General features: G+C 43.7%; 49 protein-coding genes, 1 pseudogene and 1 riboswitch (2 of these 51 running past the window's edge). Of the genes and pseudogenes, 31 read left to right on the top strand and 19 right to left on the bottom strand.

Annotation, left to right across the window (positions count from 1 at the left end; translation table 11 throughout):
• Both ACSLUR_RS01265 and ACSLUR_RS01260 read left to right on the top strand, forming a co-directional pair.
• A protein-coding gene (locus tag ACSLUR_RS01265; protein WP_448551081.1) for a response regulator crosses the window boundary here: on the top strand, nt 1-255 show its 3' end. The gene continues 402 nt to the left of window position 1, outside the view; the window shows 255 of its 657 coding nt (coding positions 403-657); the start codon falls outside the window, past its left edge; it ends in the stop codon at nt 253-255.
• Between the two features lie 154 nt (nt 256-409).
• Nucleotides 410-991: a type II secretion system protein gene (locus tag ACSLUR_RS01260; protein WP_448551079.1), complete on the top strand. Its 582-nt coding sequence runs from the start codon at nt 410-412 to the stop codon at nt 989-991.
• Nucleotides 992-1121: 130 nt separating this feature from the next.
• Here ACSLUR_RS01260 and ACSLUR_RS01255 read toward each other — a convergent pair whose 3' ends face one another.
• The 4 genes from ACSLUR_RS01255 to mdh form a co-directional block, all read right to left on the bottom strand.
• Entirely contained in the window at nt 1122-1700 is a 579-nt protein-coding gene (locus ACSLUR_RS01255) for a peptidoglycan-binding domain-containing protein (RefSeq protein WP_448551076.1), read from the bottom strand.
• A gap of 117 nt (nt 1701-1817) precedes the next feature.
• The gene (locus tag ACSLUR_RS01250; protein ID WP_448551074.1) at nt 1818-3638 is read right to left on the bottom strand and encodes a hypothetical protein; all 1821 of its coding nucleotides are present in this window, start codon (nt 3636-3638) and stop codon (nt 1818-1820) included.
• 361 nt (nt 3639-3999) lie between these two features.
• The gene (locus ACSLUR_RS01245) at nt 4000-5910 is read right to left on the bottom strand and encodes a methyl-accepting chemotaxis protein (RefSeq protein ID WP_448551072.1); all 1911 of its coding nucleotides are present in this window, start codon (nt 5908-5910) and stop codon (nt 4000-4002) included.
• Between the two features lie 793 nt (nt 5911-6703).
• The gene (gene mdh / locus ACSLUR_RS01240; protein ID WP_448551070.1) at nt 6704-7639 is read right to left on the bottom strand and encodes a malate dehydrogenase; all 936 of its coding nucleotides are present in this window, start codon (nt 7637-7639) and stop codon (nt 6704-6706) included.
• A 395-nt stretch (nt 7640-8034) separates the two neighbouring features.
• Here mdh and argR point away from each other — a divergent pair, with 395 nt between their 5' ends.
• Nucleotides 8035-8508, top strand: coding sequence for a transcriptional regulator ArgR (gene argR / locus ACSLUR_RS01235; protein WP_116002270.1), 474 nt, complete (start codon nt 8035-8037; stop codon nt 8506-8508).
• 117 nt (nt 8509-8625) lie between these two features.
• Here argR and ACSLUR_RS01230 read toward each other — a convergent pair whose 3' ends face one another.
• Nucleotides 8626-11112 (bottom strand): TonB-dependent receptor, encoded by a 2487-nt coding sequence (locus ACSLUR_RS01230; protein WP_448551068.1) that lies wholly within the window; start codon nt 11110-11112, stop codon nt 8626-8628.
• 592 nt (nt 11113-11704) lie between these two features.
• Here ACSLUR_RS01230 and ACSLUR_RS01225 point away from each other — a divergent pair.
• Nucleotides 11705-12130 carry an MAPEG family protein gene (locus tag ACSLUR_RS01225; RefSeq protein ID WP_448551066.1) on the top strand — a complete coding sequence of 142 codons (426 nt, stop codon included), beginning with the start codon at nt 11705-11707 and terminating at the stop codon, nt 12128-12130.
• A 113-nt stretch (nt 12131-12243) separates the two neighbouring features.
• Here the strand turns inward: ACSLUR_RS01225 and ACSLUR_RS01220 are convergent, their stop codons facing one another.
• The 4 genes and pseudogenes from ACSLUR_RS01220 to dapA all read right to left on the bottom strand — a co-directional run.
• A complete protein-coding gene (locus tag ACSLUR_RS01220; RefSeq protein WP_448551063.1) occupies nt 12244-13383 on the bottom strand; it encodes a succinylglutamate desuccinylase/aspartoacylase family protein in 1140 nt (379 codons plus the stop codon).
• A 9-nt stretch (nt 13384-13392) separates the two neighbouring features.
• Nucleotides 13393-14610, bottom strand: a complete 1218-nt coding sequence (locus tag ACSLUR_RS01215; protein ID WP_448551061.1) for a PLP-dependent decarboxylase — start codon at nt 14608-14610, stop codon at nt 13393-13395.
• A gap of 23 nt (nt 14611-14633) precedes the next feature.
• A complete protein-coding gene (locus ACSLUR_RS01210) occupies nt 14634-15386 on the bottom strand; it encodes a 2,3,4,5-tetrahydropyridine-2,6-dicarboxylate N-succinyltransferase (protein WP_115998984.1) in 753 nt (250 codons plus the stop codon).
• 184 nt (nt 15387-15570) lie between these two features.
• Nucleotides 15571-16470 (bottom strand): annotated as a pseudogene (gene dapA, locus ACSLUR_RS01205) (4-hydroxy-tetrahydrodipicolinate synthase); the annotation flags it as partial.
• 79 nt (nt 16471-16549) lie between these two features.
• A riboswitch (Lysine riboswitch) is annotated at nt 16550-16722 on the bottom strand.
• 291 nt (nt 16723-17013) lie between these two features.
• Here dapA and ACSLUR_RS01200 point away from each other — a divergent pair.
• The 3 genes from ACSLUR_RS01200 to arcA all read left to right on the top strand — a co-directional run bounded on the left by ACSLUR_RS01200 (nt 17014) and on the right by arcA (nt 20926).
• A complete protein-coding gene (locus ACSLUR_RS01200) occupies nt 17014-18132 on the top strand; it encodes a methyltransferase (RefSeq protein WP_448551059.1) in 1119 nt (372 codons plus the stop codon).
• A 281-nt stretch (nt 18133-18413) separates the two neighbouring features.
• Nucleotides 18414-20048, top strand: coding sequence for a HAMP domain-containing sensor histidine kinase (locus tag ACSLUR_RS01195; RefSeq protein ID WP_448551057.1), 1635 nt, complete (start codon nt 18414-18416; stop codon nt 20046-20048).
• Nucleotides 20049-20221: 173 nt separating this feature from the next.
• Nucleotides 20222-20926 carry a two-component system response regulator ArcA gene (arcA, locus tag ACSLUR_RS01190; protein WP_115998981.1) on the top strand — a complete coding sequence of 235 codons (705 nt, stop codon included), beginning with the start codon at nt 20222-20224 and terminating at the stop codon, nt 20924-20926.
• Nucleotides 20927-20997: 71 nt separating this feature from the next.
• Here arcA and ACSLUR_RS01185 read toward each other — a convergent pair whose 3' ends face one another.
• A complete protein-coding gene (locus tag ACSLUR_RS01185; RefSeq protein ID WP_448551054.1) occupies nt 20998-21345 on the bottom strand; it encodes an Hpt domain-containing protein in 348 nt (115 codons plus the stop codon).
• Nucleotides 21346-21615: 270 nt separating this feature from the next.
• Between ACSLUR_RS01185 and folE2 the strand changes: the two genes are divergently transcribed.
• From folE2 to ACSLUR_RS01165, 4 genes are all read left to right on the top strand, one after another.
• Nucleotides 21616-22542, top strand: a complete 927-nt coding sequence (gene folE2, locus ACSLUR_RS01180; protein WP_448551053.1) for a GTP cyclohydrolase FolE2 — start codon at nt 21616-21618, stop codon at nt 22540-22542.
• A 487-nt stretch (nt 22543-23029) separates the two neighbouring features.
• The gene (gltB, locus tag ACSLUR_RS01175) at nt 23030-27490 is read left to right on the top strand and encodes a glutamate synthase large subunit (RefSeq protein ID WP_448551051.1); all 4461 of its coding nucleotides are present in this window, start codon (nt 23030-23032) and stop codon (nt 27488-27490) included.
• 17 nt (nt 27491-27507) lie between these two features.
• Nucleotides 27508-28941, top strand: coding sequence for a glutamate synthase small subunit GltD family protein (locus ACSLUR_RS01170; RefSeq protein ID WP_115998977.1), 1434 nt, complete (start codon nt 27508-27510; stop codon nt 28939-28941).
• Between the two features lie 424 nt (nt 28942-29365).
• Nucleotides 29366-31102: a sensor domain-containing diguanylate cyclase gene (locus tag ACSLUR_RS01165; protein ID WP_448551048.1), complete on the top strand. Its 1737-nt coding sequence runs from the start codon at nt 29366-29368 to the stop codon at nt 31100-31102.
• A gap of 43 nt (nt 31103-31145) precedes the next feature.
• On the opposite strand, the gene ACSLUR_RS01160 is transcribed toward ACSLUR_RS01165, so the two are convergent.
• Entirely contained in the window at nt 31146-31958 is an 813-nt protein-coding gene (locus ACSLUR_RS01160) for a class II aldolase/adducin family protein (protein WP_115998975.1), read from the bottom strand.
• A gap of 255 nt (nt 31959-32213) precedes the next feature.
• Here ACSLUR_RS01160 and ACSLUR_RS01155 point away from each other — a divergent pair, with 255 nt between their 5' ends.
• From ACSLUR_RS01155 to ACSLUR_RS01115, 9 genes are all read left to right on the top strand, one after another.
• Nucleotides 32214-34031 (top strand): DUF885 domain-containing protein, encoded by a 1818-nt coding sequence (locus tag ACSLUR_RS01155; protein ID WP_448551046.1) that lies wholly within the window; start codon nt 32214-32216, stop codon nt 34029-34031.
• 99 nt (nt 34032-34130) lie between these two features.
• Nucleotides 34131-35018: a prenyltransferase gene (locus ACSLUR_RS01150; RefSeq protein WP_448551044.1), complete on the top strand. Its 888-nt coding sequence runs from the start codon at nt 34131-34133 to the stop codon at nt 35016-35018.
• A gap of 170 nt (nt 35019-35188) precedes the next feature.
• Nucleotides 35189-35818: a dUTP diphosphatase gene (locus ACSLUR_RS01145; protein ID WP_448551042.1), complete on the top strand. Its 630-nt coding sequence runs from the start codon at nt 35189-35191 to the stop codon at nt 35816-35818.
• A gap of 129 nt (nt 35819-35947) precedes the next feature.
• Nucleotides 35948-36595 carry a DUF2726 domain-containing protein gene (locus ACSLUR_RS01140; RefSeq protein WP_448551040.1) on the top strand — a complete coding sequence of 216 codons (648 nt, stop codon included), beginning with the start codon at nt 35948-35950 and terminating at the stop codon, nt 36593-36595.
• 161 nt (nt 36596-36756) lie between these two features.
• Nucleotides 36757-37290, top strand: a complete 534-nt coding sequence (locus ACSLUR_RS01135; protein WP_448551038.1) for a type II secretion system protein — start codon at nt 36757-36759, stop codon at nt 37288-37290.
• Nucleotides 37291-37338: 48 nt separating this feature from the next.
• A complete protein-coding gene (gene mtnN, locus ACSLUR_RS01130) occupies nt 37339-38049 on the top strand; it encodes a 5'-methylthioadenosine/S-adenosylhomocysteine nucleosidase (protein WP_448551036.1) in 711 nt (236 codons plus the stop codon).
• On the top strand, nt 38049-39020 hold the full coding sequence (locus ACSLUR_RS01125; RefSeq protein ID WP_448551034.1) for a cobalamin biosynthesis protein CobD/CbiB: 972 nt from the start codon (nt 38049-38051) through the stop codon (nt 39018-39020). Before mtnN ends, ACSLUR_RS01125 begins: the two co-directional genes overlap by 1 nt.
• Before the next feature lie 158 nt (nt 39021-39178).
• Nucleotides 39179-39577, top strand: coding sequence for a rhodanese-like domain-containing protein (locus ACSLUR_RS01120; protein WP_448551032.1), 399 nt, complete (start codon nt 39179-39181; stop codon nt 39575-39577).
• A 9-nt stretch (nt 39578-39586) separates the two neighbouring features.
• A complete protein-coding gene (locus tag ACSLUR_RS01115) occupies nt 39587-40216 on the top strand; it encodes a trimeric intracellular cation channel family protein (RefSeq protein ID WP_116015251.1) in 630 nt (209 codons plus the stop codon).
• A gap of 69 nt (nt 40217-40285) precedes the next feature.
• Here the strand turns inward: ACSLUR_RS01115 and ACSLUR_RS01110 are convergent, their stop codons facing one another.
• The 4 genes from ACSLUR_RS01110 to tyrS all read right to left on the bottom strand — a co-directional run bounded on the left by ACSLUR_RS01110 (nt 40286) and on the right by tyrS (nt 43344).
• Nucleotides 40286-40615 carry a ribonuclease E inhibitor RraB gene (locus ACSLUR_RS01110; RefSeq protein WP_448551030.1) on the bottom strand — a complete coding sequence of 110 codons (330 nt, stop codon included), beginning with the start codon at nt 40613-40615 and terminating at the stop codon, nt 40286-40288.
• Nucleotides 40616-40760: 145 nt separating this feature from the next.
• Nucleotides 40761-41417, bottom strand: a complete 657-nt coding sequence (locus tag ACSLUR_RS01105; protein ID WP_448551028.1) for a hypothetical protein — start codon at nt 41415-41417, stop codon at nt 40761-40763.
• Nucleotides 41407-42024 (bottom strand): DUF4136 domain-containing protein, encoded by a 618-nt coding sequence (locus tag ACSLUR_RS01100; protein WP_448551026.1) that lies wholly within the window; start codon nt 42022-42024, stop codon nt 41407-41409. The genes ACSLUR_RS01105 and ACSLUR_RS01100 overlap by 11 nt, the downstream gene beginning before the upstream one ends.
• Before the next feature lie 120 nt (nt 42025-42144).
• Nucleotides 42145-43344, bottom strand: a complete 1200-nt coding sequence (gene tyrS, locus ACSLUR_RS01095; RefSeq protein ID WP_448551024.1) for a tyrosine--tRNA ligase — start codon at nt 43342-43344, stop codon at nt 42145-42147.
• Between the two features lie 168 nt (nt 43345-43512).
• Between tyrS and ACSLUR_RS01090 the strand changes: the two genes are divergently transcribed.
• The 6 genes from ACSLUR_RS01090 to bfr (ACSLUR_RS01065) all read left to right on the top strand — a co-directional run bounded on the left by ACSLUR_RS01090 (nt 43513) and on the right by bfr (ACSLUR_RS01065) (nt 47987).
• On the top strand, nt 43513-44946 hold the full coding sequence (locus tag ACSLUR_RS01090) for a peptidoglycan DD-metalloendopeptidase family protein (protein WP_448552953.1): 1434 nt from the start codon (nt 43513-43515) through the stop codon (nt 44944-44946).
• A 10-nt stretch (nt 44947-44956) separates the two neighbouring features.
• The gene (locus ACSLUR_RS01085) at nt 44957-46096 is read left to right on the top strand and encodes an anhydro-N-acetylmuramic acid kinase (RefSeq protein ID WP_448551022.1); all 1140 of its coding nucleotides are present in this window, start codon (nt 44957-44959) and stop codon (nt 46094-46096) included.
• Nucleotides 46097-46286: 190 nt separating this feature from the next.
• On the top strand, nt 46287-46478 hold the full coding sequence (locus tag ACSLUR_RS01080; RefSeq protein ID WP_448551020.1) for a hypothetical protein: 192 nt from the start codon (nt 46287-46289) through the stop codon (nt 46476-46478).
• A gap of 239 nt (nt 46479-46717) precedes the next feature.
• Nucleotides 46718-46912 carry a (2Fe-2S)-binding protein gene (locus ACSLUR_RS01075; RefSeq protein WP_448551018.1) on the top strand — a complete coding sequence of 65 codons (195 nt, stop codon included), beginning with the start codon at nt 46718-46720 and terminating at the stop codon, nt 46910-46912.
• Nucleotides 46913-47045: 133 nt separating this feature from the next.
• Complete coding sequence (bfr, locus tag ACSLUR_RS01070) at nt 47046-47510, top strand: bacterioferritin (protein ID WP_448551016.1); 465 nt, start codon at nt 47046-47048, stop codon at nt 47508-47510.
• Between the two features lie 9 nt (nt 47511-47519).
• Nucleotides 47520-47987, top strand: coding sequence for a bacterioferritin (gene bfr, locus ACSLUR_RS01065; protein WP_448551014.1), 468 nt, complete (start codon nt 47520-47522; stop codon nt 47985-47987).
• A 122-nt stretch (nt 47988-48109) separates the two neighbouring features.
• Here bfr (ACSLUR_RS01065) and ACSLUR_RS01060 read toward each other — a convergent pair whose 3' ends face one another.
• Complete coding sequence (locus ACSLUR_RS01060; RefSeq protein WP_448551011.1) at nt 48110-48808, bottom strand: single-stranded DNA-binding protein; 699 nt, start codon at nt 48806-48808, stop codon at nt 48110-48112.
• 202 nt (nt 48809-49010) lie between these two features.
• On the bottom strand, nt 49011-49421 hold the full coding sequence (locus ACSLUR_RS01055; RefSeq protein WP_448551009.1) for an acyl-CoA thioesterase: 411 nt from the start codon (nt 49419-49421) through the stop codon (nt 49011-49013).
• Nucleotides 49422-49605: 184 nt separating this feature from the next.
• Here ACSLUR_RS01055 and ACSLUR_RS01050 point away from each other — a divergent pair, with 184 nt between their 5' ends.
• Both ACSLUR_RS01050 and ACSLUR_RS01045 read left to right on the top strand, forming a co-directional pair.
• A complete protein-coding gene (locus ACSLUR_RS01050) occupies nt 49606-50214 on the top strand; it encodes a (2Fe-2S)-binding protein (RefSeq protein ID WP_448551007.1) in 609 nt (202 codons plus the stop codon).
• Nucleotides 50214-52493 carry a xanthine dehydrogenase family protein molybdopterin-binding subunit gene (locus tag ACSLUR_RS01045; protein ID WP_448551005.1) on the top strand — a complete coding sequence of 760 codons (2280 nt, stop codon included), beginning with the start codon at nt 50214-50216 and terminating at the stop codon, nt 52491-52493. Before ACSLUR_RS01050 ends, ACSLUR_RS01045 begins: the two co-directional genes overlap by 1 nt.
• 108 nt (nt 52494-52601) lie before the next feature.
• On the opposite strand, the gene ACSLUR_RS01040 is transcribed toward ACSLUR_RS01045, so the two are convergent.
• Nucleotides 52602-53813: an iron-containing alcohol dehydrogenase gene (locus ACSLUR_RS01040; RefSeq protein ID WP_448551003.1), complete on the bottom strand. Its 1212-nt coding sequence runs from the start codon at nt 53811-53813 to the stop codon at nt 52602-52604.
• Between the two features lie 518 nt (nt 53814-54331).
• Between ACSLUR_RS01040 and ACSLUR_RS01035 the strand changes: the two genes are divergently transcribed.
• The 3 genes from ACSLUR_RS01035 (at nt 54332) to ACSLUR_RS01025 (ending at nt 56712) form a co-directional block, all read left to right on the top strand.
• A complete protein-coding gene (locus ACSLUR_RS01035) occupies nt 54332-55075 on the top strand; it encodes an SDR family oxidoreductase (protein WP_448551001.1) in 744 nt (247 codons plus the stop codon).
• 14 nt (nt 55076-55089) lie between these two features.
• Nucleotides 55090-55698 (top strand): 2-hydroxychromene-2-carboxylate isomerase, encoded by a 609-nt coding sequence (locus ACSLUR_RS01030; RefSeq protein WP_116002266.1) that lies wholly within the window; start codon nt 55090-55092, stop codon nt 55696-55698.
• A gap of 168 nt (nt 55699-55866) precedes the next feature.
• Nucleotides 55867-56712 carry an esterase/lipase family protein gene (locus tag ACSLUR_RS01025; RefSeq protein WP_448550998.1) on the top strand — a complete coding sequence of 282 codons (846 nt, stop codon included), beginning with the start codon at nt 55867-55869 and terminating at the stop codon, nt 56710-56712.
• A gap of 213 nt (nt 56713-56925) precedes the next feature.
• On the opposite strand, the gene ACSLUR_RS01020 is transcribed toward ACSLUR_RS01025, so the two are convergent.
• Nucleotides 56926-57671: the 3' portion of an OmpP1/FadL family transporter gene (locus ACSLUR_RS01020; RefSeq protein ID WP_448550996.1), read on the bottom strand. 547 nt of this gene lie beyond the right edge of the window; the window shows 746 of its 1293 coding nt (coding positions 548-1293); its start codon lies off the right edge, out of view — the gene reads right to left on this strand; it ends in the stop codon at nt 56926-56928.

The following is a 57671-nucleotide window of genomic DNA, read 5'->3' as shown; positions in this document are numbered from 1 at the left end:
TTAAAAGGCATTACTAAAGTTAACGGTGTTAGTGGTGATTTTACTGCTCCTGCTCCGTTAGAGCCGCTGACTCCAAAAGAGATAGAAGTACTGAGACTGATGGCGAGCGGCTATTCCAACAAAGAAATATCAGGTGCCTTGTTTAAATCTGAAGGTACCATTAAAAATCATGTTTCCAGCATTTTAACCAAGCTTGGTGTAAGAGATCGCACTCGAGCTGTATTATTAGCGATAGAGCAAGAAATATTGTGTTAAACTATTGTTAATAAATGCGATGCCGCTTATAGCTCGTAATTAATTTGAATATTGCTTCGAATATTAGTGATAGGGTGAGGCAATAATGTTTCATAAGAGAAAGCATCAGCGCTTTATTAATTGTCTAAGGAATTGTTGTCCCAGGAGAAGTAACATGTATCACATATCGTCGAAATCCCAGTTGCCTAGCGGTCAATTAACGAGTACCCAGAAAACTAATACCCTGATAACTAAGGCCAGTGGCTTTACCCTGATCGAACTTGTTGTCGTGATTGTCATCTTAGGTATTTTATCAGCTGTGGCTGTGCCACGTTTTATCAACCTATCTTCTGATGCTAACGAAGCAGCACTTGAAGCACTAGCTGGTAGTTTAGAATCAACAGCTAACCTCTATAACAGTAAGGCTTTAGTTGAAAGCCGCACTGATAATGGTTTTGAATTTGAAGGTATTTTCTTCGATCAAGGATACCCAATTGGCATCTCTTTCAACGACAGCGACAATGTGCCAGAAATTCTTGAAGCCATGAATATTAGTGATGACTTCCTTTTCAATACAATTTTTAACGACATTAATGCTGATAACCAAGTTGCCCGCGGCCTGTATTTAACGAATAAAGCGCCAAATAACTCGCCAACTGCAGCAGAAATTATCGCAACTAACTGTTATGTAAGCTACAAAAGTGCTGTTGTAAATGCAGTACCGCCGGAAGTAATTACCGTAACTACTGGTTGCTAGTCTTCGCTAAGTCTACTGCTAAGCTAAGTGCGCTTGGCAGTGGATAACATCCCTCAGTTCCCAATCTTGCTGCGTAAAGCAGCTTCAACGCAAATACTCAAAGCAACTAATAGTTAGTTCTTCAATCTTGTTATTTTAATAAGCGCCATAGTGTTCCTTGGTCCGGCACGCCAGTCATTTCAAAGCCTATATCAGATTGATATGCCATTAATGCAGATTTAGTCGCATCGGTATATTGGCCATCAATTTGACCTTGATATAACTCAAGCTCGCTCAGCTTTTGCTGAAGTTTGCGAATGGTCGCCCTGTACAAGACAACTTTTCGCTCGCCAATAGTGACAGCGATACGAGGAGACTCCTGTTTAATCCTTGCTGGTTCCAACTTCTCAATAATACCGCTTACCACTTGGTAAAGTTGATTGCTTGGGTTACTTTGACAGTGGTTATCCATTACATTCAACAGTAACTCCAGTGATTGATAGGCGGTAATGTCATAGGTATCTGTAACATATCGATTGTGAGCAGAGATATAGCCTTCCAACCAACCGCCAATCATATAGTAAATATTAGAGCGTTTTTGTCTCTCTAATAGAAATGCCTGACAGGTTAAAAAGCCTGCTCCTTTCATGGCAAATTTGCCGTTAATATCGGCGGCCATTACAGGTAGATTGATCGATAAGAGCAAGACGCTTAACAACAGTGATTTCATGAGTGATTATACCTAGGAGTTATTTAAGTAATTATAGGTGGTTAGCGTGATTTGCCAGCTGACATCCAATAATTAACTATCAACTGGCAAGCCAAAACAAGATTATTATTTAAAACTCTATGCGGTATTTCTTTTACGCACATGATTACCGTTAGCAGAAAAGGATAACACCAGTGCGGATAAGGCGATTAGCATTAGCAACACACTACTGGGTGTAGGTACAGACACCGCGAATGCTTCAATCGGATTAATTGCACTTCTTACCGCTAAAGTCGTTGGCGGGGGTGGTGTATTATTATTAAAGTCAACCACGAAACTCTCCCCTACTTGCAAGTCAAATCCTCCTAACGGGAACATATTGACGAACAAGTTAGGCGATTGAAATAAATCTGCGCCAGCTGCTAAAACATTGCCAATACCTATTTGACGATCAAAACCAAGGATGTCGAAGTTAATTTGTAATAAGTCGATCATCAATTCTAAATCAAAATCTAATAATGTTTCATTGGTCAAATTAGCATCAAGGAAAAAGGTTGGTGTGACTGTGGTAACGTCATCAAGAAAAGTGATGTCAGGTAATAAATCCCATGCAGAGATCAATTCGGTTACCATTTCTCCGCCCACCATTACCGCTTTATCAAAGACCATAGACACAAACAGTGTTGGCTCTAATTCAAAGTCTTGTTTTAAGTCGATGGTTGGCCCCATTTGCACATCAATAATATCGTAGCCGATGCTACCGATACTTCCGATTGGGGCGCTAGAGCCAAACAGGCCTGGCACGCCTGCCGCAGTAGCGACGATGTTATCAATATCAATAAACAAATCCACTAAATCATCTTGGCCACTAGCGATAAGGGTGTTGGTGTTTACATTCAAACCACCGCTAGCATTAGGCTGCGGAAGATGTAAAGTCGCTTCCACTATACCTAGAGCATCTACGCTAAATGGAAAGCCATTGGCTTGATCGGGAAAGCCGAATACTGATGGTTGCTGGCCAAGCAGCGAGACACCACCTTCGCCATCTTGATTAAAGGATAGTATTGATGCTCTTTCATTAATGTTAAATGGTGTTGAACCTGTGCTACAGCCCGCCGGTATAATGCAGGCTTCTCCCCCCACAGTTCCACTGAGTTCCATAATTGCATCAATATTAAGCGCTAGGTTGGCAAAAGACGTATCGAGCGTATTGGCGCCAGCCAATAGGCTGTTAGCATTAAAATTGATTGGGTTAGTTTTATCTAAATTAAGCGTATCAGGAAGATCTAACGTGGCTTGATAAGACACTGTGGCATCTACTGAGCCACTGTCAATCTCAATACCAAGTTCAATACCAACTCTACCATCAGTAGAGCCTTGAACGGCCACGCCGGTACGAGTATCCACTTCCAGAAATGAAGGTGGCGCAGTGCCTAGTGGTGCTACAGGCAAACGTGCCGATTGGCCATTACGACAAACACTCGACGAGAAGCTTTTTCGACATAGAGAGAAAGCCGCATCATAAGCCGCCCGTCTTGTTAAATCTGCCGCACGGGCAATTTTGCAAGCCACAGCAAACCGACTGCAACTGCGCACCGATGGCCTGCTTCCCAATTTAGGAACAAATATGCGCCCACTTTGGCCATTGATACAAGTGCTTGAAGAATTCCCCAAGGCTCGACAACCAGCAAAAGCAATATCGTAAGCCGTCCGCAATGGGTTAATCACGTTAACATCTTCTCGACCAGCAATCAGATCAATATCTACCTGTTGATCTTGCCACTGAGCACCCAGAAAACTTCGCTGATCTAACATAAACGAATCACCCGTATCCCAGATACTTTGGCCAGATGTGGTAAAACTAAGGTCATATTGCAGCAGATTTGCCTGCACAGAACAGGAAATCCCTGTTGAAATAAGCACAGCCAGTTGGCAACAAACGCGCAAAAACTGAACCATACATAGCTCCTTGAGTTAGGCTATTTATGACCACCTAAACCTAGCCGTTGCAAGGCTTAGCATAAGAGCAATTATGTGGTGAGGGCTGAGCTATGCAATTTACGGGTCAAGATATTAATATTACTCATAATCAACAAGCTAAAAATATACAATATAAAATAAACCCGGTTAGGACTAACGAATGTAAATAAAACTGACAGGCAAGAGAAACAAATAAAGTCAGTCGTTTGCTCAACAAAAAATTTAGATAAACAACTGACTTGATAGTGCGTTAGTTCGGCTATTTGCTGTGGTAAATTGCCGAACATGCAGCTAGGGCGATAGCTGAATTCTTTGATTAACGCCCCGAAGGGATAAGTAACTAAAGCTTAAACTGACTCACCACCTTGGTTAAGTTGCTATTAGCACTTGCCAATACCGTTGTTGCGCCGTTCACTTCATCGCTGCTGGCCGCAACCTGCTCAACCATGTCACTAATGGTCACCATATTGCGATTAATTTCTTCAGAAACCGAAGACTGCTGCTTAGCTGCAGCGGCAATTTGAATATTTAAGTCATTAATGCCGCCAACAGAGTTGACGATCTGATCAAGGTTCTCAACCACTAAGTGGGTTTGTTCAGAAGCTTCAACACAGCTTGCTTTCGTCGACTCAATACCATTGATAACACTTTGCGAACTTGCATTTAAGCGGTTAATTGTATTGTGAATTTCAGTGGTGCTGTCTTGTGTTCTTGACGCTAGTGCTCGTACTTCATCAGCAACTACCGCGAAACCTCGGCCTTGTTCGCCAGCACGTGCTGCTTCAATTGCCGCATTCAAGGCAAGTAAGTTGGTTTGCTCCGCTATATCACCAATCACTTTCAAGACAGCCGAAATATTATCAATTTCTTGTCCCATTTGATTAATTTGGCTTGAAGACTCTTCAACTTTCTCCACCAAATCGCTGACATTTTGGGTCGCACCTGAAACCACTTGTTTTGAATGTAACGCTTGTTCGTTAGTACTCGTAGTCACATTCACTGCGTTTTCGGTGTTATTGGCAACGTCGGTTGAACTTGCACTCATTTCATTTAGTGCAGTTGCCACTTGGCTAGTCTCAAGACGGTGCGCTTCCAACACTTCATTGTTGCTTTGACGCAATGCCTGTAGGTCATCGACACTGGTAGCAATGTACTGACTAGATTCAGCGATATCACGCATCATTGTTTGTAAGTTTTCGATAAAGGTATTGATGTCTCTTGAAATTTCACCCAAGTCATCTTCACGTTCTACTTTCAAACGCTTGGTTAAATCACCGTTACCATTTGAAAGCTCATTTACCGTTTTCTTCAACGCTTCAACTGGGCGGTAGGCGTAAGAAAGCAATACGTATATCGCGATAGTCGATAATACAATTAACACAAAGGTAGTCAGGCTAGATGAAACTAAAGAGTCACCCAAAGCGCTATACATAACTGACTTATCGATTGCGACCAACATAAACCAAGTGGTGTCTTGGGTAATGGTTACCGTCTCAAAGTAAGCGATTTTATCAATACCTAATAACTCGAACTCATGCATGTTTTGCTGCTTTGACAACATGATTTGTTCAAGTTCAACTAGCGGCTCAAAATCTGACAATCGTGATTCACCCGGTACATCAACCTCACCAGTAGACGAAATTGTTAAGCCGGTATCATCGTATAGCGCAGCGATAGAGCCAGGGAAGGTAGCACGCTCAATAAATGGGTCTAGTGCGTTAATCGCGATATCAGCAGCTAGTACCCCTTTAAATTGGCCACTTTGATATAGCGGTGTAGCTAAGGTCACCATTAACTGGTTAGAAGACTTGTCGTTGTAAATCTTAGTTACCGTTGTCGACGCTTGTCGCTTAGCTTGCTGATACCAAGTGCGCGAGCGCGGGTCTGCGTTACCAGCATTGAACTCACCGTGCTTGTGGCTTAGACCCATGCCGTCTTCATAGCCAACAATAATATCGGCAGCAGAAATAGAACGACCAAGGCTGTTTAAGTAACCTTGAATTTGTGCTTTGTCGGTAGCGCCTGCAAATAGTTCAGCAGATTGCTCAACACCTTGCTTGATGCTCGACATGTAGTTTTGAACTTTCGCGCCATTACTCGACATTTGTAGCCTGGCATATTCATCAACGTTTGCTTTCACTAATCCAGACAGTTGATAGTAAGCGGAAGTGGCTAAGATGATCATGGAAATGGCTAATAAGCTAATCGCAACCATGACTATGCGGGTTTTGAAATTAAACTGCTTTTTCAAAATTTTTTCTCTGTTTTTCTTTTTTGCCAAGGCAAAAATTTATTTCCTATAAATAAACATATCCATGTCTTTAATTATTAATCCGTTACATCGGCCTAAACTCGACCGTCATTATTATGTAATTGAGTAGACTGCTAAATAAGGGCAGTGTTGAGTAACTTCCTCTATTGTGCTCCTTCTATCTTTTTATGCCTTCTGGCAATAGACCCACATTTGATTGCGCATACAATCAAGCTATTTTAGTTATACCCATGCTACTTCAAAGTGCTTGTTTCAGTTGGAGTTAAAAGCGGTTTAGGCAAGGCATTGATTACAGAGAATGGTCGTTCCCTTGTCACAATCAATAACGCAGCATAAATCGCTTTTAAACCAACCCACTTTTTAATGTAGAGAAGGCGCGTCACAGGAACCCACTCTCTACGTTGCAGCTTATTGAAAGGGAGTGACCATTCCGGCAAGCTGCGCCTTGATATTGAGTCCCTGTGACAGCGCTGAACTCAAGCATCTTGAAGTAGCATGGGTATAGATAGCTTTATGTCTAGACATTAACCAAAAATGGGACGATACAATATGGCCAAACTGACCAATTAGTCAATTTATTAGAGGGTGTTAGCGACTGTTTGGAGATTAATTAACCGACCATTTATCAAAGTTTAAAATGGTACGCAAAGAATGGAATAGGCACTTGATTATACCGATTGGCATCAGCTAAAACCTAGGCATAAAAAAAACGGCAAGCCTTGGGCCTGCCGTTTTTATTGAAAGTATGAAAGCTATTTTATCAGCAAGCTTATTAGCCGTTGATAAAGTCGATACCTTCTTTGATGTCTTTGTTTAAGGTTTCAAGCATGTCTTCTTTCGCTTTTTGCTCGAATGCACTTAATTCACCGTATGGAAGAATTTCTTCAACACCGTTTTTACCTAAACGTACTGGGTGTGCAAAGTATTCTGCGTCGCCATCTTCAACTGCAACGTAAGCGTAATCAACAACTTCTTCACCCTGTAAGCCTTTGATTAATGACATAGTGAAACGTGCTGCCGCAGCGCCCATAGAAAGCGTTGCAGAGCCGCCGCCAGCTTTAGCGTTAACAACTTCTGTACCTGCGTTTTGAATGCGAGGAGTTAGGCTTGCTACTTCTTCTTCAGTAAATTCAACACCTTCTACTTGAGAAAGTAGTGGTAGAATGGTTGTACCTGAGTGACCACCAATTACTGGCACTTTAACCGTTGCAACATCAACACCTTTAAGCTCAGCAATGAAAGCTTCAGAGCGAATAACGTCAAGCGTTGTTACACCGAATACACGGCCAGCTTCGTAAGTACCTGCTTTTTTGAATACTTCAGCAACAATTGGCACAGTGCCGTTAACAGGGTTAGTGATAACACCTACTAGTGCTTTAGGACAGTTAGCAACGATGCCTTCTGCAAGCGTTTTAACGATACCAGCATTAACATTGAACAAGTCAGCACGGTCCATACCAGGCTTACGAGGCATACCCGCTGGGATGATTACAATGTCTGCACCGGCTAATGCAGGTGCTAAGTCGTCAGCACCGTAACCTTTAACATTTACCGCAGTAGGGATGTGGCTTAAATCAACAGCAACACCAGGAACAACAGGTGCAACATCGTATAATGCTAAATCAGAACCTGCAGGTAATTGAGTTTTTAATAGTAAAGATAACGCTTGGCCGATACCACCAGCTGCGCCTAATACAGCAACTTTCATTGGAATTCTCTCCCGATTTGAGTATTTACTTAATTTTTGTCGCCCAAAAGATATAGCATTAGTCCATAAAAAACAATTAGAGAATCCTTAGGAAGTTTGCCCTTTTCACGCCAATAAGCAATTTTCCTTTACAGTTACATTGATAACTTCCCTGAATGTTAATTATGTTTGGGCACCAAAAGACACTTATTCACCAAATAACGTTATTTATAATGAGGCAAGAAGCACGGTGCTACCCTATTCCCACGATTACTTGGTATAGTAGAGCATAGTAGAAAAACAAATGAATGAAATTGGTCTAGAATCAGGCGATTTCAACGAATGGATGCACTTAATTGCGCTATGCTTAACCCCAAAAGCGCAAGCGATAACGCAACAGGTAGTATGGCAGTATGATGACAGCACAACAAAAACAAGAAGCCCTAGTTCAAGCATTTAAAGACTTACTCAAGCAAGAGCAATTTGGCTCTCAAGGTGAAATAGTTGATGCCTTAAAAGCACAAGGCTTCGACAATATCAGCCAATCAAAAGTATCGCGTATGCTCAGTAAATTTGGCGCGGTACGCACTCGTAATGCCCGTCAGGAAATGGTGTATTGTTTACCTGCTGAGCTTGGTGTGCCAACAGCAAAAAGCCCGCTTAAGCAGTTGGTGCTAGACATTGAGCATAATAATGTGATGATCATTATTCGCACTAGCCCCGGCGCTGCGCAATTGATTGCCCGTTTGCTTGATAGTGTCAGTAAAAGTGACGGCGTATTGGGCACCATTGCCGGCGACGATACTATTTTTATTGCGCCAACCGATGTGAAATTGATTCCAGAAACAATTGTAAAATTGGAAGATCTGTTTCAGAAGAATTTAGGTTAATTCAACTTTTCTCTTTAGACCTACTCGGCTAATTCAAGCTAACTAAAAGCTCAGCATTCAAATACAAAAAAGCCCTGAAATATCAGGGCTTTTTACTTTTAAAAATCAATAACTCGATTAGAAGCTACCGCGAATACCAACGGTAATATTGCGACCAGGTAGCGGTGCATCATCTTTTAAGAATGACGAATGCACACGTGCTTCCTCATCCGTTAAATTATTACCTTTGATAAACAACGCCGTATCAGTGCCAAAGCCATCTAGGTAGTAGTTGAAGTTAGCATCTACCATGGTATAGCTGTCTGTTTCCGTCTCAAATTCAGCAACATCATCTTGCTTAAAGTAGTGAGTTACGGCTAATTCAGCTGCAAAGCTATTAGTTTGGTAGTTGAACTGAGAACCAATACGCATTGGTGGAATACGTGGTAAGTCACCACCGTCAGAAAGCTCTGCACGGATGTAATCGGTAAATACTGACACTTTCAGTGGCGCACTCACTTGGTAGATGAATTCCGCTTCAACACCGTATAGGTCAACATCATCTTGACGGTAAACAAAGACTGGTAAGCCTCCTTCTTCATCATGGTGCTCATCAGCTTCGTCGTGATGCTCTTCTTCATGACCTTCTTCTTCGTGCTCTTCTTCACCATGCTCGTGACCGTCTTCCATAAAGAAGCCAGTGTCTTGCTGGTAGTAGTAGTCATCGATTTGGTTATAGAAGGCACTCACAATAAAACCGAAGTCACCTTCAAACTTACGCCACGTTAGGTCGATGTTGAACGATTTCTCAATATCAACATCCTGCTCACCAAGCTCAATGTCAACGTGATCGTCATGCTCTACCACATCGTACAGCGCACCAACTTCAAAGGTATTGGTACCAATATGCGGGCCATTTGAGAACAATTCCTGTGCTGACGGCGCACGCTCTGAATAAGACACAGAGAAACCTAAGTTATAGCCAGGCTGATAATCCCAAACTAAACCGACAGAAGCACTAACAGGTGTGAACGATTGCTCTTCCAGCATGCCGTGTTCTTCTTCGTGCTCTTCTTCCTCCTCATGCTCGTCGTCATGATGTTCCATTGCACCACCATTGGGTGTTAACTCGACATGCTCAATACGAGCACCAAGTTCTACCAATAGATCACCGTAATGTTTCTCTTCTAACCAAGCGAACGCTAAAGTGGTAGACTCAGACGGCGGAGTGAAAGCTTCTTCGCCTAAGGCTTCAAAGTCGCTATCTTTGTAATGCAAAGTAAATGCACCGTTCCAACCATTAACTTCTTTGTGGTACACATCTGAACGCACTTCTAAGCTATCGTTTTTAAACGTAGTACCAATTTCACCACCTTCAATTTCTTGATGTTGGTAATCTGTGTACGCAAGTTTTGAAGCAACACGTGAGATAAATTGATCTTTAAAGTAAAGGTCGCTCAGAATTTGGAAGCGATCTTGCTCTAGGTCAGCAAAAACATTTTCTTCCTCTTCTTCCTCTTCACCTTCGTGCTCTTCTTCCTCACCGTGTCCGTGGCCATGACCCGGAATACCGTATTCACGATCTAAGCGGCCATAAGAGAAACCAACAAAGCCATTATCTAATAAGTAACTGGCACCAATGGTAAAGCCAGACGATTCAGAAGCACTATTGGCTAATGTGCCTTCTACTTCTTCTTCACCGTGCTCTTCACCTTCATGCTCGTCTTCGTGTTCTTCTTCATGTTCATCATCATGAGCTGCTTCATTTTCCGCAAAGCCTGGAATGTCGTAATCGTTTGAATCACGCCAGAAACCATCTAAATGAAGGGCAAAATCACCACTGCCAGTATTTAAGCTAAATGAAGCTTCGTCTTCATCAGCCACCGTGCCGTGTTGCAATAAGTACTCAAGTTTTGTGTCAGTGCTGGTTGGTACACGTTCGTCAACCACATTGACCACACCACCAACTGCACCGCTACCGTAAAATAAGGTTGCAGGGCCGCGTAATACTTCAATTTGTGTTGCCGTTGCCGTTTCGGTAGCAACCACGTGATCACCACCAACACGTGATGCATCACCAACATCTAAACCATTTTGGGTAATCAATACACGCGGGCCGTCAAAACCACGGATAATTGGGGTACTTGCCACAGGGCCGTAGTAGCTTGAATGCACACCCACTTCATTTTTTAACGTTTCACCAAGCGTTGACGCTTGCTTCATACGTAAATCATCACCCGCTAGTACGCTAATCGGTAGCGCAGATTCAATTGATGATGAGTGCAACGGTGTTGCTTGAATGTCGATAATTTCCATTACCGTTGGTGATAGTGTAATCGACAAACCGGCAAGGTTTTGGTCGGTTACTTGAATTTCGCGGTGGTAGTGATTGAAGTTGTCAGCACGTACGTGAAGTTCAACTTCACCTTTATTAACACCTTCAAGCACAAATTGCCCTTGGTCATTAGTAAATGCACGCGCCTTTGAATTTTCGACGTGAACTTCTGCATTCGCAACAGGCTTGCCTGCTGCATCAATAATTTGACCACTTACGTTTTGCGCCAATGCGCTGTTAGAAAAAGTAGCAGCGACCGCTAACGCGACCAACGCTTTTCTTGTTTGCATGAATAAACCCTTAATGTATAAAACTTGTGTGCCACAGCGCATTGCAGGCGATGCAATAAACGCAACTGGCGATAGAACTAACTAATTAAAGAAGCTGGTGGTGCTCTTAGAGGGGGGTTGAAATGTGTTCCTGTTTGCTGAGCAAACGGTGTAGTAGCGAGCACTTTAAGACGATATACGCCTTGGAAAGCAGTAACTTTCGCAATGCTATCTTGCGGTTTATCCAGTGAATTTTGACAAAAATGGCAGTCGGTTTGGAGCTCTGCCTGAGATAGTGTTTCAATATAATCTTGTTGAACGTGGTTGGTATGTATAAACAATGCGAAAAGCCATACAGCAAGCATAATAGCGCTGTATTTCTTTAAATTGTCATTGTTATTATTTGGGCACGTCTTCATAGCGATGTGATGTTATAACATCAGTCATTGCAATTCAATAACATAGCCTGAATGTTTAACACAAAGTTAACTTAACAATTGTGCTCATATTAAAAACTAACGCCTAGCTAGTTGATTAATCGGCTATAAATAGTACAGTTCGGTACAGAAAAAATTTCAGATAACAAAATAGCTAACCGCAAGGAAATACAAAAATGACTAATCACCTGCTCTACCTGCCACTGGCCGTGATGATCGGACTCACCATTCTGGTATGGATATATATGTATGCTCGCCGATTAACTTTTTTAATTGGTAATCAAATTGATGCCGATCGCTTAAAAGCGCCGGAAAATGTTAGCCAAATTATTCCTGCTGAAATCAATGCTGCATCAAATAATTTGAAAAACTTATTTGAGATGCCAGTACTCTTTTATGCAGTGGCGCTGGTTGCGATTCAATCACAAGATCAGAGCAGCTTAACTTACATCAGTGCATGGATTTTCGTGTTGTTGCGCGTCCCCCACTCCATGATTCATTGTTTAAATGGTCCAGTAATGGCGCGCTTTATTTGCTATGCGTTATCCAGCATCGCGTTGATCGCAATGGCAATCAATGTGTTTTGGCAGGTGTTAAGTTAGTCAACTCAAATAACATCAGAGCACATCAAAAAAGGGCTGATACTTATCGTATCAGCCCTTTCTTTATTTCTAACTGGATTTATATCCGACTAAGGTAACCGTTAGCATCGTCCTTAAAGCGTAAAAAACTCCGTAAACACTTTATAGAGCTCAGTCCCCTGATTTACGCTTGCCGAGGCAAAGTGCAAGATCGGGATCACTTCTTTATCTAAGCTAATATAGTGCAGCGCATCGCCATCCCCGTAGTTATCCATACGTAAAATACGCGCTAGTGGCTCGCCTGCTGGCAAGGGTACACCAAATTCTGCAAGGTAGTCGACCATGCCGCCCATTGGTGAGTAGAAGGCTTTGTAGTCTTTTAAATAACAGGCATAACGTGTCATTTGGGCTGGTACAAGCTGCTCGCTCCCGTTGTCCTCACCTTTAATTACGCCTTTGTAGCTTAAATAAGTCAGTACACTATTGGCATCATCTAGTGCTACATCTAAATCAATTTGCTCTTGTGAGCCCAGTTCAACAGTAAAGCTTTCTTTATTTAGCACCAATGGGCGACCTTTCGCTGCATAGGCTTGGGCAAGCGACCACCATGGGCAAAAGGTTGCTTCATCTAATGCGCCGTCGAACTCATTGGGGATCAACAAGGTGTGTTCAATATTAAAATAACTAGCACTGGCTCTGGCATATTCAGGGCAATACAAATGCTTACTGGAGATAGGGCCGGTATGTAAGTCCAGCACTAAGTCAGCTTGATGCGCCATTTTCTGCAATTGATAAGCAATACGCTGACCTGTGGTTAAGCCATACATATTGTGATCAAGCTGTTGATCGATATCATCAAGTAGCACTTGTTTGAATTTGGCTTTTATCTCTTGCTCACTAGCGTCAAAGTTGTCTTGCACAAATGGCACCACCAAGTCAGGGTTGTGGTGGTACATTCGATTCCAATTCACGCCAGTAATCGGATCAAAACGACCAAGCGTATATTCACCATTTTTGTGATTACAACCAACTGGATTGGCATATGGCACTAAGGTGATATCACCTAAAACATGCAGATTACGAAGTTGTTCAAGCAACTGGTAAATTACCGCATTGCCTTGCACTTCTGCGCCATGCATATTGGCCTGAATATAAACACTTGGCGCATCACTTTGGCCAGCAAAGCGATAAACCGGCACCGTCAACTTGGCACCGCTGGCCATCTCGCCGACATTCAGTACTGACTTGGTGACTTGATTAATTGTTGTTGTCATATCCGCTTCCTATCTCATATACCAAGTGGCAGGTTGTGCTGCGCGAACTTCAGTTAGCTGTTGATTATCATAAACATATTCCGCAGCCACTTCATGACATAAAAACAGTGGCATACTTTCGGTAAAGCCGTAAGCCCCCGCAAGACTAAACACCAGCTGATCGCCAACTTTGGTATCGCCCGGCAAAGGTAATTTACCAAGGCAATCCATACTCGTGCATAACGGGCCGTGCAAATGAAAATCTTGCACTTGCTCGCTTGATGGTCTCAGCAGCTTGGCAGGGAAAGGTTGATCGGTGATCGCCGGGCGCAGCAAATGATTAATACCTGCTGCCAACACCAACTGCTCTTCACCAAAATTCGTTTTACGATCAACGACATCAGTAACATAGTAACCAAACGGCGCAACCGCATAGCGGCCAAGCTCTAGCCACAGCTCTTCTACGCCTGCTTGTGCCTTAATTTGCGCTAAATCAGCCATGGCTTGTTGCCAATCAATCCCTTGACCTGTTTCAAGGTAATCGACTCCTAAACCGCCACCTAAATCTAACACTTTAAGCTCAAAACCAATGCGCTCTGCTAGGCTAACAAGCGGCTCAACCATTTGTGACCAAAGGGAAAACATTTGGTTGTTGCTGAGCATATTGCCCCATTGGAAGATATGTAAGCCACAAATATTCATGGTTGGGAAGTCACTGGCGCGAATTCCTGCCCATTCTTCCGTACCTAAACCAAATGGCGTTAAGCTATTGCCACCTAGTGGATTTTTTTCACCTTCTGGCCAGCGCAGCTGAACGCGTAATAAGGCATCAGGCTTTTTACCCTGCTCTTTCGCGGCCAGCGCTAGCCATTGCAACTGATTGTAACTTTCGACAACAAAGGTATTGACCCCTTGCTGAAGAAAATAAGAAATTTGCTGGTAAGACTTGGCTGGCCCAGTATTTAAGATTTTCTCGGCGTCGACTCCTTGCAATAATACTTGCGTTAGCTCGCCTTTACTGGCGACATCAAACTGAATACCGCTTTTCGCCACCGCTTGAATAACGCTTGATAATGGATTGGCTTTGACCGCGTACCAAAGCTTGACCACATCTTGCTGCTGTAGCTCATTTAAGTGCTGTTTGAGCGCGCCAATATCATAAACAAAATAGCCATTTTCATGACTACTGCCTTGATGAGCGCGCAGTGTTTGCGATAAATCGTCAGAGAGTAGGCTTGATGTCGTCATCCTAATTTCCTTAATAACGCTGACTAGCGCAATGCATCTTCAAGCTCAAGTGAAGCATCACTTTGCTCATCGCGATACTTAACAATCAAGGCACACGCCATGTTTAGGCCTTGAGATTGTGCCCATTCACCGCCGACCGGACGCGTACCCGGAATCACCACCGCGCGCTCTGGAATTGGCTCACCTTTTTCCAAACGGCGATTATTGACTAAATCAAACACAGGAATAGAAGCAGACAGTGAAACACCTGGCGCTAACACCGCGCCTTTTTTAATCACTACACCTTCTACGACAACCACACCAGCCCCTAAAAAGGCGCCATCTTCAACAATCACAGGGCTAGCACCCACAGGTTCAAGCACACCACCGATTTGCACTGCGGCCGACAAATGCACGTTTTCACCAATTTGCGCACACGAGCCCACTAATGCATGGCTATCAACCATCGTGCCTTTGCCAACATAAGCACCAACATTAATATAAGCAGGTGGCATAACAATTACCCCCGGAGCAACATAGGCGCCAGCGCGCACCGATGAGCCACCTGGTACTAAGCGTACCGCATCATCGCGGGTGAACTGACGTGCCGGTAAATTGTGTTTATCAACAAAGCCCTCATAAATACCACCAAATTCGGTGTTTTCGCCCGCTTTAAACGCCGCCAATATTGCTTGTTTGGCTTCAACATTAGCGTGCCAGTTACCTTGCTCGTCTTGGGTTGCCGCGCGTACTTCACCGCGCTCCATTTGTTGTAAAACTTCTTGCCAATTAGTCATTTTTCTACCTTTAATTCTGAATTCTGTTTGGGGTTAATCGTTAGTTTGCTGATCGCGCCTTTAGTAGCGATACTTGGTGCTAAAACTAAGCACTTTGCTTGGCTAGCGGCTCATTTTGCTCTAATGAAATTTCACGCGTCTGTTGAGTAACTTGTATAGGCTGAGTTACTTGCGTCTGCTCGCGATACCAAGCATCAATAGCATCGTTAGCCTCAATCAAGGGCTGTTTATCTAACAATTCGAAATGGGTAAGTGGGGGTTGCAAGGCGGCGGAGTCTAACTCGCCATTCTCATGCATTAGCACTTTCACTGGGATTGGGTTTGCCACGGTAAATAGCGCATCAACGGCTTGCTGCCAAAGCGCGTTATCAAGTTCGGTATGCGCTAAACACTGTTGAACATAGAGCTTTGTCGCTGATGGCCAAACATTACTAGCAACCGACACTAAGCCAGCAGCACCAAGTTTGGCCAGCGCTGGCATCATGGCATCTTCACCACTAAACAGCGCAAGCTTAGGACACGCTTGACGGTAGCGATTAAATTGCGCGATATCTCCACTGGCTTCTTTTAGCGCCCAACAATTTGGATGGTTTTGCAGTTTCGCGAGCGTTTCAACCGATAAAGTAACCGCACTTCGCGACGGTACGTTATAGAGCATACAAGGCTTGTTGGCAGCATTAAGCAAAGCGGTAAACCATTGCTCTTGGCCAACAGGCCCAGGCTTAGCGTACAAGGGCGCACCAAGTAAATAGGCGTCGATATTTAGCTGATTGCAGCGCTCAATCCATTCTAGCTGTTGCATTAATTGAAAGCCGCCAACACCGACCATGATCGGCACATCAAGGCCAAGTTCAGCCACGTATTTGACGATACCAAACTGTTGCTCAGCATTGAGCGCCAATGCTTCGCCTGTGCTACCAAGTAGCAATAAACCATTGCCGACGGCTGCTTGTTCGCGAGCAATTCGCGATAAACAGGCAAAGTCGATAGCGCCACTTTCGGCAAAAGGGGTAACCAACGCAGTCCACAACGGGAATTTGGGTAAGGTTGCGTTAGCTAATGAATTAGAAGTTTCAGGATTCATGTCTCTCGAACTCACTTCGTTCGGAGAACTTATCGGCATTTGTTCCCTGCCCACGGCAAAAAGCGCAGACAGTTCAACAAAGGCCAGAAGCTCTCCACCTAATGGGTGACAGTTGTCAGGATTCAGCCTGAGCAACCGACCAATACATCAATCAAAAATGTATTCGTCTCGGCGTTAATCCCCCTCATTAATGGTCACTGGAGTTTGATCTCCTGACATTAACTACCTGGTTAACGCTCCTCTTCTGGCCCTTTTCATCACGATGGTATGAGCTTGACGAGCCACACCACCGCGCAGGAATAAGGACGGGCTCATTACATCGAATATTTGCTCTAATGTCAACACACCGCTATACCTTGCTTTATCAATCACGTAAAATGCGGCCTCGCGCGATTTTAGTGAAGTTTGTAGTCCGCGAATTTTGGCAATTTGTGTCGGCAAAAAGCAGTTTCACAATAGACTTAAGCTGGCTATCATCAACCTAGGTAAGCAACGTATTAACGCTGACGATTAGCGTCTAACGCGAGGCAAGTTGGACATCACATGGCATTATCGAATTTATCTCAAGTACTGGTTCGCAATATCGGCGAGTTAGCATGCACGCGGGCAGTGTTAGTTAACTTCCCCGTCGACGGGCTATATCAAGAATGGCTTGATGAATATCCTGAGTGCCAATTGCATTATTTCACTAATAACAAGCTAGCTGCGGATCAATTGGCGCAAATAACGGCTGCCCAACCAAGTTCAAAGTTGAGCTACAGCTTTGGTACGCACTTAACCGCTGAGCAGAGCCAAGAAACTAAACAAAACAAAGAAGCTAAGCAAAACAAAGAAGATATCGCATATGACTTAGCGGTGATTGCCTTCCCGAAAAGCAAAGCTGAGCTTGCCTACTCGCTGGCCATGCTTGCCCCTCATTTAGCTGAAGATGCACGTGTGTTGTTTGTCGGTGAAAACAAAGGCGGCATCAAATCAGCAGCAAAATTAAGCCAAGGCTATATTAGCCATTGCCATAAGCTGGACTCTGCTCGCCATTGCAGTTTATTCGCTGGCCAGTTTATTCGTGGTGACTACAGTTTTAACCTTGCTGATTGGTTCCACTACTACCCGCTTTCGGTTGCCGGTATAGAACTTAACATTGCCGCTCTGCCGGGCGTATTTAGCCAAAAACAACTCGATAAGGGCACTCAAGTTTTGCTAGAAAACTTACCTACCGAGCAACTGCCGAAAAAAAGCTATCAAGGCAAACTGCTTGATTTTGGTTGTGGTGCCGGTGTGATCAGCGCCTTCTTAGCCAAGCAATACCCTGAAACCGAAATTACCGCCCTCGATATTAGTGCGTTGGCAGTTGCCTCCACGCAAGAGACGTTAAAAGTAAATAACTTAACAGGTGAAGTATTTGCTTCAGATGGTCTAATCGAAGTTAACGGTTCATTTTCGCATATCGTCACTAACCCGCCGTTTCATCAAGGGTTGAAAACGCATTATGCGGCGACTGAAACGTTTTTACGTGAGTGTCCGAAACGATTGGTTAGAGGTGGTAACTTAACTGTGGTGGCAAATAGCTTTTTAAAATACCAGCCTATTTTGGCTGAAGGTTTTAAACAATTACAAACCATCGTTAATCAACGTGGCTTTGCTGTCTACTTCGCTTCAATGTAGTTATTACTGGCAAGCGTGAAATAAAAAAACAGTGCGTCAGTCGTTAACTAAATTGGTATAAATTAGCCTTAATAAAGAATAAAACATTGACGAGTGCTGACCTTTTGATATTCACTGAAAAAGCATCGTAGATATAAACCCATGCTACTTTGCGCCTAAGACACATGCTCAAGTTAAAAATTGAGCACTAAAAACGACGAATAAGCACTAAGATAGGTAGTTAAAATCTAGTAATGAACCAAACTATGCACTCCAACCAATCTATGCATTCGAACCAAACTATGCATTCCAACCAAGTTGTGCAAACCAAGTCAATTCGTCGTAAGTTGAATCTGTTAATGCTGGCTTTTGTAACCGGCTCATTTTTTCTCGCACACTTGGTTGTCTCCTATTTTGTCTTTGATCACCTTGGCGCTGAGCTAAAACAAGATATTAAAGAGCGCGCAGCTATTATTAGTGGTCGCTCAATCTCATTTATTGAAACTGACAACTATAGTGAATATCAAGAGGTATTGAAGCGACTTTCAAACCTACCTCGGTTTAACTATGTGCACATTTATCGCTTTGAAAATCAAGAGCTGAGCTTTTTTGCCAGCTACAATAAGCAAGGCTTCCCTGCTATCCCAGAGAAGACTGCGAGTATCGAAAAATATCAAGTGCCTATCATTACCGATAGCATTATTGAATATATCAACCCAATCAAAGTCGATAACAAGCTAATTGGTTATGCCTACTTGCAGCTTGATACAAATAGCTATCACGAACTGCAAACAACGACTTGGTTCACCTTATCTATTGGCTATATTTTAGTGCTGATTATCGGTGCTCTTATCACCAACAGTATGTATAGTTCGGTGATTACGCCGATTAATCGATTACTTACGGCGATACGCAATGTATCGCAGAAAAAAGATTTCAGTGTTCGTGTTAGCGGCATGGAAAACCAAGAGTTTGAATTACTTGCCGATGACTTGAATGTCATGCTCAATCGCATTGAGCGACATATAGAAAAACAAGCAAATGCAGAGCAACAGATTTTAAAACTTAACCACGAGTTGGAAGACAAAGTTAGCCAACGCACTGACGCACTAAAAGATTCAAACCAAGAATTATTATCTACCCTAGAAAAGCTGCACCAATTCCAAGGACAACTGGTTGAAAGTGAAAAAATGGCCTCGCTAGGTGATATGGTGGCTGGTGTTGCTCATGAGGTAAATACCCCAATAGGTTTAGGCGTTACCGCATCGAGTTTGCTATCTGATCGCTTAAATGAAGTTCATACCGCCTTTAACGATAAAACCTTAAAAGCGAGTCAACTGCGCCGTTTTCTGACAGAAAGTGAAGAGAATCTGGCAATTGTCATACGAAACTTACATCGTGCTGCAGACTTAATTTCTAGCTTCAAACAAGTGGCAGTAAACCAAAGCAATGAAGCAGATAGCGCATTTATCGTTAAGCAATTGATTGACGAGGTGATCTTGTCATTGGGGCCACAACTCAAACAGAAAAGTGTAAATTTTCAAATCGAGTGCAGTGAAAACTTAGCGGTTATTAGTAAGCCTGGACCGATTAATCAAATATTGATCAACCTTATTGTGAACTCCATTATTCATGGTTTTGCAGATAGTGATGGTGGCATAGTCACAATCAATGTGATGTATTTAAGTGGCCAACTGCACATTAATTACCAAGACGATGGCAAAGGCGTTGAACCATCGATCAAAACCAAGATCTTCGATCCTTTCATCACAACTAGACGCGGAGAAGGTGGCAGTGGTTTAGGCTTACACTTAGTCTATAACCTTGTCACCCAAGCGCTTGGCGGCCATATTCAATTCGATATTGAACCAACGCAAGGCGTACAGTTTGAGATTGCTTTCCCTGCACAATTAAGCGAAATGCCGAAATTTAACTAATTGATTACTTTCTGTAACCATGTGACGGATGAAGTCACCTATATTGTTTGCTAAAATGTTAAAGACTAAAGTAAAAAGTACGAACAATAGCCTTTAATTTTAGCTGTTAAGTTACTATATAAGGCTAACTAAACAATACTAAGCATAGATACCAGTTAGTAAACGGACAAAAAATGCAAAAAGCCCATATCCTTATCGTTGAAGACGAAGACGTCACACGCTTTAACCTCCGAAACCTATTCGAAGCAGAAGGCTATCAAGTCTCTGAAGCTGTAGATGGCGATTCGATGGACGCTCAGCTAAGAGAACAAAAAGTACACTTAGTTATCATGGATATTAATTTGCCTGGTAAGAACGGCTTGTTGCTAGCTAGAGAGTTGACTAACAATCGCGATATGGGGCTCATTTTCCTAACTGGTCGTGATAGTGATATTGATAAAATTTTGGGTCTAGAAATTGGCGCAGACGATTACTTGACTAAGCCGTTTAACCCAAGAGAGTTAACCATTCGTGCACGTAATATCCTCAGCCGTATTACTCATGTAAAACCTGACACTGACGGTGCAATTATCAACTTTAACGGATGGTCACTTGACGGTAACTCACGCAAGATGACAACACCCGTTGGCGATATTATTCCAATTCCTCGTGGTGAATATCGTGCGCTTAAATTGTTGATTGAAAATGCTGGGCAAATTGTTTCTCGCCAGCAATTAATCAAAGAAATGACGGGTCGTGACTTACGCTCAAATGACCGTACGGTTGACGTTACCATTCGTCGTTTGCGTAAACACTTTGAATCTATTCCAGAAACGCCAGAGCTAATCAATACCATCCATGGTGAAGGCTACCGTTTCGTTGGTAGCATCGACGCCTAGCTAAAGTTTAGATTGGCTTTAGCTAAGCTTATTCGGGGCTTAGGTTTGGATTTAGGCTGTAAAAAAGCTTCTTACAAGCTTTCAAGCCACTGTTTAAAATCAGCAATAGCTGCGTTATTATCAATTTTTAAGCGAGCAAGGTGCTCGCTTTTTTGTGGCCAAGTTTCTGTCGATTTTTCAATAGCCACTAAGAACTGATGAACACTCAGTAAGCCGACACTTGCCGCTGCACCTTTCATTTTGTGACAACGTTCTTGCCAGTTAGATTGACTTTGCTCGCTGATCGCAGCTTCAATCTCACCAATGTAAACACCAGATTGCTTCTGATAAAGCGCAAGCATCTGCGCTACCACCGTGCCCCCTAAATTGTCTAAATATCCTTGAATTAGCGATTTATCAATAGTTGCAGGCTGGTTCATAGTGCTTTTTGTTCCTCTTATTTCGTATCACCACACAGCCTAATCGCAAGCGTATTTAATGTAAATCTAAATTCATTAAATGCTACACCTTTACTCATGAGAATGCCGCTACAGATATTGATTTTAGCCGGATTTTCGTTCAGAATAGCCGCCCATTTTATTAGCGAAAACAGCCCTCAAATCAATACTTTTTATGTGGTTTTTGGTTCTAGGCTGGTTACGCTGACTAAGTAGCTTATTAAGTTTTACTACTAAGATTGCGGAGAACTAATGCCAACATCAATGCCAGACATCGCCAATCACACCACAGCCCAAACCGAAGGGACGTTAGATTGGGTTGGAATGAGCAATATTGAAATGCCTTTAATGGTGGCTTCTAAAGACCAGCCAGAGCGAATGGTGTCAGCTCACATTGATGCGTTTGTGAATTTGAAAGAGGCACAGGCAAAAGGTATTCACATGTCGCGCCTATATTTATTGCTCGACGAATTATCCAATAATAATACCTTGAATTACCAAAGCTTTGCGGCCTTGCTCGATGGCTTTATTAGCTCTCATCAAGAACTAAGCGACCAAGCAAAAGTCGCCATTCACTTTGATTATCATCTACGCCGTAAATCACTAATCAGTGGTAAGCAAGGTTGGAAAGCCTACCCGGTTGTATTAACAGGCCAGTTAAACAAAGGGCAATTGTCAGTTGAACTAGCAATCGACGTTAGGTACTCGTCCACTTGTCCTTGCTCTGCTGCGTTAGCTCGCCAGCTTATACAGCAAGCTTTCTTAAATAAGTTTGATGAACAAGACAGTATCGACAAGCAAACAATACATGAATGGCTCGGCACAACCGAAGGCGTTGTCGCCACACCACACAGCCAGCGCTCTATTGCCAAAGTAAAAGTTAAACTGAACTCATCGGTCACAGAGTTTCCAATCAGTGATCTAGTTGATGCGATTGAAGACACATTACAAACACCTGTACAAGCCGCAGTTAAACGAGAAGACGAGCAAGAGTTTGCCCGCTTAAATGGTCAGAACCTGATGTTCTGTGAAGATGCGGCGCGCAAACTGCAGCATACGATGAACCAAACTACGCAGTATGATGACTTCTGGGTTAAAGTAAATCACCTTGAATCCCTACACGCACACAACGCAGTTAGTATCACAACGAAGGGCGTTGAAGGCGGCTATCAAGCATAAAGCTAAATAAAGCCACTAGCTGGCCAAAAATAGTTTCTATGAAAAGCCTGCTGATGCAGGCTTTTTTGTTTCTTAGCATCGACAAATTTCAATATAATTATTCGTTATAAATATGAATAAAATTAATTTTCATCACCTCATCAAGCTAGCGCCCCTAACTTAACTGGCAATGCGCCTTTAGTGTAATAAAATTACAGAATATGTAAGCGCTCACCTGTATACGCCCCATCTTTGACCATTTATTCAACTTTTGTGCAACCATTGTTTTAAAATGGCGCAACAAGCGATAAATAAGCCATAAAAATACCGATTATTATGAAAATTAATTACGAGCAAATACTCTATAAATGTTGACGGAATGTATATTTGTCGTTAGTGTCTATGGTTCGCTCATAATGCATTCAGGTATATTTATTCACAATTATTACCTAATTATTCGTGCCTGAAGCCTCGTATCTGCGAATTGTAAAATGCTTGGAGAACAATAATGCAGCTATATGATCCCAACACACAAAAGGATAATTGTGGTTTCGGTTTAATTGCTCATCAAAAAGGTGAAGCAAGTCACAAATTAATAAAAACTGCGATTAGCGCCTTAGATCGTATGCAGCACCGGGGGGGTATTGCAGCCGATGGAAAAACGGGTGATGGTTGTGGTCTATTACTACAAAAACCAGACACATTTTTCCGTGCCATTGCTGAAGAAAACGGTTGGCAGCTAGGCCGAAAATATGGGGTTGGTATGGTGTTTCTTAACACTGACCCAGAGCTTGCCGCAGCGTCGAAAAAAATATTTGAAGAAGAATTAAGCCGCGAAACACTGACTATTGTTGGTTGGCGCGTTGTCCCTACTGACAAATCAATTCTTGGCCCTATCGCCGCTAGTAATTTACCAGCTATTGAACAAATTTTCGTTGATGCACCACCAGGCTGGCGTAACCGTGATTTAGAGCGCCGCTTATATATGGCAAGACGCCGTGCCGAAAAACGCATTAGCGACGAGAAATTCTACATTGCCAGCCTATCTTGTCAGGTTACTATCTATAAAGGCTTAATGATGCCTGTTGACCTGCCAAACTTTTATTTAGATTTGGCTGACATTCGCATGCAAAGCGCTATTTGTGTTTTCCATCAGCGCTTCTCTACGAACACCTCACCACAATGGCACCTAGCACAACCTTTCCGCTTCTTAGCACACAACGGTGAAATCAACACCATTAAAGGTAACCGCCAGTGGGCGCGAGCACGCACATACCGCTTTAATTCACCATTATTGCCAGACTTACAAGACGCAGCGCCGTTTGTTAACGAAAGTGGTTCGGATTCCTCGTCACTAGACAATATGCTAGAGCTATTTTTAGCTGGCGGCATGGACTTCTTCCGTGCGATGCGATTATTAATGCCACCTGCTTGGCAGAATAATCCAACCATGGACGACGACTTAAAAGCCTTCTACGAATTCAACTCCATGCACATGGAGCCGTGGGATGGTCCAGCTGGTATCGTAATGACCAATGGTCGTCATGTTGCCTGTAACCTCGACCGCAATGGCCTTCGCCCAGCCCGTTACGTGATTACCCGTAATGGCTTTATAACCCTAGCGTCAGAAGTGGGCATTTGGGATTACGGCGAAGATGAGGTGCTTGAAAAAGGCCGAGTTGGCCCAGGTGAAATGCTGGCGATTGATACCTATACCGGTACCATTTTCGACTCAAACAAGATTGATGATGAATTAAAAGTTCGCCATCCATACCGTGAATGGTTAAATAAAAACATTCGCCGCTTAGTACCGTTTGATCAACTGGAAGCCAACCTAATTGGCACTCGTATGTTTGACGACAGCGAGATGGCGCAATATCACAAGCTATTTAACTATAGCTATGAAGAAATCAATCAAGTAGTTAAAGTGCTTGCCGAGAATGGTCAAGAAGCGACTGGTTCAATGGGTGATGATACGCCGATGGCAGTATTATCAAGTAAGCCTAGAACACTTTATGATTACTTCCGCCAGCAGTTCGCGCAGGTAACCAACCCACCAATTGACCCATTGCGCGAGCGCTATGTGATGTCATTGGCAACGTGTATTGGCCGCGAGCACAACGTTTTCAATGAAACCACTGGCCATGCCGATCGCATTATTTTCGACACCCCAGTATTAATGTACACAGGGTTAAAACAACTGCGCGAATTAGATCAAGAGCACTATCGTTCAGATACCTTGACCTTGAACTACGACCCAGCAGAAGGGTTAGAAGCGGCAGTGCAGCGCTTATGTGACGAAGCAACTGATCTTGTGCGCAACAAAAACACCGTTATCTTGGTGTTGTCAGATCGCCAAATTTACCCTGGTTTATTACCTATTCCAGCGGCAATGGCGGTAGGTGCTGTACAAAAACGTTTGGTTGAAGAGCAGCTTCGTTGTGATTCCAATATTATTGTTGAAACAGCATCGGTTCGTGATTCACATCAATTTGCGGTGCTACTTGGCCTAGGTGCCACAGCGGTTTACCCATTCCTAGCATTTGAAACCATTGAACAAATGGTCGACAAAGGTCAACTTGGAATCCCTGCACGTCAAGCCATTGAAAATTACCGAAACGGTATCAATAAAGGCTTATTAAAAATCTTATCTAAGATGGGGATTTCGACCATTGCCAGTTATCGTTGCGCTGGTTTGTTTGAAGTTATTGGGCTTAACGATAACATTATGAAAACCTGCTTCCCGGATATTCCGAGCAGATTGCAAGGTGCCGATTTTAGCGATATCGAGCAAGACAATATCAACTTAGCGCGTCGTGCCTTTTTACCACACCAAAAAGTTGACCACGGTGGTTTACTTAAATATGTGCACGGCGGCGAATACCACGCGTTTAACCCAAATGTAGTAAGTTACCTACAAAATGCGGTTAAAAGCGGTGACTATAGCGATTACCGTCAGTTTGCAGACGAAGTGAATAATCGCCCTACCGCAGCGTTGCGCGACTTATTAGCACTAAAAGATGACACGCAAGCGATTGAACTTTCAAAAGTTGAATCAGACGCAGACTTATTCAAACGTTTTGACAGTGCCGCAATGTCTATTGGTGCATTAAGCCCTGAAGCACATGAAGCGTTAGCGATTGCCATGAACCGCTTAGGTGGTTTCTCTAACTCTGGTGAAGGCGGTGAAGATGAACGCCGTTTTGGTACCGTGAAAAACTCACGTATCAAGCAAATCGCCTCAGGCCGTTTTGGTGTTACACCGCATTACCTAGTCAATGCTGACGTGCTACAAATCAAAGTGGCACAAGGTGCAAAACCGGGTGAAGGCGGTCAACTACCGGGTGACAAAGTTACGCCACTAATTGCTAAATTGCGTTTTTCTGTGCCTGGTGTAACGCTAATTTCACCACCACCACATCACGACATTTACTCAATCGAAGATTTAGCTCAGCTAATTTTCGACTTGAAGCAAGTAAATCCAAAAGCGGTAATCTCGGTTAAATTAGTATCAGGCCCAGGTGTTGGTACGATCGCATCAGGTGTTGCTAAGGCATATGCAGACTTTATCACCATTTCAGGTTATGACGGTGGTACAGGTGCTAGCCCATTAACTTCAGTGAAGTACGCTGGCTGTCCATGGGAGATTGGTTTAGCGGAAGCGCACCAATCACTAGTGGCGAATGGTCTTCGCCATAAAGTGCGCTTACAAGTCGATGGCGGTTTGAAAACAGGTTTAGACATTGTTAAAGCAGCTATTTTAGGTGCTGAAAGCTTTGGCTTTGGTACTGCGCCTATGGTCACATTAGGTTGTAAGTTCTTACGTATTTGTCATCTAAACAATTGTGCTACTGGTGTTGCAACACAAGATGAAGTATTACGCGAAGAATTCTTCAAAGGCTTACCAGAGCAAGTGATGAATTACTTCAAGTTCGTGGCACAAGACGTACGTGAAATTTTAGCTAAGCTTGGTGTTGAAAGCTTAACTGCCATCATTGGCCGTACTGATTTACTCGTGCCGCTACAAGGTATTAGTGCCAAGCAGCAAAAACTCGACTTGTCGCCAATTATTGCCCCTGTCGTTGCAGGTAAGCACACGGCACTTCACCAAACGGAAGCTAACATTCCATTCGATGAAGGCAAGCTTAATCAACAATTGGTGGAAGCTGCTCGTGATGCTGTTGCCCATAAAACAGGCGCGGAGTTTAGATTTAACATCAACAATACTGATCGCTCAGTCGGTGCAGCACTTTCGGGTGAAATTGCTAAACATCATGGCGATCAAGGTATGGCAAGTAATCCTATTAAACTTCACCTTAAAGGTACCGCAGGTCAAAGTTTCGGCGTCTGGAACGCTGGCGGGTTAGAGATGACCTTAACTGGTGACGCTAACGACTATGTTGGTAAAGGCATGACCGGTGGTAAGTTAACTATCAAGCCACCTAAAGGCGTTGAGTATGCAAGTCATGAAACCATGATCATGGGTAACACCTGTTTGTACGGTGCAACAGGCGGTCGCTTATTTGGCTGTGGCCGTGCGGGTGAGCGTTTTGGTGTGCGTAACTCTGGTGCTCATGCAGTTATCGAAGGCACAGGCGATCACGGCTGTGAATACATGACTGGCGGTATTGTTACTATCTTAGGTCAAGTTGGTTTGAACTTTGGTGCCGGGATGACAGGTGGCTTTGCTTATGTGCTTGATGAAGCGGATGACTTGGCAATTCGTCTAAACACAGAGTCAATTGAAATGTTGCCAATTGAAGAGCTAGTGATCCACCAAGAGCACTTACGTGGCATTATTAATCAACACTTTGAGGAAACCGGCAGCTTACGCGCGCAAGCTATATTGAACGATTTCGATAATTACGCGCCTAAATTTAAGCTAATCAAGCCAAAAGCAACTGATGTTAAAGCCCTGCTAGGTCACCAAACGCGTTCATCGGCAGAGCTTCGCGTGCAAGCGCAATAAGGGTGGAGTAAAGAATTATGAGCAAAAATGTTTATCAATTTATCGATGTAAAACGTATCGATCCGCCAAAAAAAGCTATTGAACAGCGAAAAATTGACTTTGTGGAGATTTATCAACCACTCAGTAGCGACCAAAGTAAAGGCCAAGCAGATCGTTGTTTAGACTGCGGCAACCCTTATTGTGAGTGGAAATGTCCAGTTCATAACTACATTCCACAATGGTTAGAGCTAGTCACCGAAGGCAAGATCTTCGAAGCTGCTGAGCTTTGTCATCAGACCAACAGCTTGCCTGAAATGTGTGGCCGAGTTTGTCCACAAGATAGGCTTTGTGAATCTGCCTGTACGCTAAATGATGAATTTGGTGCGGTCACTATCGGTAATATTGAAAAATACATTACCGATACGGCCTTTGAGCAAGGTTGGACACCTGACTTGTCACATGTCGTTAAAACCGGCAAACGCGTTGCCATTGTTGGTGCTGGCCCTGCTGGTCTTGCCTGTGCTGATGTATTAACACGCCACGGTGTCGACTGTGTAGTTTACGACAAGCATTCAGAAATTGGTGGCCTGCTAACTTTTGGTATTCCAGCGTTTAAACTGGAAAAAGACGTTGTTATTCGCCGTCGCAAAATATTCGAAGGTATGGGCATTGAATTCAAACTAAACACTAATATTGGTGTTGATATTGAATTCGATACGTTATGCCAAGAATTCGATGCGGTATTCCTAGCTATGGGTACTTATACCGATATGGAAGGTGGCTTCGAAAACGAGCAAGCCAGTGGCGTTTACAATGCGCTCGACTTCCTCATTGGCAATACCCAGCACATTATGGGTATTACTGAGAACGTAAAACCTTATGTGAATTTCGAAGGTAAAAAAGTTGTTGTGCTTGGTGGTGGTGATACCGCCATGGACTGTGTCCGCAGTTCAGTGCGTCAAGGGGCAAGTGAAGTTACCTGTGCCTACCGTCGTGACGAAGCGAATATGCCTGGCTCACCACGAGAAGTGCAGAACGCGAAAGAAGAAGGCGTTAACTTTGCCTTCAACTTGCAACCACTTGATATTGCGGTCGACGAACAAGGCAATGCAATTGGCGTGCGCTTTGTTAAAACCCAACTGGGTCAGCCAGATGCAAACGGCCGCCGCAGCCCAGAGCCCATTGAAGGCTCAGAGTTTGTGATGGAGGCTGATGCCGTTGTTATCGCATTTGGTTTCTTACCTAGCCCGCCGCAGTGGATGAAAGACGCGGGTGTCGAAGTAGATGCACGAGGCCGTGTAGTCGCCACAGACAATAGCGAATTTGCCCTGCAAACGAGTGCAAATAATATCTTTGCTGGGGGCGATATGGTACTTGGCTCTGACCTTGTTGTAACCGCTATCGACCAAGGCCGAAAAGCCGCTATGGGCATTTTGGATTTTGTTTACAGCGAGCAAGTTATCGCGATTTAACAAGAAGACCAAAACGCTTCACCAGCAAAGCGAAAAACTAAGGGTACGCGACTTATTACTTAATGAGTCTAGCGTGCCCTTTTTTTATGCGTTTTGAACATGTATACCAATTTGATTAATTATTTAGTCTCTCAGAATGACATAAGCAGTATTAGAACAAACGAAATTTATGACGATATAGTCGTTCTACATCAAGTGAATTTTGTGCAGTTATCATGCTGCTTATGCATTCCCAAGGGCGAGTTTTAAAGGCTCATATACTGCGTTATGTCATTTAACAAGGGAATAACCATTCTCTGCATGACAAGCCTTGTCTATGAGCCTTAAAATTCTCGCTGAGTGATCAAATAATTATTCAAGTTGGTATTATCAACAACTAAAAGTGCTATAGTAGAGCGGCGTATCGAGGCAAGAGATGTAATGCGTGCAGCAACCTAAGCAACAAAATATCCGCGCTATTACCCTTATCACCACCTTCATGGGTGCAGTGATTCTATTGTCTGTTTTTGCCCTAAAACAAATTAAAGCAAGTACCACAGAGCAGATCAGAGACAACTTGCAAACCCTATTACTGACGGTACAAGAGGCCCATCACATACTCGTTGAGCAACGTCGTTTTGCCGTCTCTAGCATTGCAGAAACAGCCGCGATCGTAGCCGTATCCAAGCGAATCCTAAACGAATACCACAGCGGCTTTCCACTTGCAGATAGCGAAAATCTGCGAGCGTTTAGGCAATTTATTCTGCCTATTATTCGCAAGTTTGGCGATCAGGGCTTCTTCATCATTGCTCCTGATTACGCCAATATCGCAGCAATGGATAACAATAGCTTAGGGCGTGAAAACCTTATTGCACGCCATAAGCCAGAGCTGCTTGCTAAAGTTTTTAATGGTGAAACCACTTTTATTCCACCGATTAAAGCCGATAAAGAAGCAGCGACAATGTTTATCGTTGCCCCTATGCTCGACAGTCAACAACAGGTTATTGCCGCTCTGGCGCTGCGCATCAATCCGAGAAGTTATTTTTCTAGCGTTACCACCATTGGTCGCATTGGTGAAACGGGGGAAACCTATGCCTTTGACAAGTCAGGCACTTTACTCACCGAAAGCCGCTTTGATCAGCAACTGCGCGACCTAAACATTATTGGCAATAATCAAAGCAGCAGCTTTAACGTACTTATTAAAGATCCCGGCGGCGACTTAACACAAGGCTATAAAGCTAAGCTACATTACAAACAACGCCCCCTTACGCTGATGGCAGCGCAAGCGACACAAGGTAAAAGCGGCACGAATACCGAAGGCTATCGAGACTATCGCGGCGTACCTGTAATGGGCGCTTGGATTTGGGATCATAAGTTTCAATTTGGGATTGCAACGGAAATTAACGTAGAAGAGGCGTTAGAGCCCTACTACAAAACCCGCAACACTTTTATTCAAGTATTGAGCATATCTCTGGTCATGGTGCTCTTGCTGCTCAAATTGATTTTTCATTTACAGCGACAACATCGCAATCGGATCGAACAAACCAATGCTGAGCTTGAACAGCGGGTGCAAGAGCGCACCGCAGATTTAGAAAAAATGCAAAAAGAGCTGTCGGAAGCCAATGAGGAGCTGGCGATGCTAGCGATCACCGATAGTTTAACGGGGCTATACAATCGCCGCCACTTCGACAATCAGTTGAGCTTAGAATGGCAACGGTGTTTACGTGACAATAAATCGTTGGCAATTATTTTGTTCGACGTCGATCATTTTAAACAATACAACGATCATTACGGCCATTTAATGGGTGATATGTGCTTGAAAAATATCGGTAGTTTGCTGAATGTTTCTGATATTACCAAGCGTCCAAGTGATATTATTGCGCGTTACGGCGGAGAAGAGTTTATTGTCATGCTGAGCAATACAGATCGCGACTATTGTACTCAAGCCGCAAATGCAATCTGCCAAAAAATACGTGATTTAGCCATTCCTCATGAATATACAGGTAAGTCATCACAAGTGGTGACCGTTAGCGTCGGGTTTATCATTTGTGATAATTTGGAATCATTAAGGCCAAATCAGCTAGTCAGCCGCGCTGACATTGCCCTTTACAGCGCTAAAGATGCAGGACGAAATCAAGTCGTGGAATATCACGACGACCAACGCATTGCCAGTCGCCGCTAACAAGCTTTAGCAATAGTTTTAGCATTCGCCAAAGCTATAAGCTCTAATTTAAAAAGCTATCATCTAACGCAAGCGCTTGTGCGTACATTGGTTGATAATTGCCCCAAGTCACATAATCGGAGCCATTCACTTTTTGCGTTTGTGCTGCTACTTGCTCTGGGATCAAGGTTAACTCACCCGCCCCTTGTGCTAATAATTGGCTGTGGCAACAGCTATCCATAATCACGAAGTTCGCCGTTGCAGCATCAACCGACTTGCCAACAGTAAGCAGGCCATGGTTTTGCAATATCACACCGGCTCCTTGCCCTAGCGCCTCAGCGATTAAATCACCCTCTTCAGTAACCGCTACAACGCCAGTAAACTCTGTAAATACGCCATGATTGTTATAAAACATACAAGCGTCTTGGGAAATTGGCGCCAACTTAATGCCCAATGAAGCAAAAGCTCGCCCGTATGTGGTATGGGCATGAGCAACAGCATTCACGTCTGGGCGCGCTTCATGGATGCGTGAATGAATAGCAAATGCCGCGTTGTTGATGGCGTAGTTCCCTTCAACAATATTTCCCTTGTGATCAACACGAACTAAATCTGACGCTTTAATTTGCGAAAAGTGCACAGCCAATGGGTTGACCCAAAAGGTATCAGGCTCAACGGCATCACGTACGGTAATATGCCCTGCCAACCCTTCATCAAACCCCTTCATTGCAAATACGCGAAATGCTGATGCTAAACGCTGCTTATCATATTGACGCTGCGCCATTTTATCTTCAAACACTGGTGGTTTAGGTACACCAAATTGCTGGCTACCACGCGTCATATTTTCGATATTCGCTTCTGGCTTTACTAATTCACTCATTTCTCGCCCCCAGGAGTTTTTGCCTAAAGCAGCTAGGCTGCTAGTGTATTGTTAAAATACTAGTTATTCGTCAGACAAATACCAATGATATAAATGAATAGGAGTTTATAAGTTTGATGCATGACTATACCGTTGAATTTATTCTGTCATGCGAGGGCTAACTCGCTGATATTTATGTACTCAAGGCAATGCAAAATGCTAGGCTAAGTTGGCTAGACTCAAAAGAAGTATAAAAAACCAATAAAGAGTAAAACCATGATAAAAACATTCTTTAAACGCCTATTGCTAGGCCTGCTGGTGATACTGATCGCCGCAGCAGCCTTTGCCACACATGAATGGAAAGCAGAAAAACCATTTATGTTTCGCGCTTTTCTGGACCGTACGCTGATCCAATTTGCTTTTGAAAGCCCTGAAACGCTAACTTCACTTGGCTTTTTAGAATCACTTGGCATCAAAGGACACAATGCCAAACTCGATGACAACAGCCCTCAAAGCACTGATGAACTATATGAAAAGCTGCCAAAGATCAAAGAAGTACTTTTAAGTTACGATGACGACAGCTTGTCAGAAAGCGATCAGTTGTCAAAAGAAATCACCTTGTATTTACTCGAGTTTGGCGAGCAATCTGAGCCATTCCGCTACCACAACTACCCTGTTAATCAATTGTTTGGTGTGCAAAATGGCTACCCAAGCTTTATGGAAGCACAACACCAAGTGCATAGCGTTGAAGATGCAGAAAATTATCTCTCACGACTTGAAGCCGTACGTGTTAAATTTGCACAAACATTAGCGGGTATTCAGCTTCGTGAAGAAAAAGGCATATTACCGCCACGCTTTGTTGTCGACCGCGTACTCGATGAAATGACCACCTTTGTCGCGACACCAGCACAAGAAAATATCCTTTACACTTCGTTAAGAACCAAGCTTGATGACGCTGCAGATGTTAGCGAGCAAGATAAGAGCCGACTTCTAGCCAGTGCAGAGCGCAATATTGTCGATTATGTTTACCCTGCCTATGATTTGTTTATAGAGTATTTTGAGCGCATTAAGCCGCGTACAGGTGAAGACGCGGGATTCTGGCGATTACCTGACGGCGACAAGGCTTACCAAGCCGCATTAAAGTTTTTCACCACCACAGACTACACTGCCGACGAAATTCATCAGATTGGTTTATCGGAAGTAGCGCGCATTCAAGCTGAAATTCTCGCAATTTTAGCGAGTGAAGGCTTCGATACCAGCCAAGGATTTAGTCAAGCAATTGAAGCACTCGCAGCAGATGAGCGCTTTTATTATGAAGATAGTGACGAAGGTCGCGCACAAATCCTGAAAGACTATCAAAAAATTCTTGATGAAATTGAAGTTGGCATAGATAGCGCGTTCCGCATTCGTCCAAAAGCTGGGATGGAAGTTGTTCGTATTCCTGAGTTTAAAGAAAAAACTTCGCCAGGCGCTTACTACCAGCAACCGGCGATCGATGGCTCTCGCCCCGGCCGATTCTTTGCCAACCTATACGACATCAAAGCAACGCCAACTTACAGTATGCGTACTTTGGCCTACCACGAGGGCATTCCAGGACACCATTTCCAGATTGCGATTTCAATGGAACTAGAAGGTTTACCCTTTATCCGCAAAATCTCGCCATTTACAGCCTACACTGAAGGTTGGGCGCTTTACACTGAACAGCTCGCATGGGAATTAGGTTTCCAGGAAAATCCGTTTGATAATATTGGTCGCTTGCAAGCAGAGCTATTTAGAGCCGTTCGCTTAGTAGTTGATACTGGCATTCATGCCAAGCGCTGGACCCGCGAACAAGCCATTGATTATATGAAAGCGAATACTGGTATGGCGCAGTCTGACGTTGTCTCAGAAATTGAGCGTTACATCGTTATGCCAGGCCAAGCAACCGCTTATAAAGTAGGGATGATGAAAATCCTAGAACTTCGCGAACAAGCGAAAGAAGTATTGGGCGACCGCTTTGATTTGCGCGATTTCCATGACGTTGTATTGAAAAATGGTGCGGTGCCACTGGATATTTTAGAGCGTCTGGTACAACAATATATTGAGAGCACTTAACACTTTAATCCTCAGATAAGTTTTTGATTAAAGGCTAGGGCATCATTGGATGCCCTTTATTTTTCCATAACCTGACTAACCGAACGTGAGAGCACTGTGATGGAGCAAGTCAAAGCGGCGTTCATGACCATGCGCCCACCTTTTCTGTTGTTAACACCAATCTGTATTGGGTTGGCAGCAAGTATGGCAATGGATCATGGTTATGGCATCAATATTCTTGTCCTTTCTCTAATTTTCAGTTGTGCACTGTTAGCACATATTGCCGTCAACACCCTGAATGAATACCTAGATTTTCAAAGTGGTTTAGACCTAGCAACGAAACGCACACCCTTTAGTGGTGGCAGCGGCGCGCTCGTCGCAACTCCCAGCGCGGCCAACTGGGCTCGTAACATTGCCATTACCTGTATAGTGCTTATTGTGCTCATAGGCGGTTACTTATGTGTTACTCGCACTTGGCTATTACTGCCGCTTGGCCTGATTGGCTTAGCTGTGGTAATTCAATACACACGTACCCTCAACACCTTGCCTTGGCTATGTTTTATCTCACCGGGTGTTGGCTTTAGTTTGATCATTACGCTGGGAAGTTTTTTAGCACTGACCTACACAATAACATTAGATGCGCTGTTAATTGCAGGCATCACTTTTTTTCAAATCAACAACCTTTTATTACTGAATCAATTCCCTGACACAGAAGCAGACGCAGCTCATGGCCGCAATACCCTGCCCATTCACTATGGTGCCACCATAGCAACCGTGATATTGCTTGTTTCTACACTTTCTTCGTTCGCGCTCATTGCAGTATTAATCCAATTCAAAATATTGCCCTTAAATGCCTATTGGGCGCTTGTTACAATGCCATTGGCAATTGTTAGTTGTATTGGTGCATTTATTTATGGCTTTGAAATTGGCAAGCGGCCAGCCTATTTAGCGTGTAACGTTATCGTGGCATTAGTCACACCAACAATACTCGCTATTAGCCTGTTGTAACGACTGTTGCCCAGATTCCCATTGGCAAGATAATATTGCTTAATGGAAGTGCAAACGTGCTAGATAAAGCTGAGCTTTCCGCCAGACAAAACCTTCAAAAAGTTGCATGCAATACACGGCTTAGGCACACTATAGCCTTTGATTTTAAAGACTTCATAAAAGAGATAGTAATGAGCACACAAACAGTCGCGACCACTCAAATAAGCCAAATGCTGGCCATGCAAGATGCGATGAATAGCCGAGTAAGCGAGACTTGGCGCGAAAATGGCTACGAATGGTACCGTGCCATTTGGGTTGAGTGCGCAGAAATGCTTGATCATCATGGCTGGAAGTGGTGGAAGCACCAAGAAATTGACGTTCCACAAGTACAACTAGAGCTCGTTGATATTTTTCATTTTGGTTTAAGTTTGCGTTTGATGACAGGTGCTAGCGTTGATGACATTGCATCATCGCTTACCAATGAATTAGCAACAGCTAGCGAAGAAACAGACTTTAAACTCGCGCTAGAACAGCTTGCTTCAGCAGCTGTAAGCCAACGTGAATTTAACGCCCAAGCGTTTGCCGACTGCATGCGTTTAATGGACATGAACTTAGACGAGTTATTCCGTCAGTATGTCGGTAAAAACACCCTGAACTTCTTCCGCCAAGATTATGGCTATAAAGAAGGCACTTACATCAAAGTGTGGCACGGTAAGGAAGACAACGAAGTATTAGCTGACGTTGTGAGCAAGCTTGATAGCAGCGCGAACGACTTCCAACAACAGGTTTATGATGCACTAGCAGCAAACTATCCAAGTTAGTTTGCCTTATTCAAGAGCTAAGTAGTATTAAACGAATAAAATAAGCTCCACCAAAGATCTCTGGCACGTATTCTGCTTTAACAGGTTTATAAAGAACCCCGTCAAGAATTTGAATACTTGGAGATGTTTATGGAGCTTATCCTTTTTGCCCTAATCAGTTTAATTGCAATTGTTGCCGTATTGGCTAGCCGATTAACGGATAACAGCTTTCCATTCCCATTTGATAGCAAGCCAGCTGTATACACAGCCGCTGAGAAAAACTTTCTGACGCTTGTCGAAAGTGCCCTTGGCCCTGAATACCGTGTGCTTAACCGTGTAGCCCTAGCTGACATTGTCAATATTCGTCGCGGTGTCTCGAAAAAAGCCACACAAGCTGCGCTGAAAAGCGCCAACAATAAATATTTAGACTTTGTTATTTGCCAACGTAGCACAATGAAACTACTAGGCGCTGTTGACCTAGTAGACACTAACGGACGCGGTTATAAAGTGAAAAAAGATTGGTTTGTTAGCGGCGCGTTAGAAGCGGCTTCCATTCCACATGTGCGTATCAAAGTTAAGCCTAATTACACGGTTGAAGAAATTCGCGCTTGTTTAGGCAGTAAAGTGCTTGGTCGCAGTGTAAAAACAATGCCGAAAGTCAAAGGTCGCGTTATTCCTGCGCCAATGGTGAAAGCACGTCCAAGAAATGCTGGGGTTATTACAGCCAATGCTGCCAAAGAAATGGCTGCTCAAACACCATCTCTAGCCACACCATCAATGGCGGCGATGCCCCACTAAATTGGCTTTAGTTAGTTCACTTAAACTAGCTTTTAAACTAGCCCTTAAAATTTCACTTTTTCTAGCTAGCCCAACTCTACCTCAACAGCGGGCTAGCTTTGCTTTGCCCCTTCAAACTTGATAATCTTGCGCCCACTTATCGTTGTTAAAAAGTTGTAATTATGAAATCACGCCATCAGGGTTTTACCCTTATCGAACTTGTTGTTGTTATTGTTATTCTTGGCATTTTAGCCGCCGTTGCTGCGCCGCGTTTTATTGATCTTGCCTCTGACAGCCGCGAAGCCGTTATCGAAGGGGTAGCCGGAGCCATCGCTTCAAGTTCATCATTGGTTGCAGCCAAAGCACGCGTTGACAATATAGAAGACGGTAATATTACGGTAAACGGTAGCAACGTTGCGATCGAGCAAGGTTATGCCAGTGGTCACTGGGCTAACGCATGGCAATTCTTACTTAATGTTGGTCAAAACATTACTTTTACCAACCCTACTGCAGAGTGCACCATTAATGACTTGTGTGGTGTTGGTAACCAAAACACAGCCCCCAACTTAGATTTCACACCAAGCCCAGCCAGTAGCAACGGCTTGATGTTGGTTTGGCCACAAGGCTACCGATTAGCTGACGCCTGCTACGCTTATTATTTCAACCCTAAAACGGGTGCTGAACCACGTATTGGCACAGTTACCAGTGGCTGTTAATGTGTAATGGCGTATAATCGCGCTAACTATTTTTAACCGAGATTTCCGATGAAAGCAGGTATTATTGGCGCAATGGAGCCAGAGGTTGCCATTTTAAAAGCAGCCTTAACTAACCCAACAACAACCCAACACGGCGGCTTCGAATTTCACGAAGGACAGCTAAACGGGCACGATGTAGTTATTGTTCAATCTGGTATAGGTAAAGTTGCCGCAGCACTAGCTACCGTTTTATTGATCGACAAATTTTCGCCTGATTATGTGGTCAATACGGGCTCTGCGGGTGGTTTTGAACAATCACTTAAAGTGGGTGATATTGTTGTTAGCTCTGAAGTGCGCTATCACGATGTTAATCTTATAGCTTTTGGTTACGAAATTGGCCAATTGCCAGCTAACCCAGCCGCTTTTATTCCGCACCCTGCATTGGTTGAAGCAGCAAAAGCTGGGATTAAAAAACTGGATAATATTAATGCGCTAGTTGGCTTGATCACAACGGGTGATACCTTTATGACTGCCGATGAAGATATCGCTAAAGCACGTGCCAATTTCCCAACTATGGCAGCAGTTGAAATGGAAGGTGCAGCGATTGCACAAACTTGTCACAAATTTAATGTGCCATTTGTGGTTATTCGCTCGATGTCTGATATTGCAGGCAAAGAATCTCCAACCTCATTTGAAGCCTACTTGGAAACCGCGTCTGTTAACTCATCTGAGTTAGTGATCAATATGATCAACTCACTAGAGGGCGTGACTCTTAACTAATGGACTGGTTAGCCGCAATACCACCACAATTTGAAAGTATTGTTTTACTGTTGGCGGTATTACTGGTTAAGCGTGTGCTGCAAACCATTGCAGCACATAACCCTTGGCAATTTTTTCAATTCTTTTGTTTGCAACTGGCTAACAAAGTCAACAAAGCTGAAAACGGCCAAAGTCAGCAAAGCATTTCAGGCTTTGTCGCAGTTATCGTTACCTTCACGCCATTGTGGGTAATCCTATGGTTATTTGCCGATTTCGTTGCGATTCCAGAGCTCTGGCAAGGCCTATTGCTGTATTTTGCGCTTGGTTCATTAACGCTTGTACCCAATGCGAAAACGATTTCTAAAGCACTGCGCACTGGCGATAATTATAAGGCCAAACAAACCCTTAAACGGCTTGTACTGCGAGACACCAGTCAGCTTTCTGCCATGGGGTTGTCCAAGGCGACCATTGAAGCGCTGATTATCAAACACATGCAACTTACGGTCAGCGTCATTGCGATTTATCTTGTGGGCGGCGCACTGGCGGCTATCAGTTATCGCTTACTGTTGGAAATGCACTACGCTTGGAACCCTAAACGCAGCAACATGATGCACTTTGGCGGCTTTGTAAATGCGCTATCACAGTTGATTACGTGGTTGCCGAGTCGACTTTTCCTGCTCGCCGGTTTGTTGTTATCTCTTGGCCAACAATCAACCCTATTGTGGCGATTAACCTTACCGAAAATATTCCAATTAAATAATGATGCTTTACTGCAGTTTTTTGCCATTGCACTAAATACCAAGTTAGCGGGTGTGGCTATGTATGAAGGTAAAAAATTAAGACGCGTCGAGTTTAATCCTAAAGGCCGCGCGCCAGATATCAATACGATTAGTCAGGCTTACCAATTTATTGGCCGTATCAATACCCTACTGGTTATCTTAGTCGTTAGTTATTATGTGTTTGCTTGGGCAGCGAGTCAAAGCCTGAGCTAATTTGCTATTACCTGCATGCCATATACTGTTCGTGAACGTATCATCGCTATAATTAAGCTGAGTAAAGTTATGCGACATAGCGTCATACGTAAAACTTGAGCGTCATAACCTAAGCTTTAAAAACTAGAAAATACTTTTATCTGTTACTAGGGGTTCAAATGAATAAGTTAGCAGCTAGCCTGCAATTGCTACTTGTTACCGTTAGCAGTTTTGTCTGGGCATCTGAGCGGCCAAGCGTGTCACAGGCACACGTACTAAGCTTAGTCAATGCACCGCTTACCAGTGGCTATACGCTGCTAGATGTGCGCACCGCAGAAGAATTTAAAACTGGCCATATTCAATCGGCAATCAATATTAGCCATACGGAACTGGCCAATACTCTCGCTTTACTGCCAAGTGATAAGGCAGCCAACATTATTGTTTATTGCCGCTCTGGTAGACGGGCGGCAGTTGCTGAGCAATTACTTCGCAAACAAGGTTATACCGATATTTGGCATTTAACTGGCGACATTATTGCGTGGCAGGCTAACGGTTTACCGCTGAAAACTGTGGAGTAACAGGATTAAATGACCGAGTTGTTATTCTGGCTAGATATATTTGGTACGGTTGTTTTTGCCCTTTCCGGCGCACTGATGGCAGGACGCTTTAAACTCGACCCATTCGGCGTCATTGTGCTTGCTGCCGTAACAGCGATAGGCGGAGGCACCATTCGCGACATCATTCTTGATGCGCCCGTGTTTTGGCTGGCTAACAGTTACTACCTATGGGTGATCTGCTTAACGGCGCTGTTAACCATTTTATTTATTCGCCGCCCCAAACGTATACCGACACGATTTTTATTAATAGCCGACGCCTTTGGCTTGGCGCTCTTTGCTGTGGTTGGCACGGAAAAAGCTTTATCGCTGGGGGCACCAATTCCTGCGGCAGTTGTTTTAGGCACAATTACCGGGGTAGCGGGTGGTATGATCCGTGATGTCTTGTGTAATGTTATTCCACTAATTTTACGACAAGAGATATACGCAACTGCTGCCATGTTAGGAAGTAGCTTGTTTGCCCTGCTCTCTTGGTATGGCCAAGATCACACTCTGACGTTGATTGCCGCGATTCTGACAACACTCTTATTGCGCCTAGCTGCTATTTATTGGCGAGTATCTTTGCCAGCCTTCCATATTCGTGACAAAGATAACGATAGCTGATTAGCGATAGGATTTGGCCTAAACGTCGTGAGTGCTGCTAATCACACACGACGTATTAACGAAAAACAGCTAGGCTTCAATACCCCAGCCGTCGTTGTAACCACTGAACTTGGCCGCAAGTTGCTCAAATTCGGCTTCTTGGGCGACGATCCCTTCATAGCTTGGTACCATACGCACCGTACAGTCAACGTCCCAAACATTCGGCGTTTCATCAGGATGAAGCTTTACTACCATATCTGGCGCTACTGCTTGTAGGTGAGCAACCAACTGCTCCGCTTGCGCTTTTTGCTCGAATAATTGAAAAAACACAACATCATGCATTTCATTTAACTCAATGCCTGCTTGCTGCATTTCCTGCAGGACATTACCCGTTTCATCATTGGGGAAAGACATAGTCATTACACTGTTATCGGAAGATGTTCGGCATTATACCCAAGCCAAAAGAAGATGCGAGCATCACTTGGTGACAATAGTTTATTGAAAATAGCTTAGCGGTAGTGGCTTAGTGAGTTCAATAATGTGTTTAGTCGGGGTCGTAAGTGTTCTATTCAATGGAACACATATTGTGATGGCAAGTAAGTGAAAGCTCGCTAATTCGCTCTTCACATTCACTGTCATTTTGGCTGAACGTTTGCACAAATTGCGCTTTACTTAACATACTTTTACCTATGGTATTCACGGCGACAACGCAACCGAGCTCGATAGAGCTTGTATCAACAAAACGGCATTGACTAACATCTTGGCAAACTAAATTATTCAATATGGTCTGTTTCGCTTGTTCTAACTGGCGCAAGCGCGCTAGATCTTTTAATAGCTGTGCTTTCACCTTTGCTTCAACCTCGCTTTCTGCGCTCTCCTCACCACCTTGAGTGGCCAGCGTTAGTTGCGACTGTTCAGGTTCAGGCAAAAGCTCAGTGGTAGGCGAAATCTCATTAGTCAATTCAATTAAAGGCGTTGTAGACTCAGCATGTGGTGGTGCTGTCACTACCTGCTGGGCGCGCGGGCGTGTGGATTGTTGATCATGTTGAGATGCTTCTATCAATGCTCTGGTTTTACGTTCATTTTCTTTGAGCATGTAGCCTAACGCCAATAACACGCTAGTCAGCAAGGCTAGCACCACACAAGCAATAATTAACCATCTAAAAATTGCCTGTTGTAAGGTGTTTTGTCCCATCCGATCACCAGAAGATCTAAGTGGCATGCGAGGTAATCCATTGTTGAGTTTGGCTAAATTGCTTGAGCATTGCCGCGACCGCAAAGCTAATTTTTGCATTCACCTCAATACTGGTGTCTTTCTCGTTCAGGCCAAGTGGGTAGTTCGTTCGCCAAATAGAGCGTCGATGTTTAGGCTGAATCACATCAATCACTAAACTTCCCGCTTTGATATCGAGTCGCTCGGCACGCGTACCTGTTTTGCTATTTGTTAAACAGTATGAACAATAGTTAACACCACGGTTGTAGGTTTTAAAACTACGAGCACTGCGACGCACAACATAGTAGGTTAAGATCACATCTGCTTCGCTGCTGTCTTTAAACGCGAAACCTTGGCTATCCATTGCTTGCTCTATTGCCAGCTCAATACCATTACGCAGACTATCGCTGATTAGCTGCCAGTCGTTAAATTCGTCATTACGCTGGTACAAGCCATAGCTTTGCACTTGGCTAAAATCAAAAATCGGCTGATATTTCACAATGGCAATTTTAGGTTGTGAACTGCAAGCAGTTAACAATAAAAAAGCGCTAAACCAGCACAAGCGGCGAGTAAACTTAGTGAAGTGAAAAAAGCGTTTAAGCGAGCTGATTCGCATAGATTAGTGTTTATTATTTAACGACTCTTGTCAGTTAGCCTACCGAGTGACCAAGAAAATACAAGCATAAAAAAACCAGCAAACTTGCTGGTTTTTTTAAATATCAGTAAGGCTGATTTACTACGCAGTAGTCACACGTGCAAATTTGCGTTTACCGACTTGGTAAACAGCCGTGGTACCGCTTGCAACTTGTACTTTATTGTCTGCTACTTTCTCGCCATCAATTTTCGCAGCGCCTTGCTTAATCATCCGCATCGCTTCAGAGGTACTAGCCACTAAGCCCGCTTCTTTAAGTAAGTTGGCGATGGCGATTACACCGTCGGTAGTGGCAACGGTTAGCTCTGGCATTTCGTCTGGCATCGCACCTTTTTGGAAACGGTTAATGAACTCTTGGTGAGCAGCATCTGCCGCCGCTTGATCGTGGAAACGTGCGATAATTTCTTTCGCTAATTCAATTTTTACGTCACGCGGGTTCGCGCCATCTGCGATTTGCTGTTTGAATGCGTCGATTTCTTCAATCGGCTTAAAGCTTAGTAAGTCGTAGTAGCGCCACATCAAATCATCAGAAATTGACATGATCTTGCCGAACATTTCCGTTGGCGTGTCGGTAATACCAATGTAGTTACCTAACGACTTAGACATCTTCTGAACGCCGTCTAAGCCTTCAAGTAATGGCATCATCAATACCGTTTGCGGGCGTTGACCTTCCACTTTTTGTAGTTCACGACCCATCAATAAGTTGAACTTTTGATCGGTACCACCAAGCTCAACATCAGCTTCAAGTGCTACAGAATCCCAACCTTGAACAAGTGGGTACATAAATTCGTGAATGGCAATTGCTTGGCCGCCTGCATAGCGCTTTTTAAAGTCATCGCGCTCCATCATACGTGCGACGGTTTGGCGTGAAGCCAGTTTTAGCATGCCCGCAGCACCTAACTTTTCCATCCATGTTGAGTTAAATTCCACACGTGTTTTTGCAGGATCAAGAATCTTAAAAACTTGCTCTTTGTAGGTTTCAGCGTTGGCAAGTACATCTTCTTGCGTTAACGGCTTACGAGTAACGTTTTTACCCGTTGGGTCACCGATCATGCCAGTGAAATCACCAATAAGGAAAATGACTTCGTGACCTAACTGTTGGAACTGACGTAATTTGTTGATCAGAACCGTATGACCTAGGTGCAAATCTGGAGCTGTTGGATCAAAGCCTGCTTTAATTTTTAATGGTTTACCTTGCTTAAGCTTTTCTAACAGCTCATCTTCTAGCAAAATTTCTTCGGCACCACGTTTAATTTCAGCAAACGCTTGGCTGACATCAGTCATGTAACTCGCTCCACATCGGTCAATATTATTCATCAATAGGTCGCCGATTCTACTGTAAATTAGGGGCTGGATAAAACCCTGTTACTGTTTAAGCTGTATTTTTTTGTTATAGTGGCACAATTGTTTTTGTTCCTAGTTGATCACTTGAGTAGTAGCCAATTGAAAAATATAAAAAATTTATATTTATCACTGCCTAAACAGCACAAGGTAGTGATCAGCGTAGTGTCCTCGCTACTTGTACTGTCGTTGCTGTTGCCATCAGAGAAAGCAACCGCCAGCAAACAAACACCTGCATTGGAAGTTGGCAAACGTTATCAAGTTACCGCGCTAGGTGTTGCAGAAGTCACAGCGAGTGAAAAAACACAGGGCATTACTCAAGAAAATCATCAACAAAGCACTGAAAAGAGTTCAAAAAACACTCAAACCTCACCTACTGAAACACTTGCTAACAATTTACACCAAACCACTGTTAAGCAAGAAATTGAAGCACCAGAGCCTAAAACGCCGGAATTAAAATGGCAGACAGCAAGAGTTAAAAAAGGTGATTCACTGGCTAAGATTTTCAAGCGTGCTGGCCTAAGTGCGCGCACCACTTATGAAATTGATAAAGCAGCCAAACAGCTCAAGAAAATTAACGTTGGTGATACCCTACGCTTAGGTAAAAACGAGCAAGGCGAATTAGTGTCATTGGCTTATCCTCTGTCGAAAATCAAAACCTTGTACGTTGAGCGTATTGACGATAGCTACCAAACTCGTACTGAAGAAAAAGCAGTTGAAGTACGTGAAACCTTTGCGCATGGCATCATTAATTCAAGTTTTTGGAATGCTGGTATCAGCGCTGGCTTAGACGATAACCAAATTATCTCGCTCGCCAATATTTTTGGTTGGGATATCGATTTTGCGCTAGATATTCGCAAAGGCGACAGCTTTCACGTTGTTTATGAAAACCGCTATGTTGACGGTGAATACATAGGCCCTGGTAAAATTCTGGCGGCAGAATTTGTTAACCAAAACGAAGAATTTAAGGCTATTCGCTTCACTGACGACGAATACTACACGCCGGAAGGCAAAAGTATGCGCAAGGCATTTTTGCGAGCGCCAGTTAATTTCCGCTATATCAGCTCTAACTTTAAGCCACGCCGTTTCCACCCGATCCAAAAACGTTGGAAAGCGCACAATGGCGTAGATTACCGAGCTTCAACGGGCACACCGGTAGTTGCGGCAGGCAATGGTAAAGTCACCCACTCGACTTACAACAAGTACAATGGCAACTATGTATTTATTCAACATGGCGACGGTATCGTTACTAAATATCTACATTTCTCTAAGCGAGCGGTGAAAAAAGGCCAACGCGTTAAGCAAGGTGAAGTCATTGGATACGTTGGTTCAACCGGAATGTCACAAGCACCACACTTGCACTATGAATTCTTAGTTAACGGTACGCACCGTAATCCGCGTACGGTTAAACTGCCAGATGCAAAACCGATCGCGAAAAAGTACAAACAAGCATTTGCTGCCGTTGCACAAAAGCGCATTCAAGAGCTTAATGGCTCAAAGCAAGCGTTATTAGCCATGCAAGGCACCAACAGCAACAACGGCTAACTGGCTGACAATGACACGTTATTACATTGGTTTAATGTCGGGTACTAGCGCCGACGGCATTGATGTTGCCCTTGTCGATTTCAGCCACGGTAAACCAGTACTTGTCGCTAGCCATTATCAAGCCTATGACAACATAACCCAGTCGCAAATCACTTCGCTTTATCTCAGCAGTGATAATGAAATAGAGCGAATGGGACGCCTGGATAAAGCGCTTGCTAAACAATTTAGCAGTGCGGTAAAAACGCTGCTTGCCAACGCAAGCCTTGATGCAGAGCAGATCATAGCAATAGGTAACCATGGCCAAACCATTCGCCATCGTCCGTCACTAGCGAGCCAAGCAGAAACACACCCTTTTACCTTACAAATTGGCTGTAGCCAAACATTAGCCTGTTTAACTGGGATACCGGTGGTTGGTCAATTTCGCTTAAAAGATATTGCACTTGGTGGCCAAGGCGCGCCGCTCGTACCGCCATTTCATCAATTTCTTTTAGCAGGCACACCAGCGGCAAATAATCACAATGTTATTGTTAATATTGGCGGAATCGCCAACCTAACTTACTTACCGAGCAATAACCAAGATGTTCAGGGCTATGATACAGGCCCCGGCAATTGCTTACTCGATGATTGGTACCAACAGCATCATCAAGACAGTTATTTTGATAAAAATGGCGAATGGGCAGCTTCAGGCGCTTACAATCAAAAATTACTAAACACCCTGCTAAGTGACGACTTCTTCAAACAACCCGCACCGAAAAGTACGGGGCGCGAAGTATATAACCTCGCATGGTTAAATAAGCATTTGGACAACCAAGCGCACAAACCAGAAGACGTACAAGCAACCCTACTTAAATTGACGGCGCGAACTATCGCTGATCAAATAAAGAAACTTATCGCGGGTTCAACACAAACTTGCGCAGTTTGGCTTTGTGGCGGTGGTCGTTTAAATCCAACACTTCAACAGGCGTTAGCAAAAGAGCTTGATAGCGTTTCTGTTGCTGCAATAGAACTACTGGAAATTGATGGCGACCAACTCGAAGCAATGGCATTTGCTTGGCTTGCCTTTGCTTATATCAACCAGCTGCCTAGTAACATGCCGGCCGTGACTGGCGCTGAAAAAGCAACCACACTAGGTGCACTATTCTTACCTTAGCCACTAATTTTTAAGCACTTTTTAAAAACACTCCGAAAAACTAGCAAGCTACTGATTTACTTCTATACTGGTAATTCGCCTGTTTGTTTTTTATACAAAACTGAACATGAATTGTGATCTGGGAACTATCAGCAGAACGTTTAATCTAAACATCTGCGGTATATCTCAACTTTTCTTTTTAGGAGGAACAATGGAGTTTAACGATATTCATATAGGCATGAAGTGCGGCAGTAAGAAAGGAAGTGGCACCGTAACATGGATAGACAGCTCTACACGTACCGTATACATAGCTGACACCGACAATAACAGCAGTTTTGAAGTTAATTTTGAGGAGTTAGTTGAAGACCCTCAAGTCCACAACAAACAGGATATTTATTATTAGCGTAATCAACCTCGATTGTCCGTTTTCACTAGAGAAGCCTAGTTAACGCAATGTTAGCTAGGCTTTTTTGTTACCTCAGTTTTTCATACCAGTTGAGCTAGCTGCTAAAAGCTTCAGAAATTAAAAATCCTTTAATGCTAATAGCTTAGAAATTCCGCTTAAATTACTGCTTGATCACAAATCAAATAATAACTATTATCACTTGCGTTTTTATATTCCAGATCATTTAAGAGGTACCGATGTACGTTTGTATCTGCAAAGGCATTACAGATAAGCAAATCAAACAAATGGTTATCGAGCAAGGTGTAGGTTCAATTCGCGAACTTAAACAGCAGCTTGATATTGCCTCGCAATGCGGTACCTGTGTGAAACTTACCCAACAAATTATCGACAATACCATCGTTGATGAAAGCCTATTTAAAGATGTTGGCTAACTAAAACAAGCTGCTATCAATAACCTAATTGATAATCATTATTTTTAACAAGTCATTGACTTTGTTGTATTTTTTGCATTCCCCTATATCCCCACTATACTGATATTGCCCTTTACTCATTACGGACAATATCATGAAATCGCAAACCGACATTATCGCGATGTTAAACAAGGTATTAACAACCGAGCTAACGTCGATCAATCAATATTTTCTGCACGCTAGAATTTTCAAAAACTGGGGGTTCAGCCAACTTAACGAAAAGTGCTACAAAAAATCGATTCTCGATATGAAGCAGGCTGACAAACTCATTGAACGTATCCTCTTTCTAGAGGGCCTACCTAATTTACAACAGCTTGGCCAACTAGCCATTGGCGAAGAAACCACGGAAATGCTCAAATGCGACTACACGTTTGAACTAGGCCAACGCACCGTATTGCAAGAGGCTATTGCCTTGTGTGAAACCGAGCAAGATTTTGTGAGCCGTGACATGTTGACCGAGATCCTCGAAGGTGAAGAAGAGCATATTGATTGGATCGAAACACAAGAGTATCAAATAGCAAACATGGGTATTGAGAAATACCTACAAGCACAGCTTTAGGAGACAACAATGAAAGGTGATAAAGCAATAATCGACAGCTTAAATGACCTGCTTGCCTATGAGCTTGCAGCGATGGATCAGTATTTTATCCACTCCAGAATGTATCATGACTGGGGCCTACATAAATTATTCGAACGCATAGACCATGAATTCGATGATGAGAAGGGCCACGCCTCACTGCTTATCGAACGCATTTTGTTTCTAGAAGGCACACCAGATATGGTCAAACGTGAAGGCCTGAAAATAGGTAAAGACGTACCAGAAATGCTCGCCAGTGACTTACGAGTTGAATACGCAGTTGATGCGAAACTTAAAGAAGTGATGGCACTTTGTGAAAGCAAGCAAGACTACGTTAGCCGCGACATGCTGCAAACGCTTATTAACGATACCGAGTCAGACCACGCATTCTGGCTAGAACAGCAACTAGGTTTAATTGATAAGATTGGGCTAAGTAACTACTTACAGTCGCAAATGTAAAACTAACAATGCTTGCTAAGCAAAAATTAAAAAACCCAGCCTAGTTGCTGGGTTTTGTTTTATTGGCGACTATACACTTAAATCACCATTTAGCTATCTAATAGCGTGTAAAAACACACTCGTTAGAACGGAATATCGTCGTCAAAGTCGATAGTTGGTTCTTGTGGGTTTACCTTAGGTGCTGCTGGCTGCTGAGGCGCTTGGTTAAAGCCACCTTGTGCTTGGCTTGGCTGCTGAGCAGGTGCTTGATTGAAACCACCTTGCTGCTGTGGTGCTTGATTAAAGCCGCCTTGTGGTTGGCTTGGTTGCTGCGCTGGCGCTTGATTAAAACCACCTTGCTGCTGAGGTGCTTGGTTAAAGCCACCCTGCTGTTGAGGTGCCTGATTAAAGCCACCTTGTTGCGCTGCCGGTTTAAAACCGCCCTGCTGCTGAGGTGCTTGGTTGTAACCGCCTTGCTGTTGGAAACCACCTTGACCTTGGCCACGAGAATCTAACATTTGCATGTCGTTAACGATAATTTCAGTCGTGTATTGATCTTGGCCTTGCTGGTTTTGCCACTTACGCGTTTGTAAACGACCTTCTAAGTAGACCTTAGAACCCTTTTTCAGGTATTCGCCAGCAATTTCAGCAAGACGCTGATACATGACAATACGGTGCCACTCAGTTTTCTCTTTTTGCTCACCTGTTTGCTTGTCTTTCCAAGTTTCACTGGTTGCAACGGTAAAGTTAGCCACAGCGCCGCCGTTTGGCATAAAACGAACTTCTGGGTCTTGGCCCAAATTACCTACAATAATTACTTTATTAATACCACGACTGGCCATGTATATTTCCTATTCAATATCTGACAGTAAGCAACACGTACTGACTATAAAACCATCGTTATTCGCTCACAGGCGCACGATAGAAAATTGATCATCTTAGCTGATCGATTCTACCACTGTGTGGCTCGATGCAACAGTAAAAGATCTTTATCTGATCTAAAAATCTCGTCCCCAAATATTGATCATTACTGCCAAGCCAGAGCTAGCTAGCGTCAGATGACGACTCGACTAAATGTTCGGTTAATAGCTGACGAATATTTTCTGGAATAACTGCTGATTTTTGCTGTTTGAAATCAAAGTGCACCATGACCGCAGTGCCACTGGCAACCCGCTGGCCGTTTTGCCAAAGCTCTTGGTAAACATCAAATGAAGAGCCACCAATTCGGCTAATTGCGGTACGCACTTCCATGGTCTCGCCATAATACATTTGCGCTTCAAAGGAGACATCAATTTTGGCCAAAATAAGTGGCCAGTTTGCGGTATCTAAGCTTGGCGTAAACAGCCTGAAAACTGGGGTTCTAGCGCCTTCAAACCAAATGGGAACTTTTGTATTGTTAATGTGACCAAGCGCGTCGGTATCACTAAAATGTGGCGTAAAAGATTCCGTAAACATTGGCATCTCATGGTTATTGCAAAACGCTTATATTAACCAAATTAAGACAATACGCTAGCCGCAAGCGAAAACTTCAAGCCAACTTTGCTATCACTAAACAAAAAAAGGAATAACACGCACGAATTAAATATCTCTATAATCGAAGAAAATCGAACGAATTGCCTCGAACCGGCTAGAAAACACGATGATCAAGTTTGAAATTAACGGTAAACCTACAGCACTAGATGTTGATCCTAACGCACCTTTACTTTGGGTAGTGCGCGAAGTCATTGGCCTAACAGGAAGCAAATTTGGCTGCGGTATGGGCTTATGCGGTGCATGTACTATGCATTTAAATGGTGAGCCTGTTCGCACATGTGTACTGCCTGTCAGTGCAGCTAATGGTCAAAGGGTAACGACAATTGAAGGCATTGCGGATGGCGAAACATTGCACCCGGTGCAACAAGCTTGGGTCGATGAAAATGTACCACAGTGCGGTTATTGCCAGTCAGGGCAAATCATGTCGGCGTTGGCATTATTAGAGAAGAATACCAATCCGAGTGACAAAGATATTCAAGCGGCGATGGCAGGCAATATCTGTCGCTGCGGCACATACCCACGAATTGAAAAAGCGATTAAGCGAGTGATCAACAACAAGCAATCATTGCAGCAAAGTTCACTAAAAGAGTCACCGATAAACACTAGCGCTTCATCTAGCAATACTGCCAATGGCGTCGAAATATATGAACCCGCTAAGCGAGAAGTGCCTAACGAAGCTGGCCCAGCAGTAAAAGCTACAAGGGAGGCAATGTAATGACTATTACTCGTCGTGGCTTTCTCAAGTTAAGTACTAAGCTTGCAGCGGCATCTGGTGCCAGTTTAATTGTTCCCGTTTCAGGCTGTGCGGCGAAACCCAATGCCTTTGCGCAAACAAGTAGCGCAAGTTATCAAGATGAAGGCTTTATTCAAATACTCGCCACAGGTGAAGTGCACTTTGTGTTGCCACGAGATGAAATGGGCCAAGGTATTTACCACGGGCTAACCACACTCATCGCCGAAGAACTGGCGATTGCCCCTGAGCGCATCAAGGTGCATTTTGCTCCGGTTGATAAAACCTACACCAATACCGGTTACAAAATGCAAGGCACCTGGGGCAGCAGCAGTATTCGCGAACACTACCGACCGCTTCGCCAAGCTGCCGCGAATGCGCGAGAAACGATACTCAAGGCTGCCAGCACTCAGCTCAGTACTCTCCTTAATACAAACTCCAGTATCCAGCGAAATGAGCTAACCCTTAACAATGGTTTTGTTGTATTCCAAGACAATAAATACCCAATGGGAGATTTTATTCCAGCGGCAGCTCAGCTAACTCCCGTTGACAATGCCCCGCTTAAAGCCGCCAGTGAATTTCAGCACATTGGCAAACACAGCAAGCGAATCGACATTACAGCCAAAGTCACAGGGCAAGCAAACTATGGTATTGATTTGGGCGAAAATGTGCCTAATTTACATCGTGCAACCGTTATCCATGGGCCAAGTATAGATGCAACACTTGTCGATTTTGATGCCAGCAGAGCGCTTGCGCTAGAGGGGGTAACCGATGTTGTCGCGGTGCCTACAGGTCTTGCCATTGTTGCTAAACATTACTGGCAAGTACAACAAGCGATTCCTCTGATCGATATCAATTGGTCACAAGGGGATTTAGCGACATTCAATAGTAATGAGTTACCACAACACCTAACGCAAAAGCTATCACAAGAATCCGGTGTTAAAGCGTTTATACAAGGTGATGGTGCTGATGCCCTAAACGACGATGAATACCAAGCGCTAAATCATCATAGCGCGACTTATTTCGCACCTTATCTGGCCCATATGACCATGGAGCCAATGAACTGCATTGTTCATATCAATGATGAGCAGTGTGATATTTGGGTTGGTACGCAAGCGCCAGAATTTGCCCGTAACGGTGTCGCTGATCTGCTGGATCTTAATCGCGACAAAGTTACCTTGCGCAACCAATTTATGGGCGGCGGTTTTGGTCGACGTGTTGGCGTAGACTATATTTTGGAAGCCGCTCACATTGCCCGTCAAACCAATAAGCCGATTCAACTTATTTGGTCGCGCACCGAAGACTTGCACAATGACTATTATCGACCTCCAGCACTTATTCAATACCAAGCGAAAGTTGACGATAATGGCTATTTAAAAGTACTTAGTGGCCGACGAGCTGGCCCTAATATTTTCCCCTATGTGCTGCCAGAAGCCTTGCCTGCTGTGCTGCCAGCCTTTGTGCCGTCGGGCGTTTCTGCATGGCTGGCGAAACGCGGCGGCGATGTGATCAACAACTGGAAGAATGAAACGTCGAGCGTTGAAGGGCTATTTGAAGACTACTTGCCTGAGCATTGTGAAATTCGCAATGTCACATACGATCCGGGCATCCGCACAGGCTACTGGCGCGGCGTAGGTCATTCACTTAGTGGTTTTTTTAAAGAAACTTTTATTGATGAGCTCGCCTACCAAGCCGCACATGATCCTGTCGAGTTTCGCTTGAAAAACCTAAAAGATGAAGGGCTAAAGCAAGTGCTAAGCATTGCTGCCAAACAAGCTAATTGGCCAGCTAAACCAGCATCGACAAGCCCAGAACCAACAAGCAGAGGCAAGCGCGCCTTAGGTGTTGCCGTGCATCGTTCATTAAAAACCGCAGTGGCACAAATTGCTGATGTTTCAGTCGAGGCCGATAAGATTATTGTCCACTCGGTGACCTGCGTTATTGATTGCGGTGTCGCGATCAACCCCGACGTTATCAAAGCGCAAATGGAAGGCAGCATTATTTTCGGCATGTCGGCCGCATTGAACAGCCAAGTTAAGATTACGCAAGGCCAAATAACGCAAACGAACTTTCATGACTATCCGATCATGCGTTACCCGCAAGCACCACAAATTAACGTTTATATTGTGCCGTCAACCAAGCCGCCAACAGGTGTGGGTGAACCAGGCGTGCCTCCTATCGCAGCAGCGATTGGCAATGCAATTTATGCCGCGACCGGCAAGCGCCTTCGTTCGCTACCACTAGCGCTTAACGAATCTGCATAAGTAGACTTGATATAAAAAAGCCCGTGAATCAACCGACTTTGATTCACGGGCTTATCTTTTGTTTACGCAAATGCATTGGTGCAGCATGTTGCGCTATTGAGCTAAACGCTAGGCAAAAACAACATTTCGCTCGCCATTCACAATGGCTTGCAGAATCGTTTTCACGTTTGATGCTTTCATCACTTTCGGCACAGCATAAGACTCTTTTGCCTCAGATAACGCATCGCGCGCAATTGCATCAAAATCACTATCTTTTAAGCCTTCCAATGTTGCCGGAATTTGCACTTCTTCTGATAGTTGATCAATACGCTTGATAAAATCTGCAGCAAGCACTTTTTCATCTAAAGACTTTGGCTGTGTTGCTAAAGCGCGTTCTAATTCAGCAAAGCGAGATTGGCAAACACTTTGGTTGTAACGCAGTACTTTCGGCAATATCACGGCATTGGCTAGGCCATGCGGGGTATTGTAATGCGCGCTAATTTGATGAGAGATAGCATGCACATAGCCAAGACCGGTTTTACTAAAGGCATAGCCTGCTAGAAATGAACCTAGTGCCACCATTTCTCTGGCATGTAAGTCGCTACCGTCTTGGTAAGCAATAGGTAAATACTTCACCAACAATCGAATCGCAGAAACCGCATCGCGCTCCGCATCGCTAAATTTTACCGTTGAAGTATAAGCCTCAATGGCATGTGTTAAAGCGTCCATACCCGTTGTAGACGTCATTTCTGGCGGCAAGCTCGCGATTAACTTAGGGTCTAACGCAGCCGACACAGGCACGTATTTAGGGTCAATAAAAAACTGTTTTTTATGAGTGCTGGTATCAGAGATAACTGCGATTGCAGTAACTTCAGAGCCCGTACCTGATGTACTTGGCACCGCATAAAGTGGTAACGGAGGATTTTTGACTTTTAGCATGCCAATCAGCTTGCTCGACACCGCGCCATTGGTTAGCGCCGCACTCACCACTTTCGCCGTATCAATCGCCGAACCACCGCCGACAACCAACACGCTGTCACATTTATTGGCTATCGCTAAACTGAGGCAATCTTCAACAATTTTAAAGGTTGGATTTGCCGCAACTTCGTCAAATACAGAGACTTCGCAGCCCGCCTGCGTGAAGCTTTCAACGGTACTTTTTATCGCGCCATTGGCATTAAGAAAACCATCAACAATTATGAGTGGCCTTTTGTGACCATTGACCACCATTAATTCCGTTAACTTAGCCGTTGCTCCCAGCCCTTGAAATAGCGTTGGCTTTTTCGTTGGGAAAAATGTCGAAAGACACTTAATCGCATATTTATTAATTGTTGAACGCACACCTATTCTCCATTGTATCAAGTCGGTATTTGAATTATTAACAACTCTGTTTCGATGCCTTAACGTGCACAGCTTGGTGTACTCGCTAACTCACCTAAATTTTCCATTACAAATCAGGTATTTTTATAAGTGAAATTGTCAAAGCTCAGTATGTTATTGCTTTGACTTTTGCACTAATGGGTTCTCTACACGCTTTTCGTATGAACCAAATGTCAGCACTTTATGTGTTAGTTCTATATTGAGAGCTAAGCGCTTACACTAGAAATTTGAGTAATTACTCAGTTTTCTCTATCTAAACCTGTGAACAAAAAAAACGCAAGTGAAATTTATTAACCCCGATCAAAAAATGGAATAGCTATTTTTCAAACAAACAAGTAATACTTAAACCGTGCCAATGACTTGCTCACTTTTTAAGAGCTAAAATTATCGTTAAAAAAATTTTTCTAAGCAGGTGCTGGCACGGCAAGGAACGATGAAAAAGTAACAACAAGAAAAGGCAACAACAGGAGTAAGGTGTAATGTCATCAACAGCAGAAAAAGTCGCGCTAATTGTCGGGGCCGGCGACTATATTGGTAGTGCGATTGCGAAACGATTCGCCCAAGAAGGTTACCTCGTAAGTTTAGGGCGCAGAAAAGTAGAAAAACTACAGCCACTCGTCGATGAAATAAGTGAACTCGGAGGCAAAGCAAAAGCCTTTGCGTTAGATGCTCGCGACGAAGCCAATGTTGAGCAAGTATTTGCTGACATCGAAAATACCGTGGGCGAAATTGACGTGATGATCTTTAACGTTGGCGCCAATGTTCAGTTCCCCATTCTAGAAACCACTTCACGTGTATTCCACAAAGTTTGGGAAATGGCCTGCTTTGCTGGTTTTTTAAATGGGCGTGAAGCGGCTAAATATATGGTGCCAAGAAAACGCGGGTCAATCTTTTTCACAGGAGCGACTGCCAGTGTAAAAGGCAATGCAGGGTTTGGCGCGTTTTCTAGTGCTAAGGCAGGTCTGCGCTCGCTTGCACAAGCCATGGCACGTGAGTTGGGTCCACAAAATATTCACGTTGCTCACTTGGTCATTGATGCCGGTGTAGATACAGAATGGGTGCATCAGTTGATGAAAGAGCGCGGTATTGACGAGAGTTCACTGCCAGAAGACGGTTTAATGAAGCCCGAATCAGTCGCACAAGCATACTGGCAGTTGCATCAGCAATCTCGCGATGCATGGACCTTCGAGCTTGATATTCGCCCATATGCAGAAAAATGGTAAGCAAGGAGCAACTTATGACCACAAACGTCGAGTTTCACTTTGATTTTGGTAGCCCTAATGCCTACTTAGCCCACCTTTTAGTGCAAGAATTAACACAGAAAAAAGCAGTTAATTTTGATTACGTACCTGTACTACTTGGCGGCATTTTTAAAACAACAGGCAATACGTCACCGTTTCTGGCGAACCAGAAAATAAAGAACAAGTTTGCCTATATGCAAGCCGAGTTACGTCGATTTTTAACCCGTTATCAGCTAGCCGATAAGTTTAAACTGAACCCGCATTTTCCAGTTAATACACTGATGATTATGCGTGGTGCAATTGCTGCGCAAAGCCTTGGCGAGCAGGTATTTGAGAAGTACGTTAATACCATGTTCGATGGTATGTGGCGACAAGGCTTAAAAATGGACGACGCACAAGTATTGATAGAGGTACTGTCTGCCGCCGATTTGCCAGCCGATGAGATTATGACGCTGTGCCAAAGCGATGAAATTAAGCAAAAGCTGGCAGCAAATACGCAATATTCAGTAGACAAAGGCAGCTTTGGCGCGCCGAGTTTTTATATTGGAGACGAATTGTTCTTTGGTAAAGAAACCGTAGCAGAAATAGCTGAGCGTTTGTCGTAACTGTAAAATAAGTTACCCACTAAACAAACTAATTACACACGTGGTGCGGCTGACTTTCTAGTTTACGAGTATAATCAAATCACTAGCGTGACAATATCGCCTTGGCGCAGCAGTCACGCTATCGCATTGATTAAATATTACCTTAACTAAGAAGGAAGTCAGCCACTGATGAGCAGTGTGTTATTTTATCTACTCAGTATTTACCTGCTAGCCTGCATTATTATTCTGGCCTTGTGCTTTCGCTCAGCATACGCTCATCAGCGATTAGGCATCAGTTATCCGAAATTAACACTGCAAGGCTTTTGGCGAATTCATCTCGAAGCGATTACCAGCTCTGCCAAGATTGTATGGTGGGCAATATCCAAGCGCGACAAAAAAGATCCGATCAAAATCAGTAAAGATCACCGCCCTTATATTTTATGTGTGCATGGTTTTTACATGAATGGCAGCTGTTTTTATGGCTTGCGCCAAACGCTGTCAGCACAAGGCTTTGATTCTTGGGCGATTGATATGGGCAAGCCCTACATTGCTCCGCAGGTTTATGTCGAACGTTATGCCCAAGCCATTCAAGAAATCATTCGAATTGACCCTAATCGCAAGATAGTTGTGGTCGCCCATTCCATGGGAGGTTTGATCACCCGTTTAGTACTGCAACGCCACCCTGAGCTTGCCCCTCACATTGGCCTAATCATCACCTTAGGTAGCCCACATCTAGGCACCGCTAGTGTTACCCGTTTTGCGCTTAAATGGACGAGAAAAATGTTTTATAGCAAAGGTAATTTTATTAAGAGTTTACCGAGTTTTGAAGCGCTTATTCCCAATACAAAAGTGTTCACAATCGCCTCGAAACAAGACTTAATCGTTTACCCATATACCTTCAGTCATTTGCCTGGCACTGAAGTCATTGATTTAGAGTGGATTAGTCACGGTGGATTGTTAACAAAGCAAGATTGCCAAGAGATGGTAGTAGACTTACTGGATCAAGAAGCTGACACTATTGGTGGCAGATTCTAACTGACAAGCGCTCATCAACAAGTCAGCGAAGCTGTCGGTTTTTGGGATAAATTAGTCTGACTTATCGTTGCGAGTAGTTCGCATAAACCGATAAAAACGCAATAAAAAAGCTAGAAAACCGACATAGTAATTTGTCTGCTTTCTAGCTTCTATCGCTACAATAGCACTCGACTTTTGATCGACTAGTACTTTAGCCTATTTTCAAAGTGCTAATTAAAACGAGTAGTTAACTTGCGCACTTAGGATAGTTGCATTTGAGCTTTGCGTAGCATTCAGTTCTGAACTGATCGGGCCAACGGCACGAGATTCTGAAAGGCTAACTTCACGACCGTAAACCTTCAATAAAGAGAAATCGATTGTCGTTGACTCATCCATTGTGTAAGTCGCACCAGCACTGAACCATTGACGATCAGTATCTGGAATGTTTAGTGTGCGATGCTCAGTTGTCGCTGCACCTTCGTCGTACGCGTAACCTGCACGAACTGTCCATGCGTCAGATAATTCGTAAGTTGCACCTAAGCTTAGTTTCCAGTTATTTTCAAAGTGCTCTTCAGCAATTGGGAAAATAGTACCGTCAGCTAAATCCGCTTCTAATACATCAAAGCTGCTCCAACCAAACCAGTTAGCACTTGCTTGAATTGATAGCGCGTCAGTAATCTGTTGGCTAATTGCAAATTCAGCAATTGCTGGTAAATCTAGGTCAACCGTACCCGACTGGTTTGCACTTGCAATCACTTGTGATGATAAGTCACCTGAAACTTCTAACTTAGTTTCTGAGCGGTAGCTTAAACCAATGTTAGTTGAGCTTGTTGGCTTCCAAAGTACACCAACATTCCAGCTGTAGCCCCAGTCATCACCTTCCATTTGCGCAATTTGAGCACCAGCTGGTACTAAACCGCCAACCGCGTCAGAAATAACGTTAGAAACAGCAGAGCCTAATTCCGCTTCAACAAAGCTTG

Source organism: Thalassotalea montiporae (assembly GCF_053485855.1).
The sequence above is the reverse complement of the archived record's forward strand: the minus strand, read 5'-3'. Positions and strand labels throughout refer to the sequence as shown.

What these genes read in the sequence shown, in the direction of transcription:
- ACSLUR_RS01260 (WP_448551079.1), top strand. Translation starts at nt 410, where the DNA reads ATGTATCACATATCGTCGAAATCCCAGTTGCCTAGCGGTCAATTAACG.
- ACSLUR_RS01255 (WP_448551076.1), bottom strand. Translation starts at nt 1,700, where the DNA reads ATGAAATCACTGTTGTTAAGCGTCTTGCTCTTATCGATCAATCTACCT.
- ACSLUR_RS01250 (WP_448551074.1), bottom strand. Translation starts at nt 3,638, where the DNA reads ATGGTTCAGTTTTTGCGCGTTTGTTGCCAACTGGCTGTGCTTATTTCA.
- mdh (WP_448551070.1), bottom strand. Translation starts at nt 7,639, where the DNA reads ATGAAAGTTGCTGTATTAGGCGCAGCTGGTGGTATCGGCCAAGCGTTA.
- argR (WP_116002270.1), top strand. Translation starts at nt 8,035, where the DNA reads ATGACAGCACAACAAAAACAAGAAGCCCTAGTTCAAGCATTTAAAGAC.
- ACSLUR_RS01230 (WP_448551068.1), bottom strand. Translation starts at nt 11,112, where the DNA reads ATGCAAACAAGAAAAGCGTTGGTCGCGTTAGCGGTCGCTGCTACTTTT.
- ACSLUR_RS01225 (WP_448551066.1), top strand. Translation starts at nt 11,705, where the DNA reads ATGACTAATCACCTGCTCTACCTGCCACTGGCCGTGATGATCGGACTC.
- ACSLUR_RS01220 (WP_448551063.1), bottom strand. Translation starts at nt 13,383, where the DNA reads ATGACAACAACAATTAATCAAGTCACCAAGTCAGTACTGAATGTCGGC.
- ACSLUR_RS01215 (WP_448551061.1), bottom strand. Translation starts at nt 14,610, where the DNA reads ATGACGACATCAAGCCTACTCTCTGACGATTTATCGCAAACACTGCGC.
- ACSLUR_RS01210 (WP_115998984.1), bottom strand. Translation starts at nt 15,386, where the DNA reads ATGACTAATTGGCAAGAAGTTTTACAACAAATGGAGCGCGGTGAAGTA.
- ACSLUR_RS01200 (WP_448551059.1), top strand. Translation starts at nt 17,014, where the DNA reads ATGGCATTATCGAATTTATCTCAAGTACTGGTTCGCAATATCGGCGAG.
- ACSLUR_RS01195 (WP_448551057.1), top strand. Translation starts at nt 18,414, where the DNA reads ATGCATTCCAACCAAGTTGTGCAAACCAAGTCAATTCGTCGTAAGTTG.
- arcA (WP_115998981.1), top strand. Translation starts at nt 20,222, where the DNA reads ATGCAAAAAGCCCATATCCTTATCGTTGAAGACGAAGACGTCACACGC.
- ACSLUR_RS01185 (WP_448551054.1), bottom strand. Translation starts at nt 21,345, where the DNA reads ATGAACCAGCCTGCAACTATTGATAAATCGCTAATTCAAGGATATTTA.
- folE2 (WP_448551053.1), top strand. Translation starts at nt 21,616, where the DNA reads ATGCCAACATCAATGCCAGACATCGCCAATCACACCACAGCCCAAACC.
- gltB (WP_448551051.1), top strand. Translation starts at nt 23,030, where the DNA reads ATGCAGCTATATGATCCCAACACACAAAAGGATAATTGTGGTTTCGGT.
- ACSLUR_RS01170 (WP_115998977.1), top strand. Translation starts at nt 27,508, where the DNA reads ATGAGCAAAAATGTTTATCAATTTATCGATGTAAAACGTATCGATCCG.
- ACSLUR_RS01160 (WP_115998975.1), bottom strand. Translation starts at nt 31,958, where the DNA reads ATGAGTGAATTAGTAAAGCCAGAAGCGAATATCGAAAATATGACGCGT.
- ACSLUR_RS01155 (WP_448551046.1), top strand. Translation starts at nt 32,214, where the DNA reads ATGATAAAAACATTCTTTAAACGCCTATTGCTAGGCCTGCTGGTGATA.
- ACSLUR_RS01150 (WP_448551044.1), top strand. Translation starts at nt 34,131, where the DNA reads ATGGAGCAAGTCAAAGCGGCGTTCATGACCATGCGCCCACCTTTTCTG.
- ACSLUR_RS01145 (WP_448551042.1), top strand. Translation starts at nt 35,189, where the DNA reads ATGAGCACACAAACAGTCGCGACCACTCAAATAAGCCAAATGCTGGCC.
- ACSLUR_RS01140 (WP_448551040.1), top strand. Translation starts at nt 35,948, where the DNA reads ATGGAGCTTATCCTTTTTGCCCTAATCAGTTTAATTGCAATTGTTGCC.
- ACSLUR_RS01135 (WP_448551038.1), top strand. Translation starts at nt 36,757, where the DNA reads ATGAAATCACGCCATCAGGGTTTTACCCTTATCGAACTTGTTGTTGTT.
- mtnN (WP_448551036.1), top strand. Translation starts at nt 37,339, where the DNA reads ATGAAAGCAGGTATTATTGGCGCAATGGAGCCAGAGGTTGCCATTTTA.
- ACSLUR_RS01125 (WP_448551034.1), top strand. Translation starts at nt 38,049, where the DNA reads ATGGACTGGTTAGCCGCAATACCACCACAATTTGAAAGTATTGTTTTA.
- ACSLUR_RS01120 (WP_448551032.1), top strand. Translation starts at nt 39,179, where the DNA reads ATGAATAAGTTAGCAGCTAGCCTGCAATTGCTACTTGTTACCGTTAGC.
- ACSLUR_RS01115 (WP_116015251.1), top strand. Translation starts at nt 39,587, where the DNA reads ATGACCGAGTTGTTATTCTGGCTAGATATATTTGGTACGGTTGTTTTT.
- ACSLUR_RS01110 (WP_448551030.1), bottom strand. Translation starts at nt 40,615, where the DNA reads ATGACTATGTCTTTCCCCAATGATGAAACGGGTAATGTCCTGCAGGAA.
- ACSLUR_RS01105 (WP_448551028.1), bottom strand. Translation starts at nt 41,417, where the DNA reads ATGCCACTTAGATCTTCTGGTGATCGGATGGGACAAAACACCTTACAA.
- ACSLUR_RS01100 (WP_448551026.1), bottom strand. Translation starts at nt 42,024, where the DNA reads ATGCGAATCAGCTCGCTTAAACGCTTTTTTCACTTCACTAAGTTTACT.
- tyrS (WP_448551024.1), bottom strand. Translation starts at nt 43,344, where the DNA reads ATGACTGATGTCAGCCAAGCGTTTGCTGAAATTAAACGTGGTGCCGAA.
- ACSLUR_RS01085 (WP_448551022.1), top strand. Translation starts at nt 44,957, where the DNA reads ATGACACGTTATTACATTGGTTTAATGTCGGGTACTAGCGCCGACGGC.
- ACSLUR_RS01080 (WP_448551020.1), top strand. Translation starts at nt 46,287, where the DNA reads ATGGAGTTTAACGATATTCATATAGGCATGAAGTGCGGCAGTAAGAAA.
- ACSLUR_RS01075 (WP_448551018.1), top strand. Translation starts at nt 46,718, where the DNA reads ATGTACGTTTGTATCTGCAAAGGCATTACAGATAAGCAAATCAAACAA.
- bfr (WP_448551016.1), top strand. Translation starts at nt 47,046, where the DNA reads ATGAAATCGCAAACCGACATTATCGCGATGTTAAACAAGGTATTAACA.
- bfr (WP_448551014.1), top strand. Translation starts at nt 47,520, where the DNA reads ATGAAAGGTGATAAAGCAATAATCGACAGCTTAAATGACCTGCTTGCC.
- ACSLUR_RS01060 (WP_448551011.1), bottom strand. Translation starts at nt 48,808, where the DNA reads ATGGCCAGTCGTGGTATTAATAAAGTAATTATTGTAGGTAATTTGGGC.
- ACSLUR_RS01055 (WP_448551009.1), bottom strand. Translation starts at nt 49,421, where the DNA reads ATGTTTACGGAATCTTTTACGCCACATTTTAGTGATACCGACGCGCTT.
- ACSLUR_RS01050 (WP_448551007.1), top strand. Translation starts at nt 49,606, where the DNA reads ATGATCAAGTTTGAAATTAACGGTAAACCTACAGCACTAGATGTTGAT.
- ACSLUR_RS01045 (WP_448551005.1), top strand. Translation starts at nt 50,214, where the DNA reads ATGACTATTACTCGTCGTGGCTTTCTCAAGTTAAGTACTAAGCTTGCA.
- ACSLUR_RS01035 (WP_448551001.1), top strand. Translation starts at nt 54,332, where the DNA reads ATGTCATCAACAGCAGAAAAAGTCGCGCTAATTGTCGGGGCCGGCGAC.
- ACSLUR_RS01030 (WP_116002266.1), top strand. Translation starts at nt 55,090, where the DNA reads ATGACCACAAACGTCGAGTTTCACTTTGATTTTGGTAGCCCTAATGCC.
- ACSLUR_RS01025 (WP_448550998.1), top strand. Translation starts at nt 55,867, where the DNA reads ATGAGCAGTGTGTTATTTTATCTACTCAGTATTTACCTGCTAGCCTGC.